Source organism: Tenacibaculum sp. TB-53 (assembly GCF_059716285.2).
Genome location: NZ_CM202790.1, coordinates 608,187 through 665,857, shown reverse-complemented (window position 1 = coordinate 665,857; position 57,671 = coordinate 608,187). Strand labels below are relative to the sequence as shown.

At 33.2% G+C, this 57,671-nt stretch carries 35 protein-coding genes and 1 riboswitch (2 of these 36 cut by a window edge); of the genes, 11 read left to right on the top strand and 24 right to left on the bottom strand.

Annotation, left to right across the window (positions count from 1 at the left end; all coding sequences use genetic code 11):
- The 4 genes from metF to hutH all read right to left on the bottom strand — a co-directional run.
- A protein-coding gene (gene metF / locus AC3VJB_RS03010; RefSeq protein WP_437824419.1) for a methylenetetrahydrofolate reductase [NAD(P)H] crosses the window boundary here: on the bottom strand, window positions 1-758 show its 5' portion. 199 nt of this gene lie to the left of the window's left edge; only the first 758 of its 957 coding nucleotides appear in the window; the start codon lies at window positions 756-758; its stop codon lies off the left edge, out of view.
- Between the two features lie 238 nt (window positions 759-996).
- The gene (gene metH / locus AC3VJB_RS03005) at window positions 997-3,672 is read right to left on the bottom strand and encodes a methionine synthase (protein ID WP_497666735.1); all 2,676 of its coding nucleotides are present in this window, start codon (window positions 3,670-3,672) and stop codon (window positions 997-999) included.
- A gap of 3 nt (window positions 3,673-3,675) precedes the next feature.
- Window positions 3,676-4,692, bottom strand: a complete 1,017-nt coding sequence (locus AC3VJB_RS03000) for a homocysteine S-methyltransferase family protein (protein WP_437824416.1) — start codon at window positions 4,690-4,692, stop codon at window positions 3,676-3,678.
- Between the two features lie 50 nt (window positions 4,693-4,742).
- Window positions 4,743-4,847, bottom strand: a riboswitch (SAM riboswitch).
- 598 nt (window positions 4,848-5,445) lie between these two features.
- A complete protein-coding gene (hutH, locus tag AC3VJB_RS02995) occupies window positions 5,446-6,951 on the bottom strand; it encodes a histidine ammonia-lyase (protein ID WP_159615442.1) in 1,506 nt (501 codons plus the stop codon).
- Window positions 6,952-7,120: 169 nt separating this feature from the next.
- On the opposite strand from hutH, the gene AC3VJB_RS02990 reads away from it, so the two are divergent.
- Complete coding sequence (locus tag AC3VJB_RS02990) at window positions 7,121-8,515, top strand: TlpA family protein disulfide reductase (RefSeq protein ID WP_167713974.1); 1,395 nt, start codon at window positions 7,121-7,123, stop codon at window positions 8,513-8,515.
- A gap of 64 nt (window positions 8,516-8,579) precedes the next feature.
- Here the strand turns inward: AC3VJB_RS02990 and AC3VJB_RS02985 are convergent, their stop codons facing one another.
- From AC3VJB_RS02985 to AC3VJB_RS02975, 3 genes are read right to left on the bottom strand one after another with little or no spacing between them, the layout of a single operon-like run.
- Window positions 8,580-9,380 carry a TIGR00266 family protein gene (locus AC3VJB_RS02985; protein ID WP_047789456.1) on the bottom strand — a complete coding sequence of 267 codons (801 nt, stop codon included), beginning with the start codon at window positions 9,378-9,380 and terminating at the stop codon, window positions 8,580-8,582.
- Between the two features lie 34 nt (window positions 9,381-9,414).
- Window positions 9,415-10,275 (bottom strand): class D beta-lactamase, encoded by an 861-nt coding sequence (blaOXA, locus tag AC3VJB_RS02980; RefSeq protein ID WP_437824410.1) that lies wholly within the window; start codon window positions 10,273-10,275, stop codon window positions 9,415-9,417.
- Between the two features lie 4 nt (window positions 10,276-10,279).
- Window positions 10,280-10,735, bottom strand: coding sequence for a DUF4442 domain-containing protein (locus tag AC3VJB_RS02975; protein WP_159490847.1), 456 nt, complete (start codon window positions 10,733-10,735; stop codon window positions 10,280-10,282).
- Window positions 10,736-10,889: 154 nt separating this feature from the next.
- Between AC3VJB_RS02975 and AC3VJB_RS02970 the strand changes: the two genes are divergently transcribed.
- From AC3VJB_RS02970 to AC3VJB_RS02930, 9 genes are all read left to right on the top strand, one after another.
- Window positions 10,890-11,318: a DUF4870 domain-containing protein gene (locus tag AC3VJB_RS02970; RefSeq protein WP_047789418.1), complete on the top strand. Its 429-nt coding sequence runs from the start codon at window positions 10,890-10,892 to the stop codon at window positions 11,316-11,318.
- A 17-nt stretch (window positions 11,319-11,335) separates the two neighbouring features.
- The gene (locus AC3VJB_RS02965; protein ID WP_047789417.1) at window positions 11,336-11,680 is read left to right on the top strand and encodes a PadR family transcriptional regulator; all 345 of its coding nucleotides are present in this window, start codon (window positions 11,336-11,338) and stop codon (window positions 11,678-11,680) included.
- Window positions 11,673-13,646 (top strand): PspC domain-containing protein, encoded by a 1,974-nt coding sequence (locus tag AC3VJB_RS02960; protein WP_497666734.1) that lies wholly within the window; start codon window positions 11,673-11,675, stop codon window positions 13,644-13,646. The genes AC3VJB_RS02965 and AC3VJB_RS02960 overlap by 8 nt, the downstream gene beginning before the upstream one ends.
- Window positions 13,647-13,665: 19 nt before the next feature.
- Window positions 13,666-14,172 (top strand): nuclear transport factor 2 family protein, encoded by a 507-nt coding sequence (locus tag AC3VJB_RS02955; protein WP_497651266.1) that lies wholly within the window; start codon window positions 13,666-13,668, stop codon window positions 14,170-14,172.
- Between the two features lie 168 nt (window positions 14,173-14,340).
- Window positions 14,341-15,801 (top strand): potassium/proton antiporter, encoded by a 1,461-nt coding sequence (locus AC3VJB_RS02950; RefSeq protein WP_047789416.1) that lies wholly within the window; start codon window positions 14,341-14,343, stop codon window positions 15,799-15,801.
- A 44-nt stretch (window positions 15,802-15,845) separates the two neighbouring features.
- Complete coding sequence (locus AC3VJB_RS02945) at window positions 15,846-16,217, top strand: hypothetical protein (RefSeq protein ID WP_047789415.1); 372 nt, start codon at window positions 15,846-15,848, stop codon at window positions 16,215-16,217.
- Between the two features lie 100 nt (window positions 16,218-16,317).
- On the top strand, window positions 16,318-16,782 hold the full coding sequence (locus tag AC3VJB_RS02940; RefSeq protein ID WP_497666733.1) for a hypothetical protein: 465 nt from the start codon (window positions 16,318-16,320) through the stop codon (window positions 16,780-16,782).
- A 210-nt stretch (window positions 16,783-16,992) separates the two neighbouring features.
- A complete protein-coding gene (locus AC3VJB_RS02935; protein WP_073183051.1) occupies window positions 16,993-17,394 on the top strand; it encodes a hypothetical protein in 402 nt (133 codons plus the stop codon).
- A gap of 52 nt (window positions 17,395-17,446) precedes the next feature.
- Complete coding sequence (locus tag AC3VJB_RS02930) at window positions 17,447-18,415, top strand: hypothetical protein (protein WP_437824402.1); 969 nt, start codon at window positions 17,447-17,449, stop codon at window positions 18,413-18,415.
- 554 nt (window positions 18,416-18,969) lie between these two features.
- Here the strand turns inward: AC3VJB_RS02930 and AC3VJB_RS02925 are convergent.
- The 3 genes from AC3VJB_RS02925 to AC3VJB_RS02915 all read right to left on the bottom strand — a co-directional run bounded on the left by AC3VJB_RS02925 (window position 18,970) and on the right by AC3VJB_RS02915 (window position 21,697).
- The gene (locus AC3VJB_RS02925; RefSeq protein WP_253056322.1) at window positions 18,970-19,509 is read right to left on the bottom strand and encodes a hypothetical protein; all 540 of its coding nucleotides are present in this window, start codon (window positions 19,507-19,509) and stop codon (window positions 18,970-18,972) included.
- 65 nt (window positions 19,510-19,574) lie between these two features.
- Complete coding sequence (locus AC3VJB_RS02920) at window positions 19,575-20,135, bottom strand: hypothetical protein (protein WP_047789409.1); 561 nt, start codon at window positions 20,133-20,135, stop codon at window positions 19,575-19,577.
- Window positions 20,136-20,176: 41 nt separating this feature from the next.
- On the bottom strand, window positions 20,177-21,697 hold the full coding sequence (locus AC3VJB_RS02915; protein WP_159490833.1) for a helicase HerA-like domain-containing protein: 1,521 nt from the start codon (window positions 21,695-21,697) through the stop codon (window positions 20,177-20,179).
- Between the two features lie 86 nt (window positions 21,698-21,783).
- Between AC3VJB_RS02915 and AC3VJB_RS02910 the strand changes: the two genes are divergently transcribed.
- Entirely contained in the window at window positions 21,784-22,416 is a 633-nt protein-coding gene (locus AC3VJB_RS02910) for a 7-carboxy-7-deazaguanine synthase QueE (protein ID WP_167713981.1), read from the top strand.
- 50 nt (window positions 22,417-22,466) lie between these two features.
- On the opposite strand, the gene AC3VJB_RS02905 is transcribed toward AC3VJB_RS02910, so the two are convergent.
- From AC3VJB_RS02905 to AC3VJB_RS02840, 14 genes are all read right to left on the bottom strand, one after another.
- On the bottom strand, window positions 22,467-23,339 hold the full coding sequence (locus tag AC3VJB_RS02905) for a cation diffusion facilitator family transporter (protein ID WP_167713982.1): 873 nt from the start codon (window positions 23,337-23,339) through the stop codon (window positions 22,467-22,469).
- A 151-nt stretch (window positions 23,340-23,490) separates the two neighbouring features.
- Window positions 23,491-24,942 (bottom strand): TolC family protein, encoded by a 1,452-nt coding sequence (locus tag AC3VJB_RS02900; RefSeq protein WP_437824397.1) that lies wholly within the window; start codon window positions 24,940-24,942, stop codon window positions 23,491-23,493.
- Window positions 24,932-28,180: an efflux RND transporter permease subunit gene (locus tag AC3VJB_RS02895; protein WP_497666732.1), complete on the bottom strand. Its 3,249-nt coding sequence runs from the start codon at window positions 28,178-28,180 to the stop codon at window positions 24,932-24,934. Before AC3VJB_RS02895 ends, AC3VJB_RS02900 begins: the two co-directional genes overlap by 11 nt.
- A 24-nt stretch (window positions 28,181-28,204) precedes the next feature.
- A complete protein-coding gene (locus AC3VJB_RS02890) occupies window positions 28,205-29,287 on the bottom strand; it encodes an efflux RND transporter periplasmic adaptor subunit (protein WP_497666731.1) in 1,083 nt (360 codons plus the stop codon).
- A gap of 143 nt (window positions 29,288-29,430) precedes the next feature.
- Window positions 29,431-29,856, bottom strand: a complete 426-nt coding sequence (locus AC3VJB_RS02885; protein ID WP_047789402.1) for a hypothetical protein — start codon at window positions 29,854-29,856, stop codon at window positions 29,431-29,433.
- A gap of 122 nt (window positions 29,857-29,978) precedes the next feature.
- Entirely contained in the window at window positions 29,979-30,932 is a 954-nt protein-coding gene (locus AC3VJB_RS02880; RefSeq protein ID WP_047789401.1) for an acetyl-CoA carboxylase carboxyltransferase subunit alpha, read from the bottom strand.
- Window positions 30,933-31,038: 106 nt separating this feature from the next.
- Window positions 31,039-31,938: a DMT family transporter gene (locus AC3VJB_RS02875; protein WP_394421432.1), complete on the bottom strand. Its 900-nt coding sequence runs from the start codon at window positions 31,936-31,938 to the stop codon at window positions 31,039-31,041.
- Window positions 31,925-33,010 (bottom strand): LptF/LptG family permease, encoded by a 1,086-nt coding sequence (locus AC3VJB_RS02870; protein WP_047789399.1) that lies wholly within the window; start codon window positions 33,008-33,010, stop codon window positions 31,925-31,927. The genes AC3VJB_RS02875 and AC3VJB_RS02870 overlap by 14 nt, the downstream gene beginning before the upstream one ends.
- Window position 33,011: 1 nt before the next feature.
- Window positions 33,012-34,142, bottom strand: a complete 1,131-nt coding sequence (gene tgt, locus AC3VJB_RS02865) for a tRNA guanosine(34) transglycosylase Tgt (RefSeq protein ID WP_047789398.1) — start codon at window positions 34,140-34,142, stop codon at window positions 33,012-33,014.
- A 70-nt stretch (window positions 34,143-34,212) separates the two neighbouring features.
- Entirely contained in the window at window positions 34,213-35,049 is an 837-nt protein-coding gene (gene rluF / locus AC3VJB_RS02860) for a 23S rRNA pseudouridine(2604) synthase RluF (protein WP_437824391.1), read from the bottom strand.
- A 130-nt stretch (window positions 35,050-35,179) separates the two neighbouring features.
- Window positions 35,180-36,127 carry a PorP/SprF family type IX secretion system membrane protein gene (locus AC3VJB_RS02855; protein WP_073183073.1) on the bottom strand — a complete coding sequence of 316 codons (948 nt, stop codon included), beginning with the start codon at window positions 36,125-36,127 and terminating at the stop codon, window positions 35,180-35,182.
- A 6-nt stretch (window positions 36,128-36,133) separates the two neighbouring features.
- Window positions 36,134-54,184 carry a T9SS type B sorting domain-containing protein gene (locus AC3VJB_RS02850; protein ID WP_497666730.1) on the bottom strand — a complete coding sequence of 6,017 codons (18,051 nt, stop codon included), beginning with the start codon at window positions 54,182-54,184 and terminating at the stop codon, window positions 36,134-36,136.
- A gap of 48 nt (window positions 54,185-54,232) precedes the next feature.
- Window positions 54,233-56,071, bottom strand: a complete 1,839-nt coding sequence (locus AC3VJB_RS02845; protein WP_167713991.1) for a PorP/SprF family type IX secretion system membrane protein — start codon at window positions 56,069-56,071, stop codon at window positions 54,233-54,235.
- Between the two features lie 10 nt (window positions 56,072-56,081).
- A protein-coding gene (locus tag AC3VJB_RS02840) for a T9SS type B sorting domain-containing protein (protein WP_497666729.1) crosses the window boundary here: on the bottom strand, window positions 56,082-57,671 show its 3' portion. The gene runs 585 nt beyond the window's last position; 1,590 of the gene's 2,175 nt are visible here — the last part of the coding sequence; its start codon lies beyond the right edge, outside the window; its stop codon occupies window positions 56,082-56,084.

Sequence of the window (57,671 nt, the reverse complement as noted above, 5' to 3'; positions counted from 1 at the left end):
TGCGGAATTAAATTCAATTGCTTTTTGGTTGAGATTGGTTTTAATCCCGGAATAATAGGAACCATAATTCCCTCTTCTCTACATTTTTTTACAAACTCAAAATACTTTTGATTATCAAAAAACATTTGTGTTATCACATAATTTGCTCCGTTTTTAATTTTCTTCTTTAAAAAGTGAATATCAGAATCTAAACTTGGTGCTTCCATGTGCTTTTCAGGATACCCAGCTACCCCGATACAGAAATCGGTTTTTGATGAGTTTTGCAAATTATCATCCAAGTATCTTCCTTTATTTAAGTTCTCTATTTGTGTAACTAACTCACTTGCGTATGCATGTCCGTCTTTTTCAGGTTTAAAATAAGTTTCGCTTTTTACTGCATCACCACGTAATGCAACTACGTTATCAATTCCTAAAAAATCGAGATCAATTAAGAAGTTTTCAGTGTCTTCTTTGGTAAATCCTCCACATAAAATATGCGGAATAGCATCTACTTGGTATTTATTTTGAATAGCCGCACAAATACCTACTGTACCTGGACGTTTTTTTACTACTTGCTTTTTTAATAGTCCATCTCCTAACTCTTTATACACGTATTCTTCTCGATGGTAAGTTACGTCTATAAACGGCGGATTGAACTCCATTAACGGATTAATATTTTTGAATATTGATTCTATTGTATCTCCCTTTAACGGCGGAAGTATTTCAAACGAAAACAACGATGTTCCGTTAGCTTTTTCTAAATGTTCTATTACCTTCATAAGTCTATCTTATAAAGGCGTATTTAACTATACCAATGAAGCTGCAATTAACGATATTGCTGCCATTACCAGTAGCTGTATTGCAAACCGAATCTCTAAATTATACTTTTTCATTTGTCTAATTTTATTGATTTTTTATATGGCAATATTACTACTGTTTTGTAGTTTTCAGTTTACCTAACTTAAAACTTATTGTTAATTAAATACGCTCTTTTGTTTGTTTATTTTAAAGTTATTATTAATTATCTGATATGTTTGGATGTAACCATTTTCTGGCTTTTTCTAAGGGTATATTTTTTCGCTCTGCAAAATCTCTTACTTGATCGTCTGTTATTTTACCTAACCCGAAATACCTAGCTTCTTCATTGGCAAAATAATATCCTGAAACGGCCGCTGCTGGCCACATGGCTAAACTTTCTGTTAAACTTACTCCTATGTTCTCTTCTACCTGTAAAAGCTGCCAAATTGTTTCTTTTTCTAGATGATCTGGGCATGCAGGATATCCAGGTGCAGGACGAATTCCTTTGTACGCTTCTTTTATCAATTCATCATTCGTTAAGTTTTCTTCGGATGCATAGCCCCAGTGTTTCGTTCTTACTCTATGATGCAAATATTCTGCAAAAGCTTCTGCAAAACGATCAGCAATGGCTTGTGCCATAATTGCATTGTAATCGTCGTGATTTTCTTTGTATTGTAATGCCAATTCATCAGCGCCAAAAATGGCGGTACAGAAAGCTCCTATATAATCCGTTTTATCTGTTTCTTTGGGCGCAATAAAATCTGCTAAAGCAAAACTTGGTTTTCCTTCACGTTTTTTTAATTGCTGACGTAAGGTTCTAAATACTGCGACTTCCTTTCCTTTCTTTTGAACTGAAATATCGTCGTCGTTAATAGAGTTTGCCTCAAACAAACCAAAAATAGCTTTGGGCTTTAATGCTTGTTTTTCTATGATTTGTTGCAACATCTTTTGAGCATCTGCAAACAAATTGGTTGCCTCTACTCCTACTACTTCATCTTCTAAAATATCAGGAAACTTTCCATGTAAATCCCATGAGCGAAAAAACGGACTCCAATCAAAATATGGTACCAAATCTTTTAAACTTACTTGCTCCAGCTTTTGTACTCCTAATTCTTTTGGTTTAGTAATGTTAGTAGTCTCCCAATCTATTCTGAATTTTCGCTCTCTAGCTTCTTCAATTGGTATGTAGTGCTTCTGTTTTCCTCGTTTTAAGAATTTATCTCGAAACTCTTCGTAATCTTTCTTCAACTTGGCAACATACTCGTTTGAGGTTTCTTTATTCAATAAATCTCCTACTACGGTTACTGCTCTTGATGCATCGTTTACATGCACCACTGCATTTTTATACTGCGTATCAATTTTTACAGCGGTATGTGCTTTCGAGGTTGTTGCTCCACCAATCAATAAAGGAATCTCCAAGTTTTGGCGTTCCATTTCTTTGGCTAAATACACCATTTCATCCAACGAAGGCGTTATCAATCCGCTTAAACCAATCGCATCTACGTTCTCCTTTTTAGCAGTTTCAATAATCTTCTCTGGCGGAACCATGACTCCCAAATCGACAATCTCGTAATTGTTACAACCTAATACTACGGATACAATGTTCTTACCAATATCATGCACATCTCCTTTTACCGTTGCCATCAATATCTTTCCGATAGCTTGTTGTTCCTCGCTTTTCTCTGCTTCAATAAACGGATTCAAATACGCTACGGCTTTCTTCATTACTCGGGCAGATTTTACTACTTGTGGTAAAAACATTTTTCCAGCACCAAACAAGTCTCCTACTACATTCATTCCCGTCATTAAATGTCCTTCAATTACATGTAGTGGTTTTGCGACACTCAAACGAGCTTCTTCAGCATCTTCTTCTATAAAAGCATCTATTCCTTTTACTAAAGAATGTGTAATACGGTCTTGTAGTGGTAAACTTCTCCATTCTAAAACTTGCTCACTGCTTTCTTTTTTAGTTCCTTTTACCGTTTCCGCAAACTCTAATAAACGTTCAGTGGCATCGTCTCTTCTATCTAAAACAACATCTTCAATATGTTCTAATAAATCCTTCGGAATATCATCGTAGACTTCCAACATGGTCGGATTCACAATTCCCATATTCATCCCTGCTTTGATAGCATAGTATAAGAATACCGAATGCATAGCTTCACGTACCACATTGTTTCCTCTGAAAGAAAATGATACGTTACTTACTCCACCACTCACACTTACATGCGGTAAATTTTCACGTACCCATCGGGTAGCTTCAATAAAATCTAACGCATTTTTTCGATGTTCTTCCATTCCAGTTGCCACTGGAAAAATATTTAAATCGAAAATGATATCTTCTGGCGGAAAACCGACAATCTCGGTTAATATATTATACGAACGCTCTGCAATTTCAATTCTTCGTTCGTAAGTATCTGCTTGTCCTACTTCATCAAAAGCCATGATAATTACAGCAGCTCCGTACCGTTTTATCTGAGTTGCTTCCCAAATAAACTTTTCTTCACCTTCTTTTAAGGAAATGGAATTTACTACTGATTTTCCTTGTACTACCTGTAATCCAGCTTCGATGATTTCCCATTTAGAACTATCAATCATAATAGGAACTCTGGCAATATCAGGTTCAGAAGCTATTAAGTTTAAAAAGCGTACCATTGCTTCTTTTCCTTCTATCAAACCATCATCCATATTAATGTCGATGATTTGCGCTCCTCCATCCACTTGATGACGCGCAATCGCTAAGGCTTCGTCGAACTTTTCTTCTTTAATCAATCGAAGAAATTTACGTGATCCTGCTACGTTTGTGCGCTCCCCTACATTGATAAAATTACTTTCGGGTGTTATAATTAACGGCTCTAACCCCGATAATTTCATGTATCTTCTTTCCTCACTCATCTACTAACTATTTTGTCCTGCTGCAACAAATTCAGCTTTTCGTGGTTTGTATTTCGCTGCTATTGCTGCGATAGCTGAAATATGTTTTGGCGTGGTACCACAGCACCCTCCTATAATGTTGATTAAGTTTTTCTTTAAATATTCTTCTATTTGCTCCGCTGTTTCTTCTGGAGTTTCGTCATACTCTCCAAAGGCATTCGGTAATCCGGCATTTGGATGTGCAGAAATGGCAAACTCTGTTTTAGAAGCAATCGCTTCTAAGTGTGGTTGTAATAAATTAGCCCCTAAAGCACAATTAAAACCTACGGATAACAACGGAATATGAGAGATAGAAATCAGAAAAGCTTCGGCTGTTTGTCCCGATAATGTTCTACCTGAAGCATCGGTAATGGTTCCAGAAACCATGATAGGAATTTCTATATTTCGTTCCGATTTTACCTCTTCAATAGCAAATAAAGCTGCCTTTGCATTTAAGGTATCAAATACGGTTTCTACCAATAAAATATCGGAACCGCCATCAATTAAGGCTTCTACTTGTTGCTTGTAGGCAATACGTAACTCTTCGAAAGTAACTGCTCTGTATCCCGGATCGTTTACATCAGGTGACATACTTGCGGTACGGTTGGTAGGCCCGATAGAACCTGCTACAAAACGAGGTTTATGTGGTTCTTTCGCTGTAAATTCATCGGCCACCTCTTTGGCTATCTTAGCAGATTCGTAATTTAACTCGTATACCAACTCTTCCATTTGGTAGTCTGCCATGGCAATGGTAGTTCCTGAAAAGGTGTTGGTTTCTACAATGTCTGCTCCTGCCGCAAAGTATTTTCTATGTACTTCTTTTACGGCTTCGGGTTGCGTAATGGACAACAAATCATTGTTTCCTTGCAACGGTGTTGGGTAGTCTTTAAAACGTTCTCCACGAAAATCTTCTTCAGTAAATTTATATTCCTGAAGCATGGTTCCCATAGCGCCATCGAGCACAAGGATTCGTTTTTGTATTTCTTGATAAATGTTTGACATTCCTGATATTTAGTGTAATGTTATCAGGAAAAGAGGAAGTAAAATTCTTTTCGTTATCTCTCTGCCGAAGCAGTAGAATGTAGCACCTTCTTTGTTTGCACAAAGGGTTGCTAAGGTTTCAAAGGGTCTATTCCCTCCACCTTTCTTGATAACATCAATATGTTAATGAACGGGACAAAGTTATAGTATTATTTTTAGTTACTAAAAAAAATGAATACTTTTATTAAGTAGATATTTAAATATTTTTTCTAGCTTATAGATATCTCTATCTTTTTTAACATTTTAAGTTGAAATTTATAGCCTTATGGACCACAAATAATAATGGCTAATTTTCCATATTATCTCATTGTTTTTGATTGATTAGATATAAACTGTCTAATTACAATATTTTCTAAACAAGCTATTCGAGTAAGTATAACTCCTCCATCCATTTCCAAATAACAAATCCTTGTTTTTCACTATCATTATCTGAATGGGAGCTTTAATTACTTTTTATTCAGGCTATTTACATGCATTACAACACATTAATCAATATACTTTTGTAAAAGATGTTTGCTATATAGCCATAGAGGTAATTATTAAAAGTATTTTAATTCAAAAAAAATCCTACTCTAACAGAGTGCTAACATAAATAAATATTAATATCTTATTATTCTAGTTAATATTTATCATCGTTTCATATAAACGTTGAAAAACTAAAAAGCTCAAATTGTAAAAACAATTTGAGCTTTTTCACTAATCTCTATAGTTGTCTTAAAACAGTTCTTCTACTTCAATAATTAAATCATTAATGAAGTTTTCTGCTTTCTTAATATCATTATGTAGTACTCTGTCATCATTTACTAAAGGTACATCTTCTCTAAACATTCCTACAAAAGAAGATAAAAACTCAGAAGTATTCTCTTCTCTAAAAGAAAGCCCTTGAGAAGCATTCATTAACTCTATTGCTAGTACAGAACATACATTATCTACTACTTTTTTTGCTTTCACAGCTGCATTGGCTCCCATGCTTACATGATCTTCTTGTCCATTACTAGACACAATAGAATCTACACTAGAAGGAGTACAAAATTGTTTATTTGCACTCACAATACTTGCAGCTGTATATTGTGGAATCATAAATCCACTATTTAAACCTGGGTTCGATACCAAAAAGTCAGGTAGCCCTCTTAAACCAGAAACTAATTGATAGGTTCTTCTTTCAGAAATATTTCCTAATTCTGCAACAGCAATTGCTAAATAATCTAAAGCTAGGGCTAGTGGCTGGCCATGGAAGTTTCCTCCTGAAACAATAATATCTTCATCAACAAATATGTTTGGGTTATCTGTTACTGAATTTATTTCTGTTATGAATGTTTTCTTTACAAACTCTAACGTGTCTTTTGTTGCTCCATGAACCTGAGGCATACATCTGAAAGAATAAGGGTCTTGTACGTGCTCTTTTGGTTGCTTGATTAATTCACTTCCTTCTAATACTTCTTTAATACGTTTAGCTGTAGCTAACTGTCCGTTATGTGGGCGCACTAAATGAATCAACTCATTAAAAGGCTCAATTCTTCCATCAAAAGCTTCTAAAGAAATTGCACCAATAACATCTGCTAAATAAGAAAGTTTATAAGCCTTTAATAAATTATGTACACCATAAGCACTCATAAATTGAGTTCCATTTAACAATGCTAATCCTTCTTTAGACTGTAAATTAATTTTCTCCCAACCAAATTTTTCTTTTAAAACATCTCCTGAAACTCGTTCTCCTTCAACATACACTTCTCCTAATCCTATCAATGGTAAAGAAAGATGTGCTAATGGTGCTAAATCACCAGATGCTCCTAACGAACCTTGTGTATATACAACAGGTAAAATGTCTTTATTATAAAACTCAATCAAACGCTCAACAGTGGCCAACTGTACACCAGAATGACCATAACTTAATGATTGTATTTTAAGCAACAACATTAACTTTACAATTTTTTGAGGAACTTCATCTCCAGTTCCACAAGCATGACTCATTACTAAGTTTTCTTGAAGTTGTTGTAAATTATCTCCATTAATTTTGACGTTACATAACGAACCAAATCCTGTATTAATTCCATAAATAGGATCGTTATGAGTTTTCATTTTCTCATCAAGGTAAGCACGACATTTTAATATCTTTTCTTTTGATTCTTCTGATAAAGAAAGTTTTTTATCTAGTAATACAATACTATGAATATCTTCTAAACCAAGTGGTTGGGAATTTATTATATGTGTAGTATTCATTTTAATATTTTTATGGTGTACAAATAACCAAAAAAAAGAGAAAACTTCAAGCTGATTTTTTATAAAAAATAGAACTAAGTTTAAATAAAATGTTAATTTCTTTGATAAAAAAGTTAAAAAAAGTAACTTCGGCGGCTTAAACACCGTTATTCTCACTAAACATTAAAGAATGAAAAAACTAGTACTTTTAGCCCTCATAGGAGTTACCATAATTTCATGTAAAAAGGAAGAAAAACCTGTTAAAGACTACTTGGTTTTAACTGGTAAAATTGATAACCTTAAAAAAAGAACTGTTACCTTGAATGGTTTTCAATTTGAAAAGAAAATAAAATTTGACAGAAAGACTGGTTCTTTTGTTGATACTCTTAAAATTGATAGAGAAGGCTATTACACCTTGGTTTACAATACAAAACCTATTAAAGCTATCAACTTATATTTAACAAAGACAGATGATACAGGTATTGTATTTGATTACGACAACCCAGATTTTATTAATTTTGAAGGTGCAAACAAAAAAATAAATAGCTATCTTCATGAAAAACAAAAAACTTGGCCTGAAATACTTGTTAGTGCTAATCAATATTTTGCCTTAGAAGAAGGTGAGTTTTTAGCAAAAACTAATGAATATAAAGATGCTGTAACTGAAGCATCTATTTCTAAACAATTGCCTGCTGATTTCTTAAAAAAGGAAGTCAAAAATATTGACTATGAATGTTTAAGAAACCTTTATAATTATCAAGATTATCACAGAACATTAACAGGAAATAAAGACTTTACCGTTTCTGAAAATTTTCCTGATCCATTAGAGAATTTCAACTATAATGGTAACGATTATACAATTTCATACTTCTATAGAGTGATGTTAGAGACCGAGTTAAAAAATTTAGCTCGAGAAAATAATAAAGAAGGTGATGATTATTATTTAACTTATCTAGAAACTGTACAAACTGAGGTTACTGACTCAATCGCTAAAAACGATTTGTTATATAATAGTGCTCAAAATAGTATTACATATGCTAGTGATTTAAAAGAATTCTACAGAAAATTTATGGCGTATTCTACAAATGAAACACATAAAAAAGAGATTACTAAAGACTACAATCTTTTAAAAACAACAGCAAAAGGCCAACCTGCTCCTAAGTTTAAAGACTATGTAAACTATGATGGTGGCACAACTTCTTTAGATGATTTATTAGGCCACGGAAAGTACTTATACATTGATGTTTGGGCTACTTGGTGTGCTTATTGTAAAAGAGAAATTCCTTTATTAAAGCGATTAGAGCAAGAGTACCATGGTAAAAATATTGAGTTTGTAAGTATTAATGTTGATGCTAAAGGTAATGATGAAAAATGGAAAGAAACCATTCAAGATAGGGAGATGACTGGTATACAGCTAATGGCTGGAGATAGTCACTTAAATTTAGAATGGGCTCAAAACTTCTTAATTAAAGGTTTACCGAGATTTATCTTAATCGACCCTGACGGAAATATTGTAAGTCCAAACGCTCCTGCACCATCAGAAGGAGAACGTTTAATCAATATGTTTGAAGAATTAGGTATCTAATTTACCAATAAAATAAAAAAGACCGCTAATAAAAATTAGCGGTCTTTTTTATTTACTTATATTTCTAAAACCTATTATCTCCATCTAAAATATCTCCTAAACCTCCTAAAACACTTCCTTCTCCTCTATCACCTTTTCCAGTTTGTGGAGCCATAGCTAACACTCTACCTGCTAACCTACTAAATGGTAATGATTGGATATATACAGTTCCAGGGCCTCTCAACTTTGCAAAAAACAATCCTTCTCCACCAAAAATGGTATTCTTTATACCTCCTACAAATTCAACATCATAATCAACGTCTTGAGTAAAACCAACAATACAGCCTGTATCTACTTTTAAAACTTCACCAGGTTGCAATACCTTTTTTGCCATTGTACCACCTGCATGCACAAAACCTATACCATCGCCTTCCATTTTTTGCATAATAAATCCTTCTCCTCCAAACAACCCCCTTCCTAAGCGTTTTGAAAACTCAATTCCGATAGATACCCCTTTAGCTGCACATAAAAAAGCATCTTTTTGACAAATAAACTTCCCTCCAAATTCTGTTAAATCAATTGGAATTATTTTTCCTGGATAAGGAGAAGCAAAAGAAACTTGTTTTTTTCCTTGACCATCATTGGTAAAAACCGTCATAAACAGGCTTTCACCTGTTAAGATTCGTTTTCCAGCAGAAAAAATTTTCCCCAACAATCCTTTTTCTTGATTTGAACCGTCTCCAAAAATTGTATTCATTTTCACATCGGCATCCATCATCATAAAACTACCACTTTCGGCAACTACTCCTTCTTGCGGATCTAATTCTATTTCTACATACTGCATTTCTTCTCCAAAAATGCGATAATCTATTTCGTGTGCATTCATAATTTTTTGTTTTTATATTTATAAGAAGAGTTTTTTACTGTTTTGTTACAAAAGATTCATTTTCGCTTAATACTTTTAACACTTTTAAAGCCTTAAAAGTCACTTCTTTTCTTTCTCTACTAAAAAACTTCATATCAAAATTCTTTTTTGGAACTACATTTGTAGCAAAGAAATAAGCATTTTTTTTAACTAAAACATAGCCTACAAACCAACCATTATTTTCTTCACCTCTTACTGACCAACCTGTTTTACCTCTCAATACATACTGATTGCTTTTATGCATTATCATCATACTTTTCATGATACTATCGGTACGCTCACTAATAAGTAACTCTGAATTATGTAATCGTTTTAAAAAGTCTATTTGTTGAAATTGATTAATCTTAGATTTACCTTCTAACCAGAAATTATCTAAAGTCATTTCATTTACATCCATTGAACCAAAATTCAACTTTGCTAAACTAGATTTCATTCTTTCAACTCCAATTTTTCTAGCTACCTCTTGGTAACATGGAACGCAAGAGTAGTGAAAAGCTTCTTTAAACGTTAAATCTTGCTCCCAAATCTTTAGATACCTAGACTCTCCATTCCATTTAAAGATTGCGCTATCATTTTTTACAACTCCAGCTTCTAAAGCAATGATAGAATTCGGAATTTTAAATGTTGACGCTGGTAAATTTCCAACTTTACACCAATCAAAATTATTAGAATAATGCACATCTTTATACAAATCATAAACTAGTATAGCTCCTTCTAATTTTGCCTTATCAAGTATTTCTTGAAACTGATTATTAACTAAAAATTTTGTTTCAACTTTCTCTTTTTTACTCTTTTCTTCACTCTTACAAGAAAATAGCAGTACTATAATTATAAAAATATAATTAAACCTTACCACAAAACTAATTTTTAACCTTTAAACTCCATTCGTATTCAAATTTTGAAACTGAAACTCCCTCCTCATTAAAACCTTCAGAAATAACAGTTACTGTTTGACCTTCTCCTGTATCAATTGCTTTTTGTATCGTCTCTCTTATTAATTTACCATCGTTACATTCAAAACGAATTTTCCCTGTAGCCTTTTTAGTAAAAGTTCCATTCATATTAGTAACCAGCATAGAAATTTTTTTATTCGAAGCATCTATTTCTTTCATTACCAAAATACCTGTAGATAATTCTGATGCCATTCCTTGTACTGCCCAAAACATTGATTTAAATGGATTTTGATTTACCCATTTGTGGGTTACTTTAACCACTGCTCTGTCGTTAGTAAGCGACTTTAATCGCACTCCAGTAAAAAAAGCTGAGGGTAACTTAAATAATAAAAAGGCATTAACTTTTCTTGGTGTAAACTTCATTTTTTCAGTATTTACAGGCAATGTACAGCTTTTTATTTAATTATATCGCTTCATTTAAATGTTAAATTTTGTTAATTTTTAGTACTATGTATTGCATAATACCTTTTAAAAGATATATATTTGCATTGTAAAGTATTATATAAATCATTTCACTATGCAACACAACAACCAAAATACCAATGCTTTTTTAATACATATTTCTGCTTTTGCAGGGTATTTATTTCCTTTAGGAAGTATTATCACCCCGCTTATATTATGGCAAACCTTAAAAGAGAGAAGTCCTTTTTTAGATGAACATGGTAAAGAGGCCGTTAATTTTAACATCAGTTATAGTTTATACATTTTTATACTAGGCCTTTCTTTTATTCCTTTTTTCTTCGGAAGAATTTTCAACGGATTTGATGGTATAGATATCGACTTTGGTGGATACCATGGACACGGAGGATTGTTTGGCATTTTTGGATTCGCTTCTGTTGTAAGTATTGTCGCTCTTATTAAAGTAGCGCTGATAATTATAGCAGCCATGAAAGCTAATAAAGGTGAAATGTATAAATATCCACTTACAATAAAATTTATAAAATAACCCATAAACCGCATTACATGAAGATAGAAAACACAAAAGCACAAATGCGTAAGGGAGTTTTAGAGTACTGTATCTTATCTATTTTACAAAAAGGAGATGCATACACCTCTGAAATACTCTCAAATCTTAAAAGTGCTGAAATGATTGTGGTTGAAGGAACCATATATCCGTTACTTACCCGCTTAAAAAATGCAGGATTATTAAGTTACAGATGGGAAGAATCAACCTCTGGACCTCCAAGAAAATATTACGTACTCACAGAAAATGGCGGAATGTTCTTGAAAGAATTAGACAAAACATGGCATAATTTAGTAAACGCAGTAAACCAAGTAACAAGTACAAAATCAACTAAAGATGAATAAGACAATAAATATAAACCTGGGCGGATTTTTCTTCCACATAGATGAAACTGCCTATCAGAAATTAAAACGATACTTAGATGCCATCGCTCGTTCGTTAAGCGATGATCCGCAAGGAAAAAATGAAATTATAGCAGATATAGAAGCTCGTATTAGTGAGTTACTATCTGAAAGAATTACCGATGCTCGTCAAGTAGTAAATGAAAGTGATATTGAAGAAATTATTGCTATCATGGGGCAACCTGAAGACTATGCGGAAGCTGAAGAAGGGTATAGCGAAAATACTTCTTTCAACTATAAGAGAAATACTTCTAACAAAAAAATGTTTAGAGATGGTGATGACAAGTTTCTAGGAGGAGTATGTTCTGGACTTGGGCATTATTTTAATATCGATGTGGTTTGGATTCGTTTAGCTTTCCTTATTTTAACATTAGCAGGATTTGGTTTTGGAATTATAGGATATATCATTTTATGGGTTATCCTTCCAGAAGCGAAAACTACTTCAGAAAAGTTACAGATGGAGGGTGAAGCTGTAAATATTGACAATATTGAAAAAAAAATTCGTAATGAGTTTGAAAACCTTTCTTCAAAGGTAAAGGAAGGCGCCCATGATTTATCGGATAAAATTTCAAATGCTGATTATCAAAAACTACGTAACCAAACTAAATCTGGTTTTCAGGATTTCATAGACACTATGGGTAAAATTTTACTAGCCGTATTCAAAGTGTTTGGTAAATTCATGGGCGTTTTATTAATATTTATCGCTGGTATTACAATCATTTCATTGCTACTAACCTTATTTTCTGTAGGAAGCTTAGAAATCTTAAATTTTGATGGAGACATGATTCACTACCCTCCTTTCTTTTATGATTCGGCTATGCCTAAATGGTTGTTAATGACATTTGTATTTTTCTTAATAGGAATTCCTTTTGTTGTCCTATTTATTTTAGGATTACGAATTTTATCTCCTAATGTTAAAAGACTTGGTATTGCAACAGTTTTAACATTATTCGGGCTTTGGTTAGTATCTTTATTAGCAATCGGATTCTCTGGTATTGAATATTTTACCACACATGCTTACGATGGTGCACATGTTTCAAAACATAGTATTACCTACAATCAAGAAGAGCCTTTAAAAATACGAGTAGTAAACGATGATAATATTTACTATCAACATAGTTTGCGTAATAGAGATAATTCAGTATCTGTTCATGTAAATGATAAAGAAATGAAATACTCTAACGATATAAATATCGATGTCCGTAAGAGTGAAACTGGTAATGCTTATATAGAAATAAAGAAAACTTCTGAAGGAAGAAAGCGAAATGATGCCAACATTAATGCAGAAGCCATTCAATACAACTTTAAAACAGCTAACAACACTATTGTTTTTGATGCCTTTTTTATTAGCGAATACAAGAACATGTGGAAAGATGAAGAAATTGATGCTGTTTTATACATTCCTGAAGGAACAACTATATACTTTGAAGGTTCGTCTCGTAACTTTTTAGATGATGTAAAAAACGTCCAAAATGTATACGACCGTGATATGGCCAACCATCATTTTAAAATGACTTCTAAAGGCTTTAACTGTTTAGATTGTGATGAAGAAGATATTAATAATGAAGATTCTGACGATTGGGATTCTGATAATGATGATGAGGTAAGCTTCTTATTTGACAGCACAATTAATAATACAAAAGCTGAATTTATTATCTCAAAGAAAACTACTGAAAGTGAACTTAACAAATTAATCAACTGGTTTAAAGATCGTAAAAACATAGATATTGATATTGTTAGCGCTAAATTTAATAATGATAAAACAATTGATAATCTAGTTTTAGGAATTGATTGTAACGACGGATATGTAGGTGGTATTAAAGTTTCAAACAGTACATTAGATACTATATCAAAAGGATTCCGTAGACTGTATAATGAAGAAGGAGCTTTAAGCTTTAAAACTTGGTAAATGCATAAACTGAAAAACTATGAATGATTTATTTGACTTCTTCTTTAAGGGTAACTTTTTTATGAAAATAGTTACACTTCTATACACACTCTTACTTTCATGGGTAATGAATGGACAAGTACAAGAAATTCCTAACTACAAACCTGTTGATATTGATCTACACAATCAAATTGTAAAAATGGATAGTATATTCTTTAACGCTTATAATACTTGTGACATGAAAACACAAGCAGATATTTTAAGTGATGATATTGAGTTCTTTCATGACAAAGGAGGTTTATCTACCTCTAAAAGTGAAATCATAGCTGCCACTAGAAAAAATATTTGTGGTAAAGTTACTCGTACCTTGATAAAGGGTAGCATTGAAGTATATCCTATTAACAACTATGGAGCCGTTCAAATAGGTTATCATAAGTTTTTTAATAATAGAGAACCTAATGCCAAATCTGTTCCTAGCAAGTTCATTGCTATCTGGAGAAAAGAACATGAAAAGTGGTTAATAACAAAAGTTATTAGCCTGCATTAAAAATATAGTTGACACTAACAACATTAGTTCATTGGTTAGCTAACTCCGATGACACTAATACTTGGTTTTATTAGTTAAGCCAAAGCTGTACAGCTTTGGCTTTTTCTTTGCATGAATCTCACTTATTAAAATACTAAAACCTATATCTTTGTTTAAAACATTCCTTGTATGAATTTAACCATTGAGAACATTTTATTAATAGGGTCTTTATTACTTTTAATAAGTATTATTGTAGGAAAAACATCTTATAAATTTGGAGTTCCTACTCTACTCCTTTTTTTAAGTATCGGAATGCTTGCAGGCTCTGATGGTATTGGAGGTATTATTTTTGACGACCCAAAAGCCGCACAATTTATAGGAATTGTTTCTTTAAATTTTATTCTATTTTCTGGTGGTTTAGATACAAATTGGAAAGCTGTTAAACCTATACTTAAAGAAGGGTTAGCACTTTCTACTTTAGGAGTATTGCTTACCGCTGTTTCCTTAGGACTATTTGTTTGGAATGTTACCAACTTTACGATATATGAAAGCTTATTATTAGGTGCTATTGTTTCTTCTACCGATGCTGCAGCTGTATTCTCTATTTTACGCTCTAAAAACTTAGCATTAAGAGAAAACTTGCGCCCTACTTTGGAGCTAGAAAGTGGTAGTAACGACCCCATGGCTTACGTATTAACTATAGCTTTTTTAACACTAGTTATTCATCAAGATCAAAGCTTAACCTCTATAATACCTTTATTTTTACAGCAAATGATATTTGGTGCTATTGCTGGTTTTTTGTTTGGTGTGCTTAGCAAAAAAATAATAAACTCAATAAAACTTGATTTTGAAGGGTTGTATCCTGTTTTGGTTATTGCACTTATGTTTATTACTTTTTCTTTCACTGATTTTATAGGTGGTAATGGCTTTTTAGCTATTTATATTTGTGCTGTTTATTTAGGAAACCAAAACTTAATTCATAAAAAAACTATTTTAAAAATGTTTGATGGATTAGCTTGGTTAATGCAAATAGTACTGTTCTTAACCTTAGGACTACTTGTTTTTCCTTCACAAATTGTTCCTTATATTGGTATTGGACTTATTATTTCACTCTTCTTAATTTTTATTGCTCGACCTGTAGGAGTTTTTATTAGTTTACTTTTTTTTAAAATGAAATTAAGGAGGCGTTTTTATATTTCATGGGTTGGCCTACGTGGGGCCGTTCCTATAGTATTTGCTACCTACCCTCTTTTAGCTGGTATAGATAAAGCTAATATTATTTTTAATATCGTATTTTTTATATCAGTTACTTCTATTATAATACAAGGTACAACACTTAGTATTGTTGCAAAATGGTTAAACGTTGCTTTACCTGAAGAAACAAAAAAATTAAGTGCCACAGATATGTTGTTAGAAGAAAATCCAAAAGCTTTAATGCAAGAAATTATAATTACAGAATCATGCAAATCGGCAAATAAAAAAATTGTTGAATTAAACTTTCCTAAAAACGCTATTATAGCCATGATAAAAAGAGATGGTAACTATATTACTCCTAATGGTTCAACTACAATAAATAATGCTGATATTTTAATTGTTCTTGCTGATAAAAAAAGTGTTTTTAAAGAAGTTAATGAAAGTCTTAAAAATTAACTTTTTATGAGTTTTAGTATTATTTAATAAAGTAACTTTGCAGTATGAATAAGGTTTTGAAATTTCTAAGTCTACTTTTTATTACAACGGTATATTTTACCGCTATTGGGTATACTCAAGAAGAGCAATCTTTTTCTAATAAGTTACGCAAACCTAATTCTGCTCTTAAAGAATATAAACAAAAGCTTTCTTCTAAGGGGTTACAGCACACTACAGAATCAGAAAATCTTACCAATCACTTTAACAACCTTCCTTCTACTAATGTAAAAAACACATTCTCAGAAGCAGGCATCAATTTTAAATCTGTTGAATTATTTTTCAACAGAAAATATATTCAATACATTTCTTTATCAAGAAATACTATAGTAAACTATAGAAAATCTGATTTAATATTTCCTTTTCATTACCATTGGTGATTTTTTTGAACTTTAATATTCAACTAATCAATTTTATCATAAAAAATATACTCTTAACTAATAATTAATTAAGAGTAAAACCCAATTTAATTAAAAATAAATGGATTTAGGAACCATAATCATTGGTGCTATAATATTAGTTATATGTATAGTTCCTTTTATACTTGTACGTAAAAAACAATTAACAAAAAAGAAGAAAAAACTTCAAATACTAAATAATATTTCTCTAGAATATAACTGTAATATAGAAGAATATGAATTTTGTAATGATTTTGTTTTAGGAATTGACAAATCTAAAAACTATCTTTTCTATTTTAAACAATCTGAAGAAAACATACAAAAAGAAGTCATTAATCTACAAACAATTGAAGAATGTATTGTTATTAAAAAAACACGAAGCATAAACGATAGAACAATTGAATTAATAAAGTTGAATTTTATAAAAGATAATGAAACTACTTCAATTATTATTTATGATGAAAAAAAAGACCTGTTAATTAGCAACGAATTACTAGTGGCAAATAAATGGGCTCTTCTAATTAATAGTAGTTTAAAAAAACAATAAGTTTTAATATCTAATCTAAGCCTTAGAATTACTTAAGGCTTAGATTTTTATTAAACTCTTTTTATACTTGCCTAACATTTTTTTTATGAATATTTTCGACAAAAATTATAGTTATAAATTAACTGCTATGTAAATACAAAAAGAATAAAGTGATTACCAAAAAAGTTTCTTCGTTCTTTCTATTATACAAACAACATTAAATAAGTGAATATGGGAAAAATTAAAATTGAAAGCACTGTTGGTGCTAAAATTTATGCTAATGAAAAAGAACTAGGTTTAATAAAAAAAGAAAACAAAGAATATGTAGTAGAAAACGGCAGGTATGAAATCTATGCCAAAGCGTCTTGGTGTGGTAGTCAAAAAATAAATATAAATGTTACCGATGATAAAACCATCACCTTAACTCTTAACAGTTTTAAATACGAGGGAATTATAAGAACAATTATGATGTTACTTGTTGCTTTATTTATGTTTTCAAAAAGTCTCATTTTTTTAATTCTTGCAGGAATTATTATTCTATATCCTTTATACTATATTTCTTTTGGAAAAGATAATTACTTAGAATTAAATGAGAAGCATGAAAACAACCTAGTTAATACACAAAACATTTAATTTTTACTTTAACAAACCACAACTTGTTTAATTAATACACCTATAAAAAGCTATGAACTACAAAATAATAAAACTACTCTTTGACCCAAGAGAAACGATTAATAAAAAAGAATTTTTATTTGGAATAATAATTTTATTCATTTTAGCCTTCTCTCTAGTTATTAATTTTATCACAAATATTAGTATCACAGCATTTATAAGCCATAAAGGAGTTCAAAAATTAGCTACATATCAAATTATACAGCCATTTACTATCCCTTATTTGCCTATTAACTTTATACTTTTTTACAGTTCTATTATTCTAGCAATTAAAAGAGTTAAAGACCTTAATTCTAAAGTATGGGTAGGTGTACTAACCGGAATATTTATCTTTCTTTTTTTTGATGTTACTTTCTTAAAAACAACTACTAGCACAGGAACGCTTTCTAATTTATTAGGAGTAGAAATAAATAATGAAGTAAAAAATTATCATCTATTTAATATGGGGATTTATATACTTTTAGGAGTAAGTTCCATATTCATTCTTTCGATTCTAAAAGGGACAAAACACTATGTAAAAGATGTTTACAATAAAGGAAGATTAACCATCTTTCAATTTATTAATCAATTAGGTTTTTTACTTATTATCATTTTTGTCTTGTCTATACTTTTTATTACTCTTTTTGGTATCGCTAGTAATAACAATACTCTTAATCTCCTTAATCGAAACATGTTTTGGCAATCAATTATTCTTGGTTTTACTGGTCTTTTAATTATTATGTGGTATTTAAAACTGGTTTACATGAGATTAAAAAACACTACTTTTTCTTTCTTGAACTATTTTTTATGTTTTATAGTTTATATTATAAGTTTAGCCTCTTTGATTATAATAACATATAAAGTTGATAATTTAAATTACATAAATACATATCAAACTTTTTTCTCGCTTATTAATATAGCATTTTCATTTATAAACCTTTCTTTATTTTTGTTAGACAAAGACTCGAAACCACTAGTGCTTGGTATTAAAAAACACAATTAATTAAACAGTTCTTCTGAAATTTTTAAATTCTCCTAGATTGATCATTACTAATCACATGGAAACGATTAACTATTACCCATTAACAAAAAAACTTAAAGTTATACTAACTTAATATAATCTATTTAGTAAGACTCGTATTTTTTATAAAGATGGAAATAATAACTATTGAGTAAAAGCCTCTTTATATCAATATTATTGTATATTAACCATTATATGAGTTATATGAAATATAAAACCCTATTCCTTTCTTTTTAATTAATCACAACTTCAACATTTACTTAAAGTACCCCTGTAGAAGTTAGTAAAAATGATTTTCTATAGGTGACTCTATTAAAGTTAAGTCAGCTATTTAAAAAACAGAACACTCAACATTTATTCTCTTGAAAATTAAAAGGTTTTTTCTATAAATATTTTTTTATAAACTCTAAAGTTATTAGTGTTAGCTATAAAACTATGATTGATTACTTATTAAAAATTGAATTGTCCATCTCCAGAGTAAGGAGAGGAGAAGTAATAAAAAAATACTGTAGCTTTGTAATTATGCAATGTTTCATTTACTCTTTTTCAGCTTCCCAAATTGGAGCAAGATTTCTTTTAGCGTCTTTAAACTTATCAGGCATATTTTTAAAAGGAGTAACAACAAAAGTAAAGCTGTCGTCTGCACTAAATCGCCAATAATTTCCTTTTAATGCTCCATCTTCTGTTTCAACATTCCAATCAGGGATATTAATTAAAGAGAATTCTTTAGCTTCTTTATTAAAATCTAAAGCAAAATCTCTTAATACATTTTCAGAAGGATACTTCAGTATAATTTTTGCGTTTAAATCCCCTTTATCAGTAACATAAAAAGTACATGATTTTGATGGATAGGTTTCTATTTCTTTTCTCCAATTTCTTGCTATCACCTTTTCTAGCTCTGTACTAACTTGCATACTATCTGCTTCATTCGCTATAAGTGCAAATATGTTTTCTTGAACTATGGTTATTGTTTGCTTATTTGGGTTTATGGTAACGGTTGTTTTCTCCGCTCCTATCCTACTGTTTTCTCCAAAGAAAACTCCCAATACAAAAAATGCTATTTTTATTACTTCCATCTTTTAAAAATTACATAGCTGTTATTAATTAAAAAGCCGAAACATATGTTTCGGCTTCAAATATTTTAGTTAAACCAAATAGTAAATGATTTAATTTTGGCTAAATCTGGAATTTGTTCTTTGGTTACTTTTTGAGTACTAAATTCTTTTAAACCTAAATCTTCATTATCAATCGTTATTGTTGCGTTTAAATCATCAATAAATAAGGTTGCTGATGAAAATGATGACTCTACTTTACTTACCTTAGTATTTGCATTAATTTCTTGAAAAGTAGATTTTATATTTACTCCTGATTTTGTTTTAAAACGATCATCAAAAATCTCAATACTCTTAATTGTTGACGTAGAGTCTAATTGTTCTTTTGGAGTAATTGTTAGTAAATGCTTTCCTCCTTTTTCATATACTAAATACTTATCATCTTCTTGAAAAAGATTATTTCCTTTAGCCCCTTCACTTAATACTTTAACTACTGAGTCTTGCTTAAATACGTTTTCTATTTCGTTAACAGTTGTTTTCGTTGTTAACTTTCCTACTTTTCCTTTAGCAATATCAAATTTGCTATTACCACACTGGATAAATAGTACTGATATTACTGCGATAACTAAAGGTTTCATAAATGTTCTCATTTGTCTTCTTTTATATTTAAAACGTCTATTTCTTGTATTTTTTATTTTATTACTTTTTTCAAAATTCCAAAGGCTGCTCTTATAAAGGTAGCACTGGTTAATACCTTTACTATTGGGTTCATACGTGTGCTTCTACTACGTGTTGAAGATTTTCTTCTTGTTTTTTCTTCCTCCTCTTTGCGTGCTTCTTCAGTTTTTTCTTTGTTGACTTTTTCTATCTTCTCGTTTAGCATTTCGTAAGCACTCTCCCTATCAATAGTATCGTTGTATTTCGGGATTAATCTTGAATTATCTAAAACTTGTTTAATTTCCTTATCTGTTAATACATCCATTCTACTCATAGGTGCACGTAACATGGTTCGTGCCAATGGTGTTGGAATTCCTTTTTCATTTAATACAGAAATCAACGCCTCTCCTATTCCCAACTGTGTTAATACTTCTTTAGTATCGTAATATTCAGAATCTGGATAGTTTTCTGCGGCTAATTTAATTGCTTTTCTATCTTTTGCTGTAAAGGCACGTAAGGCATGTTGAATCTTCATTCCTAACTGTGCTAATACGTCTTCCGGAACATCTTTTGGGTTTTGTGTTACAAAGTATAATCCTATTCCTTTAGATCGAATTAATTTTACGATGCTTTCTATTTGACTTAACAACGCTTTTGAAGCTTCATCAAATACTAAATGGGCTTCATCTATAAAAATCACCAATTCTGGTCGACCACTATCTCCTTGTTCTGGAAAAGTTTCATATACCTCAGCTAGTAACTGTAGCATAAAGGTTGAAAACAACTTTGGTCTATCTTGAATATCTGTCAAGCGTAATACAGAAATAACGCCACGTCCGTTTTCATCAATACGAGTTAAATCGTCAACATCAAATGATTTTTCTCCGAAGAATAAATCACCTCCTTGTTGCTCAATTTCAACAATTTTTCTAAGAATAGCCCCAGTACTTGCGGTAGAAATTCGTCCGTATTCTTTTTTAATCTCTTCTTTTCCTTCATTGGTTATGTATTGAAGGATTTTCTTGAAATCTTTTAAGTCTAATAACGGTAATTGGTTATCATCACAATATTTAAAAATAATCGCTACAATTCCAGATTGTGTTTCAGTCAAATCTAAAATACGTGATAATAAAACAGGTCCAAATTCAGAAACTGTAGCACGTAAACGAACTCCGTTTTGTTCTGAAATTGATAAAATTTCTATTGGATATTTTGTTGGAGTAAATGGTATTCCGATTTTTTCATGGCGTTCATCAATCTTAGCATGCCCTGGGCTTGGTTGTGCTAATCCACTTAAGTCTCCTTTTACATCCATTAACAATACAGGTATTCCTTTTTCTGACATGTTTTCTGCCAGCACTTGTAAGGTTTTTGTTTTTCCTGTTCCTGTTGCTCCAGCTATTAATCCGTGACGGTTTAATGTTTTTAAAGGAATATTTACATGAGCGTTTGTTACAGTTTCTTCTCCTAACATTCCTGCTCCTAGCGTAATAAACTCTCCTTTTGTTGTATAGCCCTCTTTGATGTAATTGAAAAACTCTTCGGTTTTACTCATTATTTATGACCTTTTTTGTGATAAAAACACGTAAAAGTAACAAAAATCATTCATTAATTTTTAATGTTGCCTATCTTTGCACTCTTATGTTGAAAAAAGAAGTACAAGAGTTAATTAATACAGGAGAAATGCTTCCGTTAATGGAAGAATTTTACACGATTCAGGGAGAAGGGGCACACACTGGTACTGCTGCTTATTTTATTCGTATTGGTGGTTGCGATGTAGGTTGCCATTGGTGTGATGTAAAAGAAAGCTGGGATGCTAATTTACATCCGCCTACAAAAACGGATATTATTGTTGAAAATGCAAAGAAATATGCCGAAACTGTGGTAATTACAGGTGGAGAGCCTTTAATGTGGAGTTTAGACTATATTACAGGGCAACTTCAAGAAAAAGGTATTAAAACACATATTGAAACTTCTGGAGCGTATGACTTTTCTGGGGTTTGGGATTGGTTTTGTTTATCGCCTAAAAAAACAAAATTACCTTTAGAACGTGCTTATCAAGAAGCAGATGAGTTGAAAATGATTATTCATAATAAAAATGATTTTCAGTTTGCTGAGGAACAGGCTGCTAAAGTTGGTAAAAAATGTAAATTATTTTTACAACCTGAATGGAGTAAAAAGGAAAAAATGACTCCTCTAATTATTGATTATGTGATGGAGCATCCTCAATGGAAAATTTCCTTACAAACACACAAGTATTTAAATATACCATAAACAAAAAAAGCAACCATACTTCGACTACGCTCAGTAAAAAGGTTGCTTTTTTAATATTCATTAGGTTCTATATGAATTAAAACATGCTCCAAGTCTGGGAGTTTTTCTCTTAAATAGTCTTTTAATTTATGAGCAATATCGTGTCCTTCTTTTACTGTAATAGTACTATCTACAATCGCATGTAAATCTACATGATATTTCATTCCTGCTTTACGAACAAAGCATTTTTCTGTTCCTAAAACACCTGTCACTTCCATAGATTTTTCTCTTATTTCTTCTATTAAATCATCATATACATGTTCATCCATTATTTCACCCAGTGCTGGTCTAAAAATTAGGTAACTATTGTATAAAATAAAGAACGAAGCCAATAAAGCTGCCCAATCATCAGCAGTTTCATAACCTTCTTTAAAAATAAGTGCTATTGAAATCCCTATGAATGCCATTACAGAAGTAATTGCATCACTTCTATGATGCCACGCATCTGCTTTTAAAGAAGAACTATTAGTTTCTTTACTCTTTCTGATAACCACTTGAAAGGATATTTCTTTCCAAATAATAATTGCCCCTAAAACGAGTAACGTCCATGGTTTAGGAGTTTTGTGTGGAGTTTGGATATTCTGTATACTTTCATAGGCAATAATTGTAGCCGAAGTTACCAAAAAAGCAACTACTACAAAGGTGATTAAAGGTTCTATTTTTCCGTGTCCGTATGGGTGATTTTTATCTGCAGGTCTTTTCGCATATTTCAACCCTAACAACACTAAAAGAGAAGAAAAAATATCGGTAGTAGATTCAATTGCATCTGCTATTAACGCGTATGAGTTTCCAAAAATACCTGCTAGTCCTTTTATAATTGCTAAACTAGTATTGCTTAGAATACTAAAATAGGTGGTTTTTATAGCTAACTCTTCTTTACTCATTGAATTATGATATTACAATCTCTTTTTATGAGGTTGTACGAAGGTACTTGAAAAGTATTGAAAAAAAAAGACTCACCAATTAGCGAGTCTCTTGGATAGTTTATAAAACTACCACTTTAACAACAATTAATAGTTAATAACGAATGAAAAATTAGTTCCAGCCTCCTCCTAAGGCTTTATATACTTTTACATTTGCTAATAATTGATCTCTTTTCGTTTCTATGATTTCAATTTTAGACTCTAATGCTTCTCTTTGTGTTAACAACACTTCTGTATATTCTGCTCTTGCTGATTTAAACAAACGAACTGAAAGATCTATAGATTCATTTAACGCTTCTACTTGTTGCTTTTTTAAATCGTAACTATTTTTCAAGTTGTCAATTTTTGAAAGCTCATTGGCTACTTCTAAATACGCATTTAAAATAGCTCTTTCGTATTCATAAACAGCTTGTAATTGTTTATTATTGGCTGTTTTATAAGCTGCTTTTATCGCATTTCTATTGATTAAAGGTCCTACAATATCTCCTGCTAAAGAATAGACTAACGATTCTGGTGTTGATGTTAAAAACTTAGGTTTAAATGCTTGTAACCCCACTCCTGCTTTAATTCCTATTGATGGATAAAAATTAGCTCGTGCTATTTTGGTATTCAATTTAGCTGCTGCTAACTCGTATTCAGCTCTCCTTAAATCGGGTCTGTTTTGTAACAGTTGTGATGGAATTCCTGCTTTTACTCCTTCAATAGGTTTGTCTATAAAATTATCTGAGTTTCTTTCTATAGGTTGTGGGTACCTTCCTACTAAAAAGTTAATTTTATTTTCAGTTTCTACAATCTCTTGTTGAAGTTCGTATAGGTGACTTTGGTTTTTAAGTACACTCGCTTCAAACCTACGTACTGCTAATTCTGTTGTTCTTGCGGCTTGCTTTTGAAGCTTTACCATTTGCAATGCATTTTTTTGAATCTCTAAGTTTTGTGAAACCATAGATAATTCATTATCTAATGCTACTAATTCGTAATATGAATTTGCAATTTCTGAAACCAAATTAGTTACCATAAAGTTTTTTCCTTCAACACTAGCTAAGTATTCTAATACTGCTGCTTTCTTCTCATTTCGTAACTTCTTCCATACATCTAGCTCCCAAGAAGCTGAAAGTCCTATTGAAAAATCAGTTAATGGTTCAGGAAATTTTTCCCCTTCGCGGATATCTAAATTTTCTTCTACAGCACCATTTCTAGTATACTTCCCAACCTTTTCTAATTCAGCTCCTGCATACATATTTACAAACGGTAAATACTCACCTTTTTTTGCTTTGATGTTATTTTTTGAAATAGCTACTTGTTGTAACATTATGTTCAACTCTTGGTTCTTTGATAAAGCTGTATCTATCAGAGAAATTAAATGTGAATCTGAAAAAAAGTCACGCCATTTAATAGTAGCTGTACTTAATGAGTCTGCTGGTTGATTCTTAAAATTCTCTGGTACTGCTTTGTTCTCCTCTCTTAATACTTGATTTGGCACGCAAGAGCACAAAATTAAGAGGACAAGCACACTTAAAAAGTGTGCTTTTTTTATTACAAATGAACTTCTTCGTTTAGTTTTCATTGTTTTCTCTTTTAATTATTTTCTTTAGAAGTTTTTTAAGCTCTGTTATTTTAACTTTTGTTTTACTTCCTTCAACTTCATTTATTCTTATAAACTCTTCAGAAACTGGTTCATTAGCTTCGTCTTTAATTAAGCTTCTTCCATCACTCATTTTAGCAAATATGTAATAGAGACCTGGTATAATTAAAACTCCGAAAATGGTTCCTATTAACATTCCTCCTAAAGCTGACCCACCAATAGTTCTGTTTCCAATAGCTCCTGCTCCGTGAGCTATAACTAACGGTATTAATCCTGCTATAAATGCAAATGAAGTCATTAAAATTGGCCTGAATCGTTCTTTAGCTCCTTCAATAGCTGCTTCAAAAATTGTAGCTCCCTGGCTTCGTTTTAGTACTGCAAATTCTACAATTAACACTGCATTTTTACCTAATAAACCAACCAGCATTATTATTCCGATTTGTGCATATACATCATTCGCTAGGCCCATTAGTTTTAAGAGTGTGAATGACCCGTACACTCCTACTGGAAGTGAGAAAATCACTGCTAATGGCAGTATAAAACTTTCGTATTGTGCTGCTAACACAAAGTATACAAAAGCTAATACAATGATGAAAATATACACTGATTCATTACCTCTTTGTGCTTCATCATAGGTAAGTCCTTCCCAAGCAACATCATACCCTCTTGGTAATTCTTTTGCTGCTACTTCTTTAATTGCGTTAATAGCATCTCCACTTGTGTATCCTGATGCTGGTAACCCTCTAATAGCTGCTGAATTATATAAATTGTATCGTGTTATCTCATTAGGTCCTAGTTTTTTTTCTAAACTCATGAACGCTGAATAAGGCACCATTTTTCCTCCCTCATTTTTAACATATAGTTTTTCTAAATCTGAAGGGATTCTCCTGTATTCTGGCGCTGCTTGTGTATACACTTTAAAAAATCTACCAAAACGAATAAAACCTTGTTCATAGGTACTACCTATTAAAATGTTTAGGTTTTCCATGGCTTTACCAATGGTTACTCCTTTTTGCATCGCTTTTTTATTGTCGATTTTTAATTCGTACTGCGGATAGTTTGCAGAATAAAAAGTAAATAAACCTGTAAGCTCTTTTCGTTTTGATAACGATTCCATGAATTTGTTATTGATACGTTCAAATTCGTGGTAGTCTGTTGAGTTTGTTTTATCTAATAAACGCATTGAGAATCCTCCTGAAGATCCAAAACCTGGTACTGCTGGTGGTTCAAAATATTCTATAACCGCCCCTAAATCTTTGGTTTCTTCTTCTAATTCTTCCATGATTTCATGTACAGAATGATGACGTTCTGACCATGGTTTTAAGTTAATTAAACAGGTACCTGCATTGGATCCTCTACCTTCGGTCATAATTTCATATCCTGCTAAAGATGAAACTGATTCTACTCCTTCGGTTTCTTCACAAATCTGTTGTAGTTTTCTTGCTACTTCATTTGTACGTTCTAAGGTAGCACCTGGTGGTGTTTGAATAATAGCATAGATCATTCCTTGATCTTCACTAGGAATAAAACCTGCTGGTAATGTTTTATTGGTAATAAATATTCCTGCACAGAAAGCTAGTAATACTCCAAAGGTTAACATTCTTCTTGCTACGATTCTGTTTAACACTTTTACATATCTTCCTGTAAGTTTTTCAAACCCTTTGTTAAACCAATCAATAAATTTATCTATTATTGATTTTTTTCTTTCTTTTCCGTGGTTATTCTTCAACATTATTGCACACAATACTGGTGTTAATGTTAATGCTACCACTGCTGAAATAATGATAGAACCCGCCATTGTTATAGAGAATTGTCTGTAAAAAACTCCTACGGGCCCTGTCATAAATGAAATTGGCACAAATACAGAGACCATAACCAATGTAATTGCTAAAATAGCTCCCCCTATTTCTCCTAATGCTGCCTTAGATGCTTGGTAAGGTGTAAGATGTTCCTTCTCCATTTTTAAATGGACTGCTTCTACCACCACAATAGCATCATCTACCACAATACCTATGGCTAACACTAATGCAAACAGCGTAATTAGGTTTATTGAAAGCCCAAAAAGTTGCATTACAAAGAACGCTCCAATTAAAGATACTGGCACTGCTATAATTGGAATTAAGGTTGATCGTAAATCTCCTAAGAAGAGAAACACCACAATTGCCACTAAAATAAAGGCATCTCTAAGTGTATGTATTACTTGTTCTATTGAGGCATCTAAAAAGTTAGAAACGTCATAACTAATTTGAAAGTCAATACCTGGAGGTAGATCTTCTTTTAGTTCTTTTAGTTTTTCTTTTACCGATGCTATTACATCACTACCATTACTTCCAAAGGTTTGTTTTAAAACAATAGATGCTGATGGGTGTCCATCTAAATTTGAGTAAATATCGAAGAATTCACTCCCTAATTTTACTTCGGCAACATCTTTTAGTTTTAAAATTTCTCCCTCTTCATTTGCTCGAATAATAATGTCTTTGTACTGATTTGGTTCGTTATACCTGTTTTGATAGGTAAGTACGTATTCTAGTGATTGTGATTTGATTCCTGAACTTCTTCCTAATCTTCCAGGTCTTGCCAAAATACTTTGGTCTTCCATCGCTTCTAAAATTTCTTCTGCAGAAATATTATAGGCTCTCATTCGGTCGGGTTTTAACCAAACTCTCATCGCATATTTTCTACTTCCTAAAATTTTAGCACTGGCGATACCGTTGATTCGTTGAATTTCTGGTATCATTTTGGTATATGCATAGTTGTATAGGAACTTTTCATCGTTATTTTTTTCTTTACTAAAAAGGTTCACATACATTAACATACTTGGTTGTACTGGAGTAATAATTACTCCTTCTCGCTGTACTAATTCAGGTAATAAAGGCATTACTTGATCTACCCTTGTTTTTACCCTTACTACTGCTTGGTTGGGATCTGTACCGGGTTCAAAAATTACACGTAGGGTTCCTTCTCCTGCACTGGTAGCATCAGAAGCGATATAACGCATTCCTTGTACTCCATTGATGGCTGTTTCTAGAGGAATTAGTGTTGAGTTTACCAATACATCTGCACTTGAACCTGGGTATGCTATAAATATGTTTACCGTGGTTGGTGCAATTTGTGGAAACTGTGATATTGGGAGTTGTTTTATTGATAACAACCCCGTAAAAACAACTATTATCGAAATAACAATTGCTAGTACTGGTCTTTTTATAAATTGACTAAACATGTTTTGTTGAATTTTAGTTTTTGATTACTCTGCATATAAGTCTAAACTAGACATTACAGCATTTGGCTCTTTAAACTCAACATGTATCTTTTGTTGATCTTTTACCATACGGATTCCTTCTAACAATATTTTATCGTTTTCTGTAAGTCCTTTTTCTACTATAAATAAGTGTGGTAATTCTGCTTCTACAGTAATTTCTCGTTGTTTTACTATATTGTTTTTATCTACTACAAAAACATATTTTTTATCTAATACTTCAAAAGTGGCTTTTTGTGGAATTATTAAAGCTCCTTCGTACGGAACTTCCATTAAAATACTTCCTGTTTCTCCGTGTCTTAAAATTCCATCTGGATTTGGGAAAGTTGCTCTAAAGGCAATGTTTCCTGTTTCATTGTTAAACTCTCCCTCAATCGTTTCTACAATTCCTTTTTGATTGAATGGTTTGTTATTTGCCATTAAAAGTATTACTTCTTTTTTCTTGTCTTTATCTTGACTCATTATATAGTCTAGATATTCTGTTTCTGGCACATTAAAATATACCCACATTTTGCTATTGTCTGATAGTGTTGTTAGGAGTTCTCCTTCATCTAACAAACTTCCTTTTCTAACATGTAGGTGATCCATTATACCATTAAACGGTGCCTTAATACTTGTAAAACCTAGGTGTGTTTGGGCTAGCATTACTTCTGCTTTTGCTTTTTCGTAATTTGCTTTTGCTAAGGCTAATTCGTTTTTAGAAACTACGTTTCCTTCTGCTAATAATTCCGTGTTTTTATATTCAATTTCAGCAGCTTTTGCCTCAGCTTTTGCTTTTTGTAAATCTGCCTTATAAACGTTTGCTGATATTTGAAACATGTTTTGTCCTTTTTTTACATGCTGTCCTTCATCAACAAATACTTTCTTTAAATATCCTTTTTCTAGTGCCCTCAATTCTATATGCTGAATGGCATGTATTTGACTTACATAATCTTTGGTTATTGATGTATCTTTTTTAATAGGATTGGTTACAAGGAACTTTGTTTCTGGATGTTTAGATTCCTTTTTTGATTCGCAGCTAATATTAATTAATAGCGCAAATAGGCTCATGAAAATGAAGTTTTTTTTCATTTTTTGTATGTATTTGTAAAGTTAGAGTGAGTGTGTAACCATTGAATACCAATGGTTATTCTAAAAATTTAATTAAATTCTTATGTGTGGGTATATAAAGTAAACTAAATAAAAGGTTTAGGTTTACTTTACCGAAGAGGGTATCAAATTATAAAAACTTGAAATTTAATATGCAATTTTAAAATAGTACTATAAGTGTACTCTTTAAAGCGTTGTGCTTTTTCTTTTACTACACAAAACTGGCACTCAAAAAACTGCGCATGTAAAATGGCTGATAAGTAACTTCCGAATTTTGACAAACTTTCATCTACTTCATTTTCGTCTTGGGTTTTGTCTTCAATTTCACTGATTTCGAAATAACTCTCCCTTTCAGAATCTTGATATTTTTCGCTAAAAACGTAATTACTGATGTGTTGAGTAATAAATTGTGGCTCTTCTTTTACGTTTACAGATTTAAAAGTAGCCACTGAGGTAGTTGTATCAAAAGTCTTTTGGTCTGCATATGATGTAGACCATCCTTTTAATAAAAGTATTAATAAAAATAGATATTTATTAAATGTATTACTCATTTCAATCGGCAAAATTATAGATATATATTCATTTAACAAATAATTCGTATTGTAAAATATTTATAAAACAAAAAAACTCGCCGATTGGCGAGTTTTAATAGTATGTTTTTTAGAATATAAAGCTATTCTTTATAAACTCCCATATTTTCGTATTTCTCCATACGCTGAGCTATCAACTCTTTATCTTTAAGCTTATTAAGTTCTTCGTACGCTTTTATAATTTGCTCTTTAACAGCTTTAAAAGTTCCTTCACGGTCAGAGTGTGCACCTCCTAAAGGTTCTTTTATGATATCATCAACTATTTTTAGTTTCATACCATCTTCTGCCGTTAATTTTAATGCTTCTGCTGCTTTTTCTTTTTCTGACCAACTACGCCATAAAATAGAAGAACAGTTTTCAGGTGAGATAACTGAATACCAAGAGTTTTCTAACATATATACTCTATCTCCTACTCCTATTCCTAAAGCTCCCCCTGAAGCTCCTTCTCCAATAATTATGGTAATAATTGGAGTTTTTAAGCGAGTCATTTCAAAGATGTTACGAGCAATTGCTTCTCCTTGTCCACGTTCTTCAGCTTCTAATCCTGGGTAAGCACCTGGAGTATCTACTAAAGTTACTACTGGTATTCCAAATTTTTCAGCCATACGCATTAAACGTAATGCTTTACGGTATCCTTCTGGGTTTGCCATACCAAAGTTACGATATTGACGTGTTTTGGTATTGTATCCTTTTTGCTGACCTATGAACATAAAAGATTGGTCTCCAATCTTACCTAGTCCTCCAATCATAGCTTTATCATCTTTTACACTACGGTCACCGTGTAATTCCATAAATGTATCTCCACAAAGTGCTTTGATATAATCTAAGGTATAAGGACGATTTGGATGACGAGATAACTGTACGCGTTGCCATGCCGTTAAATTCTTATATATATCTTTCTTAGCTTTTTCTAATTTTTTTTCAATCTTCTGACATGTAGCTGTAACGTCTACATCACTTTCTTTTCCTATATCAAAACATTTTGCCAACTGATCTTCTAGCTCTTTTATTGGCATTTCAAAATCTAAATATTCCATTGTATTCTTGTATATAGTTTGATTTTCTAATTTACTAGTTAGTTGTTTGTAAAGGCAAACATACTAAAAAATTGTACAGTTTACCTTCATCACTTTTCTTAAAATATTATTTTTTTATAATTTTCTTTTTTATGGAAGAAACATTTTTGAGTACTCCATTTAATAATACTACTATTAAAACAATACAAGCCCCGTAATAAAACTCTGGATTCATTTGTTCTTTTTCTCCAAATATTAATAATGCTAAAATAATAGCGTATATAGGTTCTAAATTAATCGTGAGCATTACTGTATAAGGTGTTAAATACCTCATTACTTGCACTGAAGCTATAAAAGCATAGGCTGTACAAATACTACTTAAAATGAATAAATATATCCAGTCACTTGTTTGTAATTGAAAAAACTCTATTGAAAATTTTTGTGTAAATAATAAATATATAGTTACTCCTAAAACTCCAAATAATAACTGATAAAATGAAATAGTATTTGCTTCGTGTTTTTTTATAAACAAACCGTTTAGTACTGAAAATAATGCGGAGAGAAATGCTGAAATTAATGCATAAATAATACCTAGTGTATACTGACTTTCAAAATTAAAAATAATGTACAATCCCATTATTACTAACAAGCCTAATACTATTTCTATTGTTTTTATTCTTCTTTTAAAAAAGAAAGGTTCTATAAATGAGGCAAAAAAAGCTCCAGTACTCATCATTACTAAAGCTACAGATACATTTGATACTTTTATTGCTTTGAAAAATGTTATCCAGTGTACTGCTATAACTACTCCTGAAATGGCAAACTTAATTAATGCTTTTTTTTCTACTTTAAATGACTTCTTCCTTATTAAAAAATATAAAGCAATAAAACCTACTGCTAACAACATTCTAAACCAAACTAAAGGTACTGCATCAATTGATATTAATGCGCCTAAAATAGCTGTAAACCCCCAAATAAATACGATTAAATGTAAGAGTAAGTAATTCTTTAATTTATCTCCTTGCATTGAAATATAAATAAACAGCGTATAAACCAAATACCACATTAGGTCCCCAAACATTTAACAATGCATTTGCTCCTGCTACAGCTCCTAATACTTCTGCTACTTTTAAAAAGAATACATAAATAAACATAACGCTTATACCTATTGCCAAATTAACTCCTATGCCTCCTCTAGTTTTCCTATGTGCTAGTCCTACCGCAATTAACGTTAATATGTAGCTCGCAATTGGTAAACTTGTTCTCTTATATAATTCTACTAAATAAGCATTTAAGTTTTTTATTCCTCTTTTTCTAGACACTTCAATAAACTTAATCAACTCTGGTGAGTTCATTTCTTGTGCCATTATATTTTTATAATTAAAATCTTCTGGTGTAAATGTAAATGTAGTATCTAAACTTTTCCCCGAAAAGATACTATCTCTTTCTTTAAAAATTTTTCGTTCTTTCCAGTTATATAATTTAAACGTACTATCTTTTTCCTTCCAATTAATATTATCAGCTATAAGTTTCTTTTTTAATTTAATACCGTCATATAAATCTATTGAAAAATTATAGCCTGAATTTCTTTTTAAATCAAAACTTTGAATGTATACATAAGTACTATCATTCAATTGTAAGCTAAACTCTCGGATGGAATTATCTGCATACTTTTTTTTCTTTAAATACTTCTTTTCAAAAGCTTTTCGTGTTTTACTACTTGAGGGTACAAAAAAATGGTTCATTGAGAGTGCTATTGCACAAACTATAGTTGCTCCTATAAAATATGGAAATAAAAAACGTGTGAATGATACTTGTGAGCTATTGATTGCTACAATTTCTGTGTTACTTGCCAGCTTAGAAGTAAATAGTATAACTGCTATAAACAATGCTAATGGCATAAATGTATTAGCATAGTAAATAATAAAGTTTTTATAGTAATCGTTAACTATTTCAAACAATGTTAAATTTTCTTCTCGTAAAAACTTATCAACTTTTTCTGCAATATCAATAGCTACCGCAATAGGTATTAAAATAAGTAATGTAAACAGAAAAGTTACTAAGTAACGTTTTAATATGTACCAATCTAGTATTTTCAAATTACAAACGTTTATCCATTTGTTTTACCATTTTGTCTTTCCATTCAGTAAAATCTCCTGCTATTATGTGTTTACGTGCTTCACGAACTAACCATAAATAAAACCCTAGGTTATGAATAGAAGCTATCTGCTTTCCTAACATTTCTCTTGCAGCAAATAAGTGACGTAAATAGGCTTTAGAATACATGGTATCTACCCAAGTAATGCCCATTTCATCAATTGGAGAAAAATCGTTTTCCCACTTTTTATTTTTAATATTTATGCTACCATGTGCTGTAAATAACATTCCGTTACGTGCATTACGAGTTGGCATTACGCAATCGAACATATCAACTCCTAACGCTATGTTTTCTAAAATATTAATTGGTGTACCAACTCCCATTAAATAACGTGGTTTGTCTTCTGGTAAAATTTCAGTAACCACTTCTGTCATTGCATACATTTCTTCAGCAGGTTCTCCTACTGATAATCCTCCTATCGCATTTCCTTCTGCTCCTGAGTTTGCTATATACTCTGCTGATTGCTTACGTAAATCTTTGTATGTACTTCCTTGTACAATTGGAAATAAAGACTGACTATATCCATATTTTGGAGGCGTGTTCTCAAAGTGTTTTATACAACGATCTAACCAACGGTGAGTCATGTGCATAGATCGTTTTGCATAGTTATAATCACAAGGGTATGGCGTACACTCATCAAAAGCCATAATTATATCTGCTCCAATGGTACGCTGTGTTTCCATTACATTTTCTGGTGTAAAAAAATGTGTAGAGCCGTCAATATGACTTTTAAACTTTACTCCTTCTTCATTTATCTTCCTTCTTCCTGACAAAGAGTATACTTGATATCCTCCACTATCAGTTAAAATATTACGATCCCAATTCATGAACTTATGTAAGCCTCCTGCAGCTTCTAAAGTTTCTAATTTTGGACGTAAGTATAAATGATATGTATTTCCTAAAATAATATCAGGATTGATTTCGTCTTTTAATTCTGATTGATGTACTCCTTTAACCGTAGCTACTGTACCTACAGGCATGAATATTGGAGTTTCTATGGTTCCATGATCAGTAGTAATAACGCCTGCGCGTGCTTTACTTTTTGGATCGGTTATTTTTAAGTCAAATTGCATAAGTGGCAAAGATACACATGTAAGTTGAATGTTTAAAAGTAGATAGTTAAAAGTTTCTTATTACTAGTTTTTAACTTTTTCTTCTTCTTCCAAACTTGGATTTAAAACTTGCTTCCTTCTTTGGTTGTTTGTTATTTTGAGGAGAGGCTTTTTGATTCTTTTTTTCTGCTTCTTCGTATGTTTTTGACGAACCTGCTACGAGTTTATTAATTTCATCCATTTCTTTAGATGATAATTCACGCCACTCTCCTACTTTTAAACTTCCTAAAGTTACGTTCATAATACGTGTGCGTTTTAATTTCTTTACATCATATCCTAAGTATTCACACATACGTCTTATTTGACGATTTAAGCCTTGTACTAAAATTATTTTAAATGTGCTATCATTTATACGTTCTACCTTGCATTTCTTTGTTACAGTTCCTAAAATAGGAATTCCATTACTCATTCTTTTTATAAAGCGCTCATCAAAAGGTTTGTTTACCGTAACAATGTATTCTTTTTCGTGGTTATTCCCTGCTCGTAATATTTTGTTTACAATATCTCCATCATTGGTTAAAAAAATTAATCCTTCTGAAGGTTTATCTAAGCGACCAATAGGAAATAGTCGTTGTGGATGCCCCACAAATTTCACGATATTTTTACGTTCTTTACTATCAGTAGTACAAACAATGCCTTTAGGTTTGTTTAATGCTATATGTATCGTTTTGGGTTTTGCTTTTAATGGTTTTCCATCAATTTTTACCACATCTCCTTCATGAACTCTGTTTCCTAACTGGGTAGGGTTTCCATTTATGGTAACTCTTCCTTCCGTAATAAAGCGTTCTGCTTCACGACGTGAACAAATACCTGTACTACTAATGTACTTGTTAAGATTTATTGATGTATCGTTATTATTGTTTTCCATGTAATCAAAAAAAAGACAGTCTCAAAAGTACTAAATATTGTCATTTCACGAATTAAGAGAATCAGATTTCTCGACTTCGCTCGAAATGACATACTTTCGAGACTGTCTTGTATGTTTTAGATTTTATCTTTTAAAACATGATCATTTTTTGTGTACAACGCGCTAAACTTGGCCTTCTTTCATAATCAAACCCAAGTGTAATCATGTGTGTTCCGTAATTATAATCTTGTGTTTTATTCATATTGATACTAAAACCATACGACATGTAAAGATTATTTTTCTTTAAACCAAGTAATGGTGCAATAGCATTTGGTTGAAAAAACTGGTCATTTAAGAACGTATAACTTAAACCAGCCCAAACATATCCATCTCTAATTCCTCTTCTTGCTTTAATATTCATATCTGTTCTAGAGCGTTTATCGGCTTCTCTATACTCTACTAGCATTGATGGCTCTAACTCAAAGTTTCTGCTTAATTTCGTAAAGGTGTAAGATGTAAAAAGCACATACTTTCTTAGTACTTCTGGTTCACCAGTTTGAAAATCCTCTATCTCTTTATTTAAGATGTTCATAATGTTTGCACTAATACTAAATCGTTCGTAACGATATAACAAACCTACATCAAAGTTTGAATTGTTTAAAGTTCTGTTTGATACTGTTTGTCCTGAGTTATTTTCTGATGTATCAATACCAAATTGCGTAAAGCTATAACTTAAAGCAAACGATAGAAAACTATCATGAAAGTCACTTAATGTTAAGTGACTTGCAAATGACAATTTTGCTCCTTTTTGAGTGGTATACCCGTTTTTATCATTAAATAACGTGATTCCTCCACCAAAAGTATCTGCGATACGTGCTTCAACTGTTAATGATTGTGTATCGGGTGCGTCTTTAACTCCAATCCACTGGCTTACTCCATTTAATCTAACCTGTAAACCTGTTCCTATACCTGCATAGGTTGGGGAAATTAAAAATGGATTGTCTGCCAAATGACTTACATATTGGGGTAATTCTACTTCTTGTGCAGCAAGTTTTACACTACTAAATACTACACTTAAAATTATTACTATTTTTCTCATTTCTTTTTATCTATATAGTGTAAAGTGTCCCATTATTTTCTTCTCTTGACCTGATAACTCTTTAAAGTAAATAGTATACCAATAATCTCCTGATGGTAATGGTGTACCTTCATAAGTACCATCCCATCCTTCTACAGAACCTTTAAACTCGGCAATGTTACGTGCATATCTGTCGTAAATAAACACTTGAATATCATGATATTCTTCTACTTCACGAGGGTACCAATAATCATTTGTTCCATCTCCGTCTGGAGTAAATAAGTTTGGAACGAAAATAGTAATATACTCTCCTCTTATAGTTACTGTTTCCTCACAGCCTCTAGCATCTCTTACCGTAATAGTGTAATCTTTTGTTTGTAAGATTAAGAACTCATTATCTGATCCAAAATCACCTCCATCTACACTATACTCATAAGGTGGTAATCCAAAATCTGCATTGGCTATTAAAGTATTCTTAACCGAATCATCAATATCTAAGGTTAATGCTTGAATATCTTCAATACTAATTGGACTACTAGTAGAACTTTCAGAACATGAAGTTATTGTATGTGTTGCTGTAACATAGTATCCTGTTCCTGCTGGTACATCAATAAATTCTCCTGTATTATTTGTTACTACAGGGTTTCCTATTCCGTCATATAATGTGTAAGACATATTAGCTCTATATGCTTCATCAACTATTGCTTTAATAATATTTCCTACCTCACAGGTATATGCAAAATCAACTGTTAATTGTAAATCTACTGGTTCAGCCGTAGTTACTCTAATTGGGTCTGCAACATTACAACCTGCTTCATCTCTTACTGTAATGTAGTAAGACGTACCTGCTTGGATGTTTTCTGCTGCTCCTAACACAATTGTATTCGTTGTATATGGTGTAGGTTGTTCTATATTATTAATACTTACGTAGTAAGGTTGTGTTCCTCCTTGTACATCTAACTCTATTGTTGGAGTTGCATTATTAATACAAGTTTGTTCTGTAACTCCTACCAATGTTGCTGTAAATTGTTGTGGTTGATCAATAACTACATCAATAGTATCAATACATCCAACCTTATCTTTAACAGTAATGGTATACGTACCTGCTGTTAAGTTTCTGAACACATTATCGGTAACAAATTTATTTGTTGGGTCTGTACTAATATTGTATTCATATCCTGTTAAGTTTCCTCCTGAGGCTAATACTGTAATAGTACCATCATTTCCTCCAAAACAACTTACATCTGTATGGTTTTCAGCAACTACTAAAGGTTCTGGTTCTACAATAGGATGTGGTGCAGTATCTTCTGTACATACTTCTCCAAATCTGTTGGTACTTCTTACTCTAATTTTATATGTACCAACATCTAAACCTCCAAAAGTATTTGATGTTGTCCATGTTCCATCAATCGGATTATTACTACCATCTAACAGTTGGTATTCGTAATTACCGAAACCGCCTGCTACAGTTGCTGATAACACTCCATTAGCATCTCCATTACAGGTAACAAATCCTGAATCAACTACTAAAGTTGGTACTAAAGGTTCGTATGCATTGACTGTTACTACAACTGTATCTTCACAATTATTATCATCACGTACATAGAATGTTTGAGAACCTGGACTTACGTTTGTAAACGTATTGTCAGGACCAAAATTCACTCCATCGCTACTATATTCATAAACGCCTGTGCCTCCTATTGCACTCACTACTACGGTTGCATAACGGTTATTACAAGTTATATCTGCAGTGATATTTGCCGAAGCTTCTACTTCTGAAGGATCAATTATATCCACCTGCTCTGTATACGTACAGCTATATTTATTATCTCTAACAGTTAATGTGTAATTAGTACCCGCTGGTAAATTGCTAAATGTATTTGATAACTGTTCTACTTGCGTTACTCCGTCAGGATAGGTTAAAATATAACTATAACTTACAGTTGCATCTTGTGTTTGACCTCCTGTTACATTAGTTATTTGAATGGTTGCCGTTCTTTCTCCTTCACATAAGTTTGGAGTAACAGTTACATCTGCTGCCATATTTGTAGTTGGCTGTAATGTAAATGTAAATGTTTCTTCACACCCTGTAACATCTCTAACTGTTGCTGTATAATTACCTGCTATTAACCCAGTAATTCTTCTATTACTATCAAAATTTTGAACTGGTGTAGCTGGTGCTGCATCATTTACTAATTGATACTCATACGGTGCCCAACCTCCTTGAGCTTCTAACAAGATTTCTCCAGAATCAGTAACATTACAATTAATATACGTTGGTGTGCCTGTTAATGCTAATGCGTTTGCTGGTTCTTCAATTATAAAGTTTTCACTTTGTGCTTCACAGAATGGTGTATTCGTCATACTTACAACCACATAATATTCACCTGCTACTAAATTAGTAGTAATTGTTTCTGGAGTACCTCCTGTACCATTTCCTGATGTAATAGCAGTTGGGTTACCTACTTCAAATACTTCATAAGTATAAACATCTGTATATGGTGGTGTAGCTGCACTAAGATTTATTGTTGCACTTCCTGTACCACCAAAACAAGCTCTTTGAACATTACTTACTAATATATCAAAGGTAGGTTCTGGTTCTACCGTGTGATATACTTCTAAAGTACATCCTGTTGCTGCATTGTATATCTCAATTGTGTAATCATCAACCGGTACGTTATTAAATACTGCTGCATCTGCATCTGATACCACATTTAATGTTCGTGTATAAGGAGTAGCTCCTGTTCCTGTTATTGTATACTGAATATTTGGTAATGCTGGCACTACTTTTACAGTGATATTCTCTCCTGTATTACAGTCTGTATCTTTAATTACATCGATATCTGCTGCTGTCATTGGAGTAAATGGAGCTATCCTTACTACTCTAGATACAAAACAATCTGTATTTTCATCATATACTTTTACTGTATAATCTCCTCCAGCTAAATTAGTTGATATATATGTAAAGTTACTATCGTCTTGTAATACATCACCTGTTGCATTATCTTCAAACACAACTCGAACATAGTTTCCTGTTCCTCCTATAATCGCTGCCTTATCAACTGTAATTATAGCATTGTTTGTTGTATTAGTTCCTGCCGTACAAGCAAACTGTGTTACAGTAATGGCGTTTGAAATATCAATAATATCATTTTGATTAATACTTACAGTTACATCTGTTGTACATCCATTTACTCCGGTAGCTGTAACTATATAGTCATCTTCTGGTAAGTTCGCAAATACCGTATCACTTCCTGTTAAAACAGCATTATATGTTCCTGATACATTATTAATCTCATAACTTAATGGTAAAATACCATTATCTACTGGTGAAACTGTAACTTCTCCTGTTGATGTTCCAAAACAAATATCTGTTACTGTAGCTACTGCCGTGAAATTAGGAGTTTCAGCATCTTCAATTTCAATAGTTTTAACTACTGAACATTCTGGTGTTGCTCCTGTATCGTAAACTGTTACGGTATATACTCCTGCTACCGTAGGATTCAGCGTTAATGTTGTACCTGCTAAATTCGTTCTTCCTACTGCTATACTTGGTCCTGTAACTTCATAAGCATAACTACTAGATCCTGAAGTTACTTCTAATGCTACAGTTGCTGCCATTGGTGCATTACATGTTAACTTCTTAGTCTCTGTTAATGTAAATACTAAATCTGGTGTTATTGTAATATTTGATGTATTTGTTACAGTACCTACACATCCATTAGAATCTACTACATTTACTGTATAAGCATCTGCTGCTAAATTGGTAAATGTATAGTTTGCAGCATTCAGTATTTGCGTTTCTACTACTCCACTTCCGTTAGATAATGTATAAGTATATGTACCTGTACCTCCTGTTGCTGTTACTGATATACTTCCTCCTACTGTGGTATCACATGAATTGTCATTTTCAGTTACAGTAAATCTTACCTCTGCTGGATTTGCTATGACTACTTGATCAGTTGACTCACAATATAATCCGACAGCACCATTTTTATCTCGTACTACTACTGTATAATCTCCTGCTGGTAAGTTCGTAAAGATATTGTTTGAACTAAACGTGTTACCTGCATAAGCAACTCCTGGGGTAGCTGTTTCTTCTAATTGGTACACATAATCTCCCCAACCTCCTGATCCGGTGGCTGTAATAGTAGCATCTGAACCATTGTAACAGCTTACTACTGGATTGGTAACTCCTGTTACTGATAATGAATCTGCTGGCTCTGCAATGGTAAAGTTTGCACTTTGTGCTTCACAGAATGGACTGTTAGTTCCCATATCTATTCGTACATAGTACTCTCCTGCTACCAATCCTGTGATTGTTTCTGGTGTACCTGCTGTTCCTGTTCCTGTCACTGCCGTTGCTGTACCTGTGGTAGCATCGTAAACAATATAACTATAACCACTTGTGTATGGTGGGGTACTTGGTACAAAACTTAAGACAGCACTTCCATTATTATCTCCTTTACAATCTACATCATCTACATTGGTTATTAAAATATCAAAGGTAGGTTCTGCTTCTACTGTGTGATACTCTGTATATATACAATTGGTATCTCTATTTTCTAACTCTACTCTATAAGTTCCTGTTGCTAATAATGTTGTAAAATCTCCATCTGTATTAGTTCTAGTTTCTAATAGAGCATTCGTATCATCATACAATCTAAATTCAAAATTTGCTAATGCTCCTCCTGTATTTATAGTATAGGTAGCCTCTATATCTTCTCCCTCATTACAATCAATAGTTCTTTGTGGACTAATTGTTACACCTGTAATTGCTACATAAGCATCAATAGTAGTGTTTTCTACTCCTGAACATCCTTTATCGTCGTAAACAGTAATTTGTACTGGACCCCCTGAGGTATTCGTTGTACTAAAACTTGTACTCGGACCGTCTTGGGTTATTGGACCGCTTCCATCTGCTGGCGTATAAACAAATACATAACGTGTATAATTTGTTGAACCTCCTACTGTTCCTGCTGGAATAGTTACCGTAGCAACATCTACAGTGTTACCTGTACTACATCCAAATTGTTCTACAACTGGTGTACTCGGTACTATTGGAGCGTATTCATCTATTACAATATCTGTAACGGTGAAAGTACATCCATTCGTTCCTTCTCCTGTAACGGAGTATGTTCCTGGTGGTAAATCTGTTATTACATTTCCTGTAATCGTTCCTGCTGCAGGAATTATACTATAATTTAATGGTAAAATTCCATTGTCTACTGCCGTTAAAGTAATTCTACCCGAATTATCTCCTGAACATAAACTAGCCTCGGCAGACGCCGTGAAACTAGGAATTTCCGCATCTTGAATTTCAATAGTTTTAACTACTGAACATTCTGGTGTTGCTCCTGTATCGTAAACTGTTACGGTATATACTCCTGCTACCGTAGGATTCAGCGTTAATGTTGTACCTGCTAAATTCGTTCTTCCTACTGCTATACTTGGTCCTGCAACTTCATAAGCATAACTACCAGAGCCTGAAGTTACTTCTAATGCTACAGTTGCTGCCATTGGTGCATTACATGTTAACTTCTTAGTCTCTGTTAATGTAAATACTAAATCTGGTGTTATTGTAACATCCGTTGGGGTACCTTCTGTACATCCATTTGAATCTACAACATTTACTGTATAAGCATCTGCTGCTAAATTGGTAAATGTATAATTTGCAGCATTCAGTATTTGCGTTTCTACTACTCCGCTTCCGTTAGATAATGTATAAGTATATGTACCTGTACCTCCTGTTGCTGTTACTGATATACTTCCTCCTATTGAAGAATCGCATGAATTGTCATTCTCAGTTACTGTAAATGTTACCTCTGCTGGATTTGCTATAATTACTTGATCAGTTGACTCACAATATAATCCGACAGCACCATTTTTATCTCGTACTACTACTGTATAATCTCCTGCTGGTAAGTTCGTAAAGATATTGTTTGAACTAAACGTGTTACCTGCATAAGCAACTCCTGGGGTAGCTGTTTCTTCTAATTGGTACACATAATCTCCCCAACCTCCTGATCCGGTGGCTGTAATAGTAGCATCTGAACCATTGTAACAGCTTACTACTGGATTGGTAACTCCTGTTACTGATAATGAATCTGCTGGCTCTGCAATGGTAAAGTTTGCACTTTGTGCTTCACAGAATGGACTGTTAGTTCCCATATCTATTCGTACATAGTACTCTCCTGCTACCAATCCTGTGATTGTTTCTGGTGTACCTGCTGTTCCTGTTCCTGTCACTGCCGTTGCTGTACCTGTGGTAGCATCGTAAACAATATAACTATAACCACTTGTGTATGGTGGGGTACTTGGTACAAAACTTAAGACAGCACTTCCATTATTATCTCCTTTACAATCTACATCATCTACATTGGTTATTAAAATATCAAAGGTAGGTTCTGCTTCTACTGTGTGATACTCTGTATATATACAATTGGTATCTCTATTTTCTAACTCTACTCTATAAGTTCCTGTTGCTAATAATGTTGTAAAATCTCCATCTGTATTAGTTCTAGTTTCTAATAGAGCATTCGTATCATCATACAATCTAAATTCAAAATTTGCTAATGCTCCTCCTGTATTTATAGTATAGGTAGCCTCTATATCTTCTCCCTCATTACAATCAATAGTTCTTTGTGGACTAATTGTTACACCTGTAATTGCTACATAAGCATCAATAGTAGTGTTTTCTACTCCTGAACATCCTTTATCGTCGTAAACAGTAATTTGTACTGGACCCCCTGAGGTATTCGTTGTACTAAAACTTGTACTCGGACCGTCTTGGGTTATTGGACCGCTTCCATCTGCTGGCGTATAAACAAATACATAACGTGTATAATTTGTTGAACCTCCTACTGTTCCTGCTGGAATAGTTACCGTAGCAACATCTACAGTGTTACCTGTACTACATCCAAATTGTTCTACAACTGGTGTACTCGGTACTATTGGAGCGTATTCATCTATTACAATATCTGTAACGGTGAAAGTACATCCATTCGTTCCTTCTCCTGTAACGGAGTATGTTCCTGGTGGTAAATCTGTTATTACATTTCCTGTAATCGTTCCTGCTGCTGGAGCTATACTATACGTTAATGGTAAAATACCATTATCTACAGCTGTTAAAGTAATTCTACCAGAATCATCTCCTGAACATAAACTAGCCTCGGCTAATGCTGTGAAACTAGGAATTTCAGCATCTTCAATTTCAATAGTTTGTGTACCTGTAGTACATCCTGTATTTATATCCGTAACTGATACTGTATATGTTCCTGGAGCCAAACTAATAATTGCTGTAGTGCTACCTGCTGGGATAGCTACTGGAGCCCCTCCATCAACCGAATAAGTATAGTTTGCTGTGAAAGTTGCTGTATTGTGTGAACCGCTATTAATTGTAAGAGTAGCTTCTCCATTTAAAACACACTCTGCATTTTTTGTAGGTACCACATCAAATGTAACATTTTCGTGTACTATTACTGTTGTTGGTACACTTTCACAACCTGTAGCGTCTCTTACTACAATATCATAACTACCTGGGGTTACATTATTTTGTGTAAAAGTTGTGTTAGTTGTTTCTGTACCAAAGGTAGCTCCCCCATTTAATGAATATTGGTAAGGTGCTACACCAGTAGTAACTGTTGCTGTAATCGTTTTATTTGCAGGACAACTATCTGCTACTGCTGTGACTGTTGGTAATTGTGCTACATTTAAAGTTACTGTACCTAAATTAGCAGTACACGCTCCTGTTCCATTACTATCTTCAACTTCTACCGTAACATCTACAGATGTTATACTAGTAGGTGCTGTTACTGTAATTTCATTACCTGTAACTGTTGCTGTTGCAGTCGCTTCAGATAAAGTTACGTTATAAGTATAAGGTGCAAACCCTCCTAAAACATTTTCTACTCTTATCTTCCCTGGAACGTTACATGTAATATCATTTAATTTATTCAAATTACCTGTTATAGGCTGACCTTCTTTAATAGTTACATCTAAACTACCAAATTCACAAACAGGTGGTCCTCCCGTTGTATTGCTAAGCATAATATAATATACTCCTGAAGGTAACCCAGTTGCCACAATAGGGGCAAAACCTGTTTGTGGAACATTCGTATATGCAGGTAAAGCTGTACCTGCGTTAGTTACTGGGTCTCTTTCATACAATGTCCAAGTAAAATTACTGTTTAAATCTGTACTTGTATTATCTATCTCAAATGTAATTTGCCCATTAGAACTACCACTACATTGATTATTGTTAACTGTTGGTTTTATTGGTACTGAAGGTGTGAAGTCTTTATAAACATCTTCATTGTTCTGCTTAATACAGTCATCTGTTGTATCACTACCTGTGCCATTTGTATCTTTTACATAAAATACATACGTTAACCCAGGAGTTAGATTTTTAAATGTATACGTTCTATCTTGATCAGGTACTGGTGCTGGTGCTGGAGGTGCTGGACTATCAATGTCTGGATCAACCCAACCAGAAGGAGTTCCTATTGCAAACTGAAAAGGCCCTACTCCTCCAATTGCTTCCACAGTTACACTAAAACCTTCATTACAATTAGCAGGATCAGCAACTGGGTTTACGATTAAACCTTCAACTGGATAAGGAACTTCATATCTTCCAAAATTAAAAATACATCTTGTAGTAACACCATCTGCTTCTACAATCCTTATCGCTGGGTAAACTATTGTCCCTGAATCTATTCCTGTAAATGTAGGAGAAGATTGCCATGTTGCTCCGTCATCTTTACTAAACTCAACAGTATAAGGTGTTGGTACTGTAGGGTAATTAGTAAACTCAAAACCAAACAGGTTTTCATTTCCTAAAAAAGGTGTGCCGCACACAGGTAAAATTGAACTTAAATCGGCTGTTAAAGGTGGTAATTCTTCTAATGTAAAATCAAAAGTGTCCTCACACCCTAAAGCATCTGTAATTTTAATTTCATAAGTATCTACGGCTAAGTTATTGAAACTAAAATTAGTACCTGTGAAGTTGTCTAATCTATCTATTTCGGTATTTGAACTATCTTCAATGGTAATAGTATAAGGTCCTTGACCTCTATTTACTATTATTTCACCATCTACACTACCTCTATCTCCATTACATGTAGGGTTATTAGGTGTTGCTGTGATATCTACAGGCATAATATATGCTATTACAACATTTTCGATAACATAAGAACATGTTGAACTATCTCTTACATATACATCATAAGTGTTAGGTGCTAAATTAGTTATAGGGTTCGTGTTTGAAAAACCTGTTGTAGGTACTGGGTCTCCAGCTGTTACTACAGCATATTCGTAAGTTCCTGTTCCTGTACCTCCTGTAGCACTAATTGCTATTGATCCAGGTGTACAACTAGCGTTTGTGGGTGTTGCTGTTGCTTGTAACTGCGGATTAATAGTTATACTTTTAGTAGTAATACAACCCCTACCATCTTTTACATTAACTGTATAAGTATTTGGTGTTAGTCCTGTAAAAGTATATTCATCTGGTGTGGCTACATCTGGATTTTGCCATGGATTTCCATTAATGTTGTATTGATAATCTCCATTACCAACGGTGTTGCTCACTAAGATACTTCCACTTGTTCCATCAAAACATGTTGTTGTTACATCAAAATCTACTGTTTGCGATGGGTTTATTACTACAGTTACTGGTGATGAATCACAACCCAAACGATCTGTAGCTACTACTGTATAAATTCCTGCTGCTACATCTGTAAACTCTGTCGTAGTTGTTCCTATTGATGTTCCTCCATTATCAAATAACTCATAACTAAATGGTGCGCCATTTCCTCCGCTTCCGTTTGGTGTAATAGTAGCTCCTGTTGCTGGTACACAAGTAACCTCTTTTGTTACTGGTGCTACTACTGTTACTACACTTGGATCTGTTAAGGTTGCACTTACTGTTTGCTCACATGCTGCAATTCCTCCTACTGGACGAACTTCAATTGTATGTGTTCCTGATGTAAAGTTTGGTATAACAAATGGATTATTTCCTGAAGTACTTACCCAACCTGCTCCTATATTATATTCAAACTCAGTTGGTGTTGATGATGGAAAACTTGCTTCTACTTCTATACTTCCATTATTGTACCCTAAACATGTAGGATTTGTCGTGTTTATAACTGCTGCTGTAAATTCTTGATCTGCTGCTACTGTTACCAATACATCTTCTGTACAATTACTTCCATAATCTACAGTTACTGTATGAGCTCCAGCTGCTACATTATTAAAAATATTAGCATTTGCTCCTGTTTGTGCTGCAGCCCCATCTAAAGAATAAGTATAACTAGCATCAAATGGTGTTATGGTGATATTTCCTGTACCATCACAGTTATATACTACAGTACTTGCAAATGGTGGTACTGCTGGTAAATCTGCTATCGTTAAGGTGTCTAAAATTCTTTCACAGCCATTTGAATCTTCTACTTTTGTCTCATAATCTCCTGCTGGTAAATTAGATACTGTCGTCCCTGCTATTTGTGTATAAGCTCCTCCTCCTACTAATCTATAATAATAAATATAAGGTGCTGTTCCACCTGTTGGTGCTGTAAAACTTATCGTTCCTAAAATAGTGCCTGTAGGGCTACACATTAAGTCTGTTTTACTTGCTGAGCCTCCTGCTAATGCTGTTGGAACATTAATCGTTTCTGTTGATGTGGCTACTGGTGGACAACCGTTTGCATCACTTACTGTAATTTGATAAGTACCATCTCCTAATCCTGTAAAGCTGTAATTAACATCTGCTGATGGTCCTTGTACAAATGGACCTCCTGGTCCTGTAACTGTTACGGTATATGGTGAGGTTCCACTTCCTACAGTTACATTGATTGTTCCCGTATCTGTACTACAATTTGGTTGTGTTGATGTACTGCTTACGGTTGGTGCTGCTATTTGATTCACTGTTACTGTATCTGAATATTCACAGTAATTTGTTCCTCCATTTTTATCTCTTACATACACCGTATAAGTTCCTGCTGGTACTGCAATTGGACTAGAAGTGTACGAGGTTTGCACCCCTCCTGTTTCTACTATAAATTCATAATTACCGTCTCCTCCGTTTGGAGTAATTACTATTTGACCATCGTTACATGTTGCACTTACTGTTGTTATTGTTGCTGTTAACTGTGGTAAAATAGTTGCATCTTTTGCTGGAATTGTACAGCCTAATCCGTCTCTTACTTCAATACTGTAAGTACCATCTGTTAACCCTGTAAAAGTAAACTCATCTGGTGTAGCTACATTTGGGTTTTGCCAAATTCCTCCATCAATCCTAAATTGGTAATCATTATTACCCGATGTAACTTCTACACGAATCTCACCATTCCCACTTCCATCATAACATAATGTAGGTGTTAAATCAAAATCTACTGTTTGCGATGGGTTTATCATTACTGTTACTGGTGATGAATCACAACCCAAACGATCTGTAGCTACTACTGTATACGTTCCTGCTGCTACATCTGTAAACTCTGTCGTAGTTGTTCCTACTGATGTTCCTCCATTATCAAATAACTCATAACTAAATGGTGCGCCATTTCCTCCGCTTCCGTTTGGTGTAATAGTAGCTCCTGTTGCTGGTACACAAGTAACTTCTTTTGTTACTGGTGCTACTACTGTTACTACACTTGGATCTGTTAAGGTTGCACTTACTGTTTGCTCACATGCTGCAATTCCTCCTACTGGACGAACTTCAATTGTATGTGTTCCTGATGTAAAGTTTGGTATAACAAATGGATTATTTCCTGAAGTACTTACCCAACCTGCTCCTATATTATATTCAAACTCAGTTGGTGTTGATGATGGAAAACTTGCTTCTACTTCTATACTTCCATTATTGTACCCTAAACATGTAGGATTTGTCGTGTTTATAACTGCTGCTGTAAATTCTTGATCTGCTGCTACTGTTACCAATACATCTTCTGTACAATTACTTCCATAATCTACAGTTACGGTATGAGCTCCAGCTGCTACATTATTAAAAATATTAGCATTTGCTCCTGTTTGTGCTGCAGCTCCATCTAAAGAATAAGTATAACTAGCATCAAATGGTGTTATGGTGATATTTCCTGTACCATCACAGTTATATACTACAGTACTTGCAAATGGTGGTACTGCTGGTAAATCTGCTATCGTTAAGGTGTCTAAAATTCTTTCACAGCCATTTGAATCTTCTACTTTTGTCTCATAATCTCCTGCTGGTAAATTAGATACTGTTGTTCCTGCTATTTGTGTATAAGCTCCTCCTCCTACTAATCTATAATAATAAATGTAAGGTGCTGTTCCACCTGTTGGTGCTGTAAAACTTATCGTTCCTAAAATAGTGCCTGTAGGGCTACACATTAAGTCTGTTTTACTTGCTGAGCCTCCTGCTAATGCTGTTGGAACATTAATCGTTTCTGTTGATGTGGCTACTGGTGGACAACCGTTTGCATCACTTACTGTAATTTGATAAGTACCATCTCCTAATCCTGTAAAGCTGTAATTAACATCTGCTGATGGTCCTTGTACAAATGGACCTCCTGGTCCTGTAACTGTTACGGTATATGGTGAGGTTCCACTTCCTACAGTTACATTGATTGTTCCCGTATCTGTACTACAATTTGGTTGTGTTGATGTACTGCTTACGGTTGGTGCTGCTATTTGATTCACTGTTACTGTATCTGAATATTCACAGTAATTTGTTCCTCCATTTTTATCTCTTACATACACCGTATAAGTTCCTGCTGGTACTGCAATTGGACTAGAAGTGTACGAGGTTTGCACCCCTCCTGTTTCTACTATAAATTCATAATTACCGTCTCCTCCGTTTGGAGTAATTACTATTTGACCATCGTTACATGTTGCACTTACTGTTGTTATTGTTGCTGTTAACTGTGGTAAAATAGTTGCATCTTTTGCTGGAATTGTACAGCCTAATCCGTCTCTTACTTCAATACTGTAAGTACCATCTGTTAACCCTGTAAAAGTAAACTCATCTGGTGTAGCTACATTTGGGTTTTGCCAAATTCCTCCATCAATCCTAAATTGGTAATCATTATTACCCGATGTAACTTCTACACGAATCTCACCATTCCCACTTCCATCATAACATAATGTAGGTGTTAAATCAAAATCTACTGTATTTGGTTCTATAACAGGTACACTTACAGGTACACAAGTTGTACTCGCAATATTAATTTGTACGTCGTCTATAAAATTCCCTACAGTGCTATCGCCTCCTGCTGTTGATAATGCATCAAAAGCAATTATTGTGGTTGATTGCCCTACTGGAACGGTATAACTTCCTGTATAAACTTTCCAAGCGGTGTTATTTGTTTCCATAGTTTCAACAACTCCGGCTGTGGCTAAATCACCTCCTATTTTCACTGTTGCTCTATCTAAACCACTTCTTCCTCTATGCGCTACAGACCAAGTAATTATATCTCCTGGTTGTGTACAATACTCTTGGTATAAAGATGAAACTGTATTAGCATTTAATTCTGCAAAAGAATTACCTTCATGAGCAGTGACACCTTTAAATCCATTATGCCAAAGCTCTATTAAATTATCAGACGCCGTAGAGTCCCAACCAGGAATTTCATCTTCAATATACCATTTATATCTTGTTGCTGTTTCCGCAGGTCTTTCAAAACTTCCATTTTGGAATAGTTTAGCTGTACAACCACATTCGTTACAATTTCTACTATCTCTAATCATTACAATGTAATCGGTTGCTCTTGGTGGCACGTTGTTAAATACATTACTACTTTGCCAACTAGTACCTCCATCAATACTATATTCGTATGGAGGGATTCCTCCTGTAGCAGTAGCTGTAATAGTTCCTGTTGCAATATTACAAGTTACTTCTTGAGTTACCGATGCCGCTAAGGTTAATTCTTCTGGTTGCCCTATTGTAACATTACCTAAATCAATCACACAACTTGCCACTCCTCCGTCAGCTTCTCTTATAAACACATTATATGTTCCCGCTGCTAAACCTACAACTCTATAAGGGTTATCGGCTGTCATTGACCAAGTTGCTCCACCATTTGTCGAATACTCAAAACTTCCTCCTATAACGTTATTTGCTGATATTGTGATTGACCCATTATCTGAACCATAACACTCACTATCTGTGGAGCCTACGATACTTCCTGAAAATTCATTTCCTGCATTTACCCTAACTCTAATATCTTCTACACAACTACCTCCATAAGTTACTTCAGCGGTATACCCTCCTACTGGTACATTATTAAATACACCCGTAGTATTTGAGTTTCCGTTTAAAGTATAAGTATATGTTCCTGCAGGAGTAGCTGTTATTGTTACGTTTCCTGTACCATCACAATTATATACCACAGAACTTGTTACATTTGGTGCTGATGGTAAACCATTTATAGTTACATTATTTAAATCTATTATACATCCACTTGCGTCTATTGCTCTTGTGTTGTATGTTCCTGCAGGGAGCCCTGTTACTGGATTATTTGCTGCTAATGTATAAGTTGCAGCTGAACTTAACTTATAATAATATGTATAATTAGGAGTACCTCCTGTTGGTGCTGTATAGGTTATAGTACCAAAAGTAGTTCCTCCAGAGGTGTTACATTCTAAATCAGTTTTTGTAGCACTTCCTCCATTAAGTGGTGCTGGCTCATTTATTACTACATTAGGAATTTCATATAAACACTGATAAGAATTTTTTGATGCCCTTATGTAAATGGTATAAGTTCCATCATCTAAACTATCAAAAGTACCTGTAGTGTTCCATGTAGCATTATCAATGCTATATTCTACTGCATATCCTAAATTATCTCCATTAACACTAACATTAATAGTTCCATCTGTTAAACCATTACAAGTTACATCTGTTTCTGAATGAGTAAAAGCTAATTCTGGCTCTACAGTAATTTCTACCGGGTCTGAAATTGTATAACAGTTATTATCATCAATAACAATAAATCGATATATTCCTTCACTACCAACTGGCACATTGTAGGTGTATGGGTTTGTTGCTGGTGTTAAAAACGCAGTATTAGGAATGTCTGATGGGTTTGTATATAAATCTGTTCCCTGACTCGTCCATACAGCAAAATTATAATTATTACCTGACGATGTGTCTAATGTTCCTCCACTTGCAGTTAACTGAATAATTCCGTCTGAACTTCCTGATTCGCAAGTTATATCTTTAGTTTTTAATGCTGTAAGTAATAACTCATCTGGTTCATTAATAACAATCGTTTCTGTAGCGGTACACTGAGGTGTTGTAACTCTCACTGTGTAAGCCCCACCATCTGTAACATTAAAAGTAAAATCGTTATTAGCAGTTGGACCTTCTATTCCTACTACACTTCCACCTTGTAATAATTCATATGTATAATCTCCAGAAACATTATTTACTTGAACTCTTATTTGTGCTGAATCATTAAAACACTGCATAGGTGTTGTAATGACGTCCATATCTATGTCATTTTCCTGAATATTAATAGGAGGAAAAGTATATGTACATGAAGCAGCAGACGCACTGCTTACACGAATTGAAAGGTTATAGTTTCCTGCAGCTGTTAAATTTGAAAAAACATTACTATTTTGAAAAGGAGCATCATAACCTCCTGGACCTGTTAAACTGTATTGATAACCTGCTGGTATATTGTTTACAGTAATAGACCCATTGTTACCACATAAAATATCCTGTGTAATAAAGGTAGGATTTAAAGTTGCTTTGTACACATTGAAGTAGTAACTTTTAGGGCATCTTCCATCATATAAAACATCTAAACGATATTCTCCAGCATCTGCAAAGTTTCTAGAAAATTCTCCGCTTCCTACCTCATTCCATGTACAGCCCGTATTTATATTAGGACATCCTGATTCTGTTACATCGGTACAAGAAGATTCATCCAATTTAAACCATTGTATTGTTGTAGCTGAAGAGGTATCAAATGGTAAATTAATAGTTCTAGAACCACTATCACCACATAAGTAAACTTCAGCTAACTCTTCTCCATTACTTGCACAAGTTAATACTTGGTCTGCAAATGGTTGTAATGGATTTGGTTCTGAATTATATCCTACAACATGTATGGTTTCTTCAGCATTTATACATCCTGATGCTGCTGAGGCTATCTTATTAACTGTGTAAGTTCCTTCATTAGTTACATCAAAAGATGGTACTGTAGTAACTCCTAATAAAGCGCCTAAGGCATCTCTCCATTCGTATGATTCAAACCCTGCTCCAGCAGTTAATGTTATACTAGAACCACACATTACTTGTGTCGTTTCAAAAGAACATCCACTTGTATCAACTAAAAAGTTTGAAGTACCAACTATACCAAAATTACAATCATCTAATCCCGAAAAACTAGGCTCATTATTAATAACTACTCCTCCTCTAACTCCTTCGTATCTGGCAAAAGCTTGATTTCTAACTTCATTAGAACACACATCTCTTAATTGACTACAGTCTGTTACTACTTGAACGTGCATACGAATGTTATATAGTGCTCCACCTTCTAGTACCATATTATCTGGTACTGAGATTTCTAATTCGGCTCTATTATCAGTAGCTGTGCTTGGTGGTTTATATCCAGTAATTGATACTCCTGGTGGTAAATTTATATCGAAACGCTTTGTAGTTCCGTCTGGTAACGTTACTTCTGTACCGTTTGGTGCTGATACCTCTATCAAATCAACATTCTTGGGTAATCTATCAGTAATTACAGTATTTCTAGCATCATCTGTTCCTACATTTTGAAAGCTTATGTTGTAAAACAATTCACTCCCTAAACCTACAGGTGTACCTTGTATATCATTTCCACTAGCATCCTCTATTGTTTTTATTAGTTGTACTTTAGGCTCTATAATTTCAACCGTCATGGCATTTAAGAACGGAAAATAAGCATCTTGAGCTGTAGTAAATTTTACATCGATAGATGTTTGTCCATTAGCTATTATAGAGTTTGCTGGGTTATTAAGATTAAATAAATCTACATCAAACCCCAATGTATTGGTACTTCGTGGAGCTCTAGTATTAACAAAATTATTGAATTTCGTAATAGAACTATTAAAAAAATTGTTCTTTTGATTATTAGATCCTGTTGTTATTCCCTCATAGTTATTCGATTGGTTTAAAATTTCAAAACTATCTCCAGTATAAGGCTTATCACCCTCTAAAGCAGCTGTAAGTAACTGAACTCTAACAGGTCCTAAATTTTTAGTTGTAAAACCAGAAAAAGTTACATATGTATCTACATCTCCATCAATAGTAGAAAAACCGTCAAATAATGAAATGTTTTTACTTGATTCAGTATCGTTTTCATAAACAACTACCATTACCCAACCTGCTGATGAACCAAGTCTTTGTCCAACAGAATCTTGACCAAGAGTTGCTTTAACATTTGCTCCAAAATAATCTCCATTTGGGTTTCCAAGAGTTTGTACTAAAGACGTAACATCACTATAACATACATATGGCTTTTGAGTAGCTTCTCCATCATCATAAATTATAGTTCCAGTAATATCTTGATAAGGTTGTCCCGGTATTTTAAACTTCATAGTATTGAAGTCATTATCTCTGGTGTTTACTCCATAAGATTCTTCATTCCAATTGTCATAAGGATAAATAGCAGCCCAATACAATCCTGCATATACAATCCTTGAACAACTAGGTAGGTTAAGAGTTGACATACTTGATGAAAAGGTAGTGTTATTGCCTGGTATGCCCATTACATCATCAATATCAATATAGCCTAACTTAAAATCTGTATTAGCACTTCCTCCATAATTAAAGTCATCATTTGGGCCTATGAAACTATAATTATTATCATCTATGCTTAAAATATTATTACCTACGTATGTTATATTTCCTTTAACATTAATACCTCCAACTCCTAACCTGTTATTGAATGGTGTGTCTGACAACTTATTAGCTGTAGATTTCTCTTGATTTTTTTGTATTTTTTTAGCACTCTCCTTGAGTCTTTTTGATACTCTTGCATCTTCGAATAGACTAGATTTTTCTTGTGAAAAACCAACAAGTGCATATAATACAATTATTAGTAGGGTAATTATTCTCTTCATAATATCAATTGGGGAAATTAATTAATCAAGTTCTTTTATTATATTATATTATTTAATTTGAATGATTGCTTTACGATCATAAAAAGCACCATTTAAATTTGTATTGTACATTTTAATCGCTTCCGATCTATCTGTTGTTTTAAAAATGTAGATATGCATGTAGCCTGTTTTTGGATCTACAAAATAATCTGCATCTATGTCATCGTTTCTTAATTCATCTACATTTCTATCAGCTAATGCTTTCTGAGAATTTACGTATACTCGTAAATAATATCCGGGCTCAACTCCTTCGGCCTGCATTGGATAAACCCTTGCTGGTGGTTGAGTCTTTGGCTCTTCATAACTACTAAGCTCTCCTCCTAAGGTAATTTTAACTACGTACACAGGGTCCTTAGTAGTCTTATTAACCTTTATTGTAGAATTATCTTTTTTCTCATCATTCTTTTCAAATAAACGTGTTTTATCATTAAAATCGTCTACCTTTTCTTCTGCCTCCTCTTCTTTAGCAAACCTATCTATGTATACATAGTATAATTTTTTATTAGGTTCAAATACATACTTAGCTTCAATATCTAATCGAGCCCATTTATCTATCAAAGCTTCTGCATTTTCTTTACTTCTAAATTGGTCCGAAACCACATAATACATAGTTCCTCCTCCACCAGAGCGAGTTACAGTACTCTTACGCCATGGTTTATTTGATCTTCTTCTTAATGTGGTATCTTTTGTTTGAACACTATCTTTAATAATTACTGTATTAGTATTGGTAACTATTTTAGGAGCCGGTTGATTTTTCAGTATTCGTAATACTTCATCTATCTTTTTATTTAGTATATCAATAGAATCCTGTGCTTGTTGAATCTCGTCAGATAAATCGTTGTGTTCTGGGTTTTTATATTCTATTTCTTTTTTAGGTGTTCTTTCTGGAAGGTTAACTTTAATATTTCCTGTTCTCCTCTTAGGTCGTTCTCTTGTAAACCTTTTTTTACCAAAATTATAAATAAGTCCAACTTCATTTGTTGCTGCAAAACTACTTTTTTCGTAACTAAATCCTATCGCTAAATTTTCTGAAAGGTTTATTCCAACACCAGCTGAAATTCCATATGTTTTGTCATAACCAGCTTTAACCCAACCTGCTTTAGGTAAATCTACTATAGCGCTCCCTCCAAAACCAAAGTCATCATTCCCTGGTTTTCTAGCGGTTGCTAGGAATCTTACATCAGCTCCTTCAAAAAGCCCTGATGCGTAAGTAAATTCATGAGAGTACATTAGATGTCCCGAAAATGTTTTTTCTCCAAAAGAAGTTGCCATCTCACTTTTTTTAAGATTAAAGTCTACTAAATTCTCGAAAAAGACACCAACATCAAACTTTCCAATAGACAACGTTACTGCTGGTTGAAAATTAACCACAGGATCATCTTGATAATTACTTAAAAAAGTATCGTCATCATCAGTTACTAGAACCTTCCCCCAGTTTAAACTTCTTCTACTATATAAAAAGTTAAATCCAAAAGTTAAATCCATCGTTTCATTTAACTGTAAACGATGTGCATAATTTGCTATAGCTCCAAAATCTTTTACCGACCCTACATCTTGTTGATATACAGCCACTCCTGCTCCAACATTTTCTCTCATTTTCCCTGAATACGTAAGCACATATAAACGGGGATTATCCTCAAAATCTATGTTACTGTTTCTTACTATAGCTGAAAGAGATGTTTTGTTTTCTCGTAATGCAGAAAATGTTGGCACGGTTAAAAAGCGATTAAACTTCATAAAGTTACGAGAACTGAAACTATTATATTGCTGTTCATTACCAGAAGTTTGCGCTTGTATAACAAACACATTTAATATCAATATAATAAGTAAGGTAATTTTTCTAATCATTCTAACCTTTTTAGTGTAAAACAGATATCGTTCCAGCTTTAATCAATTTGTCTTCTCTTATTATTTTATAATAAAAAACTTTTTGATTTCCTAAATCTTCTGTTGGCCAATCATTTTTGTACTCAGTTGTTTTTAAAATCTCTTTACCATTAGCATTATACAACATTACAGTTACTAGTGGCTGAAACGCATATTTGTTTGATATCTTCCATGTGTCATTTTTACCGTCTCCATTAGGAGTTAAGGTGTTGGGTACTATAATTTGATCATCTGGCTCTACAACTTCTACCGTTCTTGTTACCGAACAGGCCCCTACTTTTACTAATACTGTGTAAAAACCTAGCTCTGTTACTTCTAACTGTTCTGTTGTTGATAATGTGGTTCCTGATATACTCTCTCCTTGATACCACTCATATGACTCTCCCCCTGCTGCTGTTATAGTAGCTGAACTTCCTTCCTCCATTACCACAATCTCAGAAGGAGTAATGGTTACCGCAGAATCATCAAACATCACTACGTTTATAGGCTCTAGTTCATTATCACAACCAAAACCTGAATATTTCAACACATATTCTCCAACTTCAGTTACTATTAAGTTTTCAGGGTTAGCAGGGGTAACATCATCCGTACCATCTTTAATCCATTGATACGTATAACCTGCTACTATATTATTTATTGTATAAGTTATAGAAGACCCAGTACAAAGTGAGTTTGAAGTTGATGTGCTTCTTATTTCGGGTACTTCAGCCAACTTAACATCCAGCGCTTTAGACGTTCCTGATATAGCCCCTACATTTATAGTTAAAGTATACGAACCATTATCGGTATAGCTACTTAAAAACAGTCCATCACTAGTCTCACCAGATATAGGGTTTCCGTCCAAATTCCATTGATAATTTAGCATCCCTATTTGAGCTGATGTTAGGTCATACATATTACCATCTTCTGCCTCTACCTTAACACCTACTATGCTTAACTCTGTACTTCTAGTATTACATTCCTCATAATTAGTTTCTGTTCTAATGGTTGGTTCAAAAGACGTTACATTTAACAATGTAAACTTTTCAGAATCTACTATGGCATCACATGAAGTTCCTGTACTCTCAGTTACTCGCGCATAATACACTCCTGACTCAGTGGCATTCATACATCGTTGAGTTTTTGCTGTTAAAGGAGTATCAACCTCTTTATACCATTGTATCGTTCCAGAAGATGCATCATGATTTATACATAACTCAATAGTTTCACTGGGTAAAATCACTTTAGTCAAAGCTCCTTCTGCATTTACACTAAAACCTGCTGTTGTTTGTTGTTGTAACACTACATCGTTTGACTTGGTAGTACAGGTTCCTGTATCAATTATCAAATGATACGTTCCAAACTGCCCTGTTGTTGGTGTTGTATAGATTGAAGAATTAGATGATTGTACTAATTTATTGTCTAAGTACCAATTATAGGTTAAACCTGAACGATTTGTGTTAGCTTCAAAAGTATGTGACTCATCTCCACATATTTCTACGGTTGAAGGCCCTTTAATTTGTTTAGCTGTATTATCTAAGATAATTACAGAAGATATTGTTGAAGTTACACTACCACATTT

Coding starts and splice junctions, on each gene's coding strand:
- AC3VJB_RS02910 (WP_167713981.1), top strand. CDS start 21,784: ATGTTGAAAAAAGAAGTACAAGAGTTAATTAATACAGGAGAAATGCTT.
- AC3VJB_RS02850 (WP_497666730.1), bottom strand. CDS start 54,184: ATGAAGAGAATAATTACCCTACTAATAATTGTATTATATGCACTTGTT.
- AC3VJB_RS02920 (WP_047789409.1), bottom strand. CDS start 20,135: ATGAGAACATTTATGAAACCTTTAGTTATCGCAGTAATATCAGTACTA.
- AC3VJB_RS02945 (WP_047789415.1), top strand. CDS start 15,846: ATGAATAAGGTTTTGAAATTTCTAAGTCTACTTTTTATTACAACGGTA.
- AC3VJB_RS02915 (WP_159490833.1), bottom strand. CDS start 21,697: ATGAGTAAAACCGAAGAGTTTTTCAATTACATCAAAGAGGGCTATACA.
- AC3VJB_RS02875 (WP_394421432.1), bottom strand. CDS start 31,938: ATGCAAGGAGATAAATTAAAGAATTACTTACTCTTACATTTAATCGTA.
- AC3VJB_RS02975 (WP_159490847.1), bottom strand. CDS start 10,735: ATGAAGTTTACACCAAGAAAAGTTAATGCCTTTTTATTATTTAAGTTA.
- hutH (WP_159615442.1), bottom strand. CDS start 6,951: ATGAATACTACACATATAATAAATTCCCAACCACTTGGTTTAGAAGAT.
- AC3VJB_RS02935 (WP_073183051.1), top strand. CDS start 16,993: ATGGGAAAAATTAAAATTGAAAGCACTGTTGGTGCTAAAATTTATGCT.
- AC3VJB_RS02925 (WP_253056322.1), bottom strand. CDS start 19,509: ATGGAAGTAATAAAAATAGCATTTTTTGTATTGGGAGTTTTCTTTGGA.
- AC3VJB_RS02900 (WP_437824397.1), bottom strand. CDS start 24,942: ATGAAAACTAAACGAAGAAGTTCATTTGTAATAAAAAAAGCACACTTT.
- AC3VJB_RS02990 (WP_167713974.1), top strand. CDS start 7,121: ATGAAAAAACTAGTACTTTTAGCCCTCATAGGAGTTACCATAATTTCA.
- AC3VJB_RS02880 (WP_047789401.1), bottom strand. CDS start 30,932: ATGGAATATTTAGATTTTGAAATGCCAATAAAAGAGCTAGAAGATCAG.
- AC3VJB_RS02885 (WP_047789402.1), bottom strand. CDS start 29,856: ATGAGTAATACATTTAATAAATATCTATTTTTATTAATACTTTTATTA.
- AC3VJB_RS02845 (WP_167713991.1), bottom strand. CDS start 56,071: ATGATTAGAAAAATTACCTTACTTATTATATTGATATTAAATGTGTTT.
- AC3VJB_RS02985 (WP_047789456.1), bottom strand. CDS start 9,380: ATGAATGCACACGAAATAGATTATCGCATTTTTGGAGAAGAAATGCAG.
- AC3VJB_RS02905 (WP_167713982.1), bottom strand. CDS start 23,339: ATGAGTAAAGAAGAGTTAGCTATAAAAACCACCTATTTTAGTATTCTA.
- AC3VJB_RS02890 (WP_497666731.1), bottom strand. CDS start 29,287: ATGAAAAAAAACTTCATTTTCATGAGCCTATTTGCGCTATTAATTAAT.
- metH (WP_497666735.1), bottom strand. CDS start 3,672: ATGAGTGAGGAAAGAAGATACATGAAATTATCGGGGTTAGAGCCGTTA.
- rluF (WP_437824391.1), bottom strand. CDS start 35,049: ATGGAAAACAATAATAACGATACATCAATAAATCTTAACAAGTACATT.
- tgt (WP_047789398.1), bottom strand. CDS start 34,142: ATGCAATTTGACTTAAAAATAACCGATCCAAAAAGTAAAGCACGCGCA.
- AC3VJB_RS02855 (WP_073183073.1), bottom strand. CDS start 36,127: ATGAGAAAAATAGTAATAATTTTAAGTGTAGTATTTAGTAGTGTAAAA.
- AC3VJB_RS02965 (WP_047789417.1), top strand. CDS start 11,336: ATGAAGATAGAAAACACAAAAGCACAAATGCGTAAGGGAGTTTTAGAG.
- AC3VJB_RS02950 (WP_047789416.1), top strand. CDS start 14,341: ATGAATTTAACCATTGAGAACATTTTATTAATAGGGTCTTTATTACTT.
- AC3VJB_RS02895 (WP_497666732.1), bottom strand. CDS start 28,180: ATGTTTAGTCAATTTATAAAAAGACCAGTACTAGCAATTGTTATTTCG.
- AC3VJB_RS02955 (WP_497651266.1), top strand. CDS start 13,666: ATGAATGATTTATTTGACTTCTTCTTTAAGGGTAACTTTTTTATGAAA.
- AC3VJB_RS02930 (WP_437824402.1), top strand. CDS start 17,447: ATGAACTACAAAATAATAAAACTACTCTTTGACCCAAGAGAAACGATT.
- AC3VJB_RS02970 (WP_047789418.1), top strand. CDS start 10,890: ATGCAACACAACAACCAAAATACCAATGCTTTTTTAATACATATTTCT.
- AC3VJB_RS02960 (WP_497666734.1), top strand. CDS start 11,673: ATGAATAAGACAATAAATATAAACCTGGGCGGATTTTTCTTCCACATA.
- AC3VJB_RS03000 (WP_437824416.1), bottom strand. CDS start 4,692: ATGTCAAACATTTATCAAGAAATACAAAAACGAATCCTTGTGCTCGAT.
- AC3VJB_RS02940 (WP_497666733.1), top strand. CDS start 16,318: ATGGATTTAGGAACCATAATCATTGGTGCTATAATATTAGTTATATGT.